Source organism: Bradyrhizobium sp. AZCC 1721, from assembly GCF_036924715.1.
Lineage (GTDB): Bacteria > Pseudomonadota > Alphaproteobacteria > Rhizobiales > Xanthobacteraceae > Bradyrhizobium.
Genome location: NZ_JAZHSB010000001.1, coordinates 3,480,319 through 3,537,989 on the forward strand (window position 1 = coordinate 3,480,319; position 57,671 = coordinate 3,537,989).

47 protein-coding genes (2 of these 47 only partly in view) are annotated in these 57,671 nt (G+C 63.2%); 30 read left to right on the forward strand and 17 right to left on the reverse strand.

Annotation, left to right across the window (positions count from 1 at the left end):
• Window positions 1–576 carry the 3' portion of a biotin transporter BioY gene (locus V1273_RS16585; RefSeq protein WP_334384243.1) on the forward strand. Its footprint begins 27 nt before the window's first position, so the window shows 576 of its 603 coding nt (coding positions 28–603); the start codon falls outside the window, past its left edge; its stop codon occupies window positions 574–576.
• Window positions 577–643: 67 nt separating this feature from the next.
• Here the strand turns inward: V1273_RS16585 and V1273_RS16590 are convergent, their stop codons facing one another.
• Window positions 644–3,754: an Rne/Rng family ribonuclease gene (locus V1273_RS16590; RefSeq protein WP_334382342.1), complete on the reverse strand. Its 3,111-nt coding sequence runs from the start codon at window positions 3,752–3,754 to the stop codon at window positions 644–646.
• 724 nt (window positions 3,755–4,478) lie between these two features.
• Here V1273_RS16590 and V1273_RS16595 point away from each other — a divergent pair.
• From V1273_RS16595 to V1273_RS16630, 8 genes are all read left to right on the forward strand, one after another.
• The gene (locus V1273_RS16595; protein WP_334382341.1) at window positions 4,479–5,807 is read left to right on the forward strand and encodes an N-acetylmuramoyl-L-alanine amidase; all 1,329 of its coding nucleotides are present in this window, start codon (window positions 4,479–4,481) and stop codon (window positions 5,805–5,807) included.
• Between the two features lie 238 nt (window positions 5,808–6,045).
• Window positions 6,046–8,553, forward strand: coding sequence for a penicillin-binding protein 1A (locus tag V1273_RS16600; RefSeq protein ID WP_334410257.1), 2,508 nt, complete (start codon window positions 6,046–6,048; stop codon window positions 8,551–8,553).
• Between the two features lie 204 nt (window positions 8,554–8,757).
• Window positions 8,758–11,244, forward strand: a complete 2,487-nt coding sequence (locus V1273_RS16605) for a penicillin-binding protein 1A (protein ID WP_334410258.1) — start codon at window positions 8,758–8,760, stop codon at window positions 11,242–11,244.
• Between the two features lie 124 nt (window positions 11,245–11,368).
• Window positions 11,369–12,500, forward strand: a protein-coding gene (prfB, locus tag V1273_RS16610; RefSeq protein WP_334368740.1) for a peptide chain release factor 2 whose coding sequence is annotated in 2 segments (ribosomal slippage) — window positions 11,369–11,437 and window positions 11,439–12,500 — 1,131 coding nt in all. Because the reading frame shifts where the segments join, the coding sequence is not laid out codon by codon here.
• A gap of 3 nt (window positions 12,501–12,503) precedes the next feature.
• Window positions 12,504–13,376, forward strand: coding sequence for an NAD(P)-dependent oxidoreductase (locus V1273_RS16615; protein ID WP_334410260.1), 873 nt, complete (start codon window positions 12,504–12,506; stop codon window positions 13,374–13,376).
• A gap of 84 nt (window positions 13,377–13,460) precedes the next feature.
• Complete coding sequence (locus V1273_RS16620; protein ID WP_334410261.1) at window positions 13,461–14,366, forward strand: DMT family transporter; 906 nt, start codon at window positions 13,461–13,463, stop codon at window positions 14,364–14,366.
• Window positions 14,367–14,451: 85 nt separating this feature from the next.
• Complete coding sequence (locus V1273_RS16625; protein ID WP_334410262.1) at window positions 14,452–15,135, forward strand: helix-turn-helix domain-containing protein; 684 nt, start codon at window positions 14,452–14,454, stop codon at window positions 15,133–15,135.
• Window positions 15,132–15,626 carry a cupin domain-containing protein gene (locus V1273_RS16630; RefSeq protein ID WP_334382335.1) on the forward strand — a complete coding sequence of 165 codons (495 nt, stop codon included), beginning with the start codon at window positions 15,132–15,134 and terminating at the stop codon, window positions 15,624–15,626. The genes V1273_RS16625 and V1273_RS16630 overlap by 4 nt, the downstream gene beginning before the upstream one ends.
• Window positions 15,627–15,697: 71 nt before the next feature.
• Here the strand turns inward: V1273_RS16630 and V1273_RS16635 are convergent, their stop codons facing one another.
• From V1273_RS16635 to V1273_RS16650, 4 genes are all read right to left on the reverse strand, one after another.
• Window positions 15,698–17,830, reverse strand: a complete 2,133-nt coding sequence (locus V1273_RS16635; protein ID WP_334410263.1) for a carbamoyltransferase C-terminal domain-containing protein — start codon at window positions 17,828–17,830, stop codon at window positions 15,698–15,700.
• Between the two features lie 239 nt (window positions 17,831–18,069).
• Window positions 18,070–18,519, reverse strand: a complete 450-nt coding sequence (locus tag V1273_RS16640) for an SRPBCC family protein (protein ID WP_334412222.1) — start codon at window positions 18,517–18,519, stop codon at window positions 18,070–18,072.
• 234 nt (window positions 18,520–18,753) lie between these two features.
• Window positions 18,754–20,106, reverse strand: a complete 1,353-nt coding sequence (locus tag V1273_RS16645; protein ID WP_334410264.1) for a peptidoglycan DD-metalloendopeptidase family protein — start codon at window positions 20,104–20,106, stop codon at window positions 18,754–18,756.
• A 99-nt stretch (window positions 20,107–20,205) separates the two neighbouring features.
• Entirely contained in the window at window positions 20,206–20,979 is a 774-nt protein-coding gene (locus tag V1273_RS16650; protein ID WP_334410266.1) for a peroxiredoxin, read from the reverse strand.
• Between the two features lie 216 nt (window positions 20,980–21,195).
• Between V1273_RS16650 and V1273_RS16655 the strand changes: the two genes are divergently transcribed.
• On the forward strand, window positions 21,196–24,861 hold the full coding sequence (locus V1273_RS16655) for a YhdP family protein (RefSeq protein WP_334410267.1): 3,666 nt from the start codon (window positions 21,196–21,198) through the stop codon (window positions 24,859–24,861).
• A 70-nt stretch (window positions 24,862–24,931) separates the two neighbouring features.
• Here V1273_RS16655 and V1273_RS16660 read toward each other — a convergent pair whose 3' ends face one another.
• Both V1273_RS16660 and bla read right to left on the reverse strand, forming a co-directional pair.
• Entirely contained in the window at window positions 24,932–25,186 is a 255-nt protein-coding gene (locus tag V1273_RS16660) for a hypothetical protein (protein WP_334410268.1), read from the reverse strand.
• 175 nt (window positions 25,187–25,361) lie between these two features.
• Window positions 25,362–26,255 (reverse strand): class A beta-lactamase, encoded by an 894-nt coding sequence (bla, locus tag V1273_RS16665; protein ID WP_442894158.1) that lies wholly within the window; start codon window positions 26,253–26,255, stop codon window positions 25,362–25,364.
• Between the two features lie 113 nt (window positions 26,256–26,368).
• On the opposite strand from bla, the gene V1273_RS16670 reads away from it, so the two are divergent.
• Window positions 26,369–27,271 (forward strand): LysR family transcriptional regulator, encoded by a 903-nt coding sequence (locus V1273_RS16670; protein WP_334382330.1) that lies wholly within the window; start codon window positions 26,369–26,371, stop codon window positions 27,269–27,271.
• Here the strand turns inward: V1273_RS16670 and V1273_RS16675 are convergent, their stop codons facing one another.
• Window positions 27,272–28,519, reverse strand: coding sequence for an MFS transporter (locus V1273_RS16675; RefSeq protein ID WP_334382329.1), 1,248 nt, complete (start codon window positions 28,517–28,519; stop codon window positions 27,272–27,274).
• Between the two features lie 158 nt (window positions 28,520–28,677).
• Entirely contained in the window at window positions 28,678–29,931 is a 1,254-nt protein-coding gene (tyrS, locus tag V1273_RS16680; RefSeq protein WP_334410269.1) for a tyrosine--tRNA ligase, read from the reverse strand.
• 177 nt (window positions 29,932–30,108) lie between these two features.
• Between tyrS and V1273_RS16685 the strand changes: the two genes are divergently transcribed.
• Together V1273_RS16685 and V1273_RS16690 are read left to right on the forward strand one after the other, a co-directional pair.
• On the forward strand, window positions 30,109–31,209 hold the full coding sequence (locus V1273_RS16685; RefSeq protein WP_334410270.1) for an anhydro-N-acetylmuramic acid kinase: 1,101 nt from the start codon (window positions 30,109–30,111) through the stop codon (window positions 31,207–31,209).
• A 119-nt stretch (window positions 31,210–31,328) separates the two neighbouring features.
• Window positions 31,329–32,009 carry a glutathione S-transferase family protein gene (locus tag V1273_RS16690; RefSeq protein WP_334410271.1) on the forward strand — a complete coding sequence of 227 codons (681 nt, stop codon included), beginning with the start codon at window positions 31,329–31,331 and terminating at the stop codon, window positions 32,007–32,009.
• 70 nt (window positions 32,010–32,079) lie between these two features.
• Here V1273_RS16690 and V1273_RS16695 read toward each other — a convergent pair whose 3' ends face one another.
• Complete coding sequence (locus tag V1273_RS16695; protein WP_025589847.1) at window positions 32,080–32,727, reverse strand: alpha/beta hydrolase; 648 nt, start codon at window positions 32,725–32,727, stop codon at window positions 32,080–32,082.
• Window positions 32,728–33,006: 279 nt separating this feature from the next.
• Between V1273_RS16695 and V1273_RS16700 the strand changes: the two genes are divergently transcribed.
• The 9 genes from V1273_RS16700 to V1273_RS16740 all read left to right on the forward strand — a co-directional run bounded on the left by V1273_RS16700 (window position 33,007) and on the right by V1273_RS16740 (window position 40,981).
• Complete coding sequence (locus V1273_RS16700; protein WP_334410272.1) at window positions 33,007–34,161, forward strand: cysteine desulfurase family protein; 1,155 nt, start codon at window positions 33,007–33,009, stop codon at window positions 34,159–34,161.
• A gap of 91 nt (window positions 34,162–34,252) precedes the next feature.
• A complete protein-coding gene (gene sufB, locus V1273_RS16705) occupies window positions 34,253–35,749 on the forward strand; it encodes a Fe-S cluster assembly protein SufB (RefSeq protein ID WP_334368756.1) in 1,497 nt (498 codons plus the stop codon).
• A 123-nt stretch (window positions 35,750–35,872) separates the two neighbouring features.
• Window positions 35,873–36,625 carry a Fe-S cluster assembly ATPase SufC gene (gene sufC / locus V1273_RS16710; protein WP_334410273.1) on the forward strand — a complete coding sequence of 251 codons (753 nt, stop codon included), beginning with the start codon at window positions 35,873–35,875 and terminating at the stop codon, window positions 36,623–36,625.
• Between the two features lie 17 nt (window positions 36,626–36,642).
• On the forward strand, window positions 36,643–37,968 hold the full coding sequence (gene sufD / locus V1273_RS16715; protein WP_334410274.1) for a Fe-S cluster assembly protein SufD: 1,326 nt from the start codon (window positions 36,643–36,645) through the stop codon (window positions 37,966–37,968).
• Complete coding sequence (locus V1273_RS16720) at window positions 37,965–39,212, forward strand: cysteine desulfurase (RefSeq protein ID WP_213288637.1); 1,248 nt, start codon at window positions 37,965–37,967, stop codon at window positions 39,210–39,212. The genes sufD and V1273_RS16720 overlap by 4 nt, the downstream gene beginning before the upstream one ends.
• Window positions 39,209–39,580, forward strand: coding sequence for an SUF system Fe-S cluster assembly protein (locus V1273_RS16725; protein WP_028346267.1), 372 nt, complete (start codon window positions 39,209–39,211; stop codon window positions 39,578–39,580). The genes V1273_RS16720 and V1273_RS16725 overlap by 4 nt, the downstream gene beginning before the upstream one ends.
• A 9-nt stretch (window positions 39,581–39,589) precedes the next feature.
• Entirely contained in the window at window positions 39,590–40,003 is a 414-nt protein-coding gene (locus V1273_RS16730) for a VOC family protein (protein ID WP_334368760.1), read from the forward strand.
• Between the two features lie 129 nt (window positions 40,004–40,132).
• Window positions 40,133–40,522: a HesB/IscA family protein gene (locus tag V1273_RS16735; RefSeq protein WP_334368761.1), complete on the forward strand. Its 390-nt coding sequence runs from the start codon at window positions 40,133–40,135 to the stop codon at window positions 40,520–40,522.
• Window positions 40,523–40,549: 27 nt separating this feature from the next.
• The gene (locus tag V1273_RS16740; RefSeq protein ID WP_334368762.1) at window positions 40,550–40,981 is read left to right on the forward strand and encodes a TfoX/Sxy family protein; all 432 of its coding nucleotides are present in this window, start codon (window positions 40,550–40,552) and stop codon (window positions 40,979–40,981) included.
• A 7-nt stretch (window positions 40,982–40,988) separates the two neighbouring features.
• On the opposite strand, the gene V1273_RS16745 is transcribed toward V1273_RS16740, so the two are convergent.
• On the reverse strand, window positions 40,989–42,056 hold the full coding sequence (locus tag V1273_RS16745; protein ID WP_334410275.1) for a GGDEF domain-containing protein: 1,068 nt from the start codon (window positions 42,054–42,056) through the stop codon (window positions 40,989–40,991).
• A gap of 127 nt (window positions 42,057–42,183) precedes the next feature.
• The gene (locus tag V1273_RS16750; protein ID WP_334410276.1) at window positions 42,184–43,668 is read right to left on the reverse strand and encodes a DEAD/DEAH box helicase; all 1,485 of its coding nucleotides are present in this window, start codon (window positions 43,666–43,668) and stop codon (window positions 42,184–42,186) included.
• A gap of 385 nt (window positions 43,669–44,053) precedes the next feature.
• On the opposite strand from V1273_RS16750, the gene V1273_RS16755 reads away from it, so the two are divergent.
• Complete coding sequence (locus tag V1273_RS16755) at window positions 44,054–45,550, forward strand: caspase family protein (protein WP_334410277.1); 1,497 nt, start codon at window positions 44,054–44,056, stop codon at window positions 45,548–45,550.
• 76 nt (window positions 45,551–45,626) lie between these two features.
• Here V1273_RS16755 and V1273_RS16760 read toward each other — a convergent pair whose 3' ends face one another.
• The gene (locus V1273_RS16760) at window positions 45,627–46,871 is read right to left on the reverse strand and encodes an IS4 family transposase (protein WP_334368994.1); all 1,245 of its coding nucleotides are present in this window, start codon (window positions 46,869–46,871) and stop codon (window positions 45,627–45,629) included.
• Window positions 46,872–47,308: 437 nt separating this feature from the next.
• On the opposite strand from V1273_RS16760, the gene V1273_RS16765 reads away from it, so the two are divergent.
• Together V1273_RS16765 and V1273_RS16770 are read left to right on the forward strand one after the other, a co-directional pair.
• The gene (locus V1273_RS16765; RefSeq protein ID WP_334410278.1) at window positions 47,309–48,565 is read left to right on the forward strand and encodes an FAD-dependent oxidoreductase; all 1,257 of its coding nucleotides are present in this window, start codon (window positions 47,309–47,311) and stop codon (window positions 48,563–48,565) included.
• A gap of 187 nt (window positions 48,566–48,752) precedes the next feature.
• Window positions 48,753–49,541, forward strand: a complete 789-nt coding sequence (locus V1273_RS16770; RefSeq protein WP_334368769.1) for an outer membrane protein — start codon at window positions 48,753–48,755, stop codon at window positions 49,539–49,541.
• Between the two features lie 92 nt (window positions 49,542–49,633).
• On the opposite strand, the gene V1273_RS16775 is transcribed toward V1273_RS16770, so the two are convergent.
• On the reverse strand, window positions 49,634–50,404 hold the full coding sequence (locus V1273_RS16775; RefSeq protein ID WP_334410280.1) for an SDR family NAD(P)-dependent oxidoreductase: 771 nt from the start codon (window positions 50,402–50,404) through the stop codon (window positions 49,634–49,636).
• Window positions 50,405–50,559: 155 nt separating this feature from the next.
• Window positions 50,560–50,745 carry a hypothetical protein gene (locus tag V1273_RS16780; RefSeq protein ID WP_334368771.1) on the reverse strand — a complete coding sequence of 62 codons (186 nt, stop codon included), beginning with the start codon at window positions 50,743–50,745 and terminating at the stop codon, window positions 50,560–50,562.
• 177 nt (window positions 50,746–50,922) lie between these two features.
• Between V1273_RS16780 and V1273_RS16785 the strand changes: the two genes are divergently transcribed.
• On the forward strand, window positions 50,923–51,291 hold the full coding sequence (locus tag V1273_RS16785; RefSeq protein ID WP_334410281.1) for a hypothetical protein: 369 nt from the start codon (window positions 50,923–50,925) through the stop codon (window positions 51,289–51,291).
• Window positions 51,292–51,389: 98 nt separating this feature from the next.
• Here V1273_RS16785 and V1273_RS16790 read toward each other — a convergent pair whose 3' ends face one another.
• Together V1273_RS16790 and parE are read right to left on the reverse strand one after the other, a co-directional pair.
• Window positions 51,390–52,190, reverse strand: coding sequence for an outer membrane protein (locus tag V1273_RS16790; protein WP_334368773.1), 801 nt, complete (start codon window positions 52,188–52,190; stop codon window positions 51,390–51,392).
• A gap of 226 nt (window positions 52,191–52,416) precedes the next feature.
• Window positions 52,417–54,471, reverse strand: a complete 2,055-nt coding sequence (parE, locus tag V1273_RS16795) for a DNA topoisomerase IV subunit B (RefSeq protein ID WP_334368774.1) — start codon at window positions 54,469–54,471, stop codon at window positions 52,417–52,419.
• Window positions 54,472–54,841: 370 nt separating this feature from the next.
• Between parE and V1273_RS16800 the strand changes: the two genes are divergently transcribed.
• From V1273_RS16800 to argC, 4 genes are all read left to right on the forward strand, one after another.
• Complete coding sequence (locus tag V1273_RS16800) at window positions 54,842–55,372, forward strand: DedA family protein (RefSeq protein ID WP_334368775.1); 531 nt, start codon at window positions 54,842–54,844, stop codon at window positions 55,370–55,372.
• 192 nt (window positions 55,373–55,564) lie between these two features.
• Window positions 55,565–56,554 carry an MBL fold metallo-hydrolase gene (locus V1273_RS16805; RefSeq protein WP_334410282.1) on the forward strand — a complete coding sequence of 330 codons (990 nt, stop codon included), beginning with the start codon at window positions 55,565–55,567 and terminating at the stop codon, window positions 56,552–56,554.
• Window positions 56,555–56,797: 243 nt separating this feature from the next.
• On the forward strand, window positions 56,798–57,484 hold the full coding sequence (locus V1273_RS16810; RefSeq protein ID WP_334368778.1) for an FMN-binding negative transcriptional regulator: 687 nt from the start codon (window positions 56,798–56,800) through the stop codon (window positions 57,482–57,484).
• Window positions 57,481–57,671: the 5' portion of an N-acetyl-gamma-glutamyl-phosphate reductase gene (gene argC, locus V1273_RS16815; RefSeq protein ID WP_334368779.1), read on the forward strand. It continues 790 nt past the right edge of the window; only the first 191 of its 981 coding nucleotides appear in the window; its start codon is at window positions 57,481–57,483; the stop codon falls past the right edge of the window. Before V1273_RS16810 ends, argC begins: the two co-directional genes overlap by 4 nt.

A 57,671-nucleotide genomic window follows, 5' to 3' on the forward strand; every position in this document is an offset into this window, starting at 1 on the left:
TTCCCGCTCGCCGCGCTGCTATGGCCGCATCGCGCCGATGGATCGTCGGGCCTGTTGCGCAGCGTGATCCTGGTCGCGCTGGGAACGGCGCTGCTGACCTTGTCGGCGAAGGTCAATTTGCCGTTGCCCTACGTGCCGATGACGCTGCAGACGCTGGTCGTGCTGGTGATCGGCGCAGCCTATGGCTGGCGGCTCGGCAGCGCTACACTCGTGGCCTATCTGGCGGAGGGGGCGATCGGATTTCCGGTATTCGCAGGCCCGGTCGGCGGCCTCGCACCGTTCGTCGGTCCGACGGCCGGATATCTCGTCGGCTTCGTAGCAGCGGCCTTCGTGACGGGATGGTTGAGCGAGCGCGGCTGGGACCGATCGGTGCTCCGGTTATTCGTGGCGATGGCGTTCGGGCACGTTCTCATTCTTGCCGCCGGATTTGGTTGGCTTGCGTTCGGCATGAAGCTCGGCGTCGAAAAGGCGTGGCTGGTCGGCATTGTGCCATTCATCGCGGCATCGCTGATCAAGAACGCGCTCGGCGCGGCGCTCGTGCCGGCCACCCGGCGGATGTTCGACGCGCGCGGTTAAGCCATCGCGTCAGACAATAAAAACCGCCCGGTTTTCGCCGGGCGGTTTTCTTTTTGGGTTCGATTCCTTACTCGCCGCTGCCGAAGCGCCGTGACCACCAGCCTGCCTTGCGTGGCGCGGTTTCGCCCGATGAGGCCGGCGCAGGTTCGGCTGGAGCGGGCGCGGGCTGCGCGCTCGGCTCTGGCGCGTTCTGGCTAAAGGCGGGCGCCGATTCGGCCGGAGCGCTGGTCACGAAGCTGACTTTCTCGCGCACGGTCGAGCGCCGCCGCGCCGCGGCGCGCTCGGCTTCTTGCCTGGTTTCCTCGGCGGTTGGCGCCGGCGCACTCGCAACCGGCTCCGGCTGGGCATCGGCAGCAGGCTGCATCTCCGCCGGCGGCGAAACCGGTTCGGGCTGGGCGTCGGCCTGCACCAGTGATGGCGCGGGCTCGGACGAGGCGCCCTCGAAATCGGCAACCGCGCTGGTCGCCTCCGGAACTGGGGGCGGCTCGAGTTCGTCTGCGATCGACCCGGCAAGACCATCTTCCAGTCCGGTACCGCGCCGGCGGCGTCCGCCGCGACGGCCGCGGCGGCGCGGGCGCCGCTCGCCACTGGCAAGTTGATCGCCACGGACCGTGCCGGCCTGTTCGTCGCCTTCGTCCTCGTCGGCTTCGCCGTCCTCGGCGATCGCGCCTTCGATGGTCTCGCTTGCGACGCGCATCGCGTCACCGTCCTCGCGCGGGGCACCACTTTCACGCGGCTCGCCACGGCCGCGCCGGCGCCGGCGCCGCTTGCGGCGGTGACCGTCTCCTTCGCCTTCGCCCGCCGCTGTCTCGGCGGCATCGTCGGTCAGCCCTTCGGTCTCCTCGGTTTCGATCTCGGACTCGGTCTCGATGTCGAACGCCTCGTCGTCGTCATAAGCTTCCTCGACCTGCGGCGGGAAGGCGGCAGCCTGCGCTGCCAGCAACGCCTTGGCGGCTTCCAGCGTGTGGACCTGCTCGCCGCGGTCTATGACGTATGATTGCTGGCCGCTCACGGTGGCGTCGGCGACGACGGCGAGCGTGACCTTGAAGGCGTTTTCGAGATCGCGCAGGTGGCCGCGCTTGTGGTTGAGCACATAGAGCGCCACGTCGGTGCGGGTGCGCACCACCAGATTGTGGGTCGCGCCCTTCATCAGGATTTCCTCGATGCCGCGCAGCAATTGCAGCGCGACCGAGGAGACCGAGCGCACATGGCCACTGCCGCCGCATTGCGGGCAGGGCTCGGTCGAGCTTTCCAGCACGCTGGCACGGATGCGCTGGCGCGACATTTCCAGAAGACCGAAATGCGAGATGCGTCCGACCTGGATGCGCGCGCGATCCTGCCGCAGGCAGTCGGAGAGCTTGCGCTCGACCGCGCGGTTGTTGCGCTTCTCGTCCATGTCGATGAAGTCGATGACGATCAGGCCGGCGAGATCGCGCAGACGCAACTGCCGCGCCACTTCCTCGGCCGCCTCGAGATTGGTCTTGAGCGCGGTATCCTCGATGTGATGTTCGCGGGTCGAGCGGCCGGAGTTGACGTCGATCGAAACCAGCGCCTCGGTCTGGTTGATGACGATGTAGCCGCCGGAGCGTAGCTGCACGGTCGGCGAGAACATCGCGTCCAACTGGCTCTCGACACCCATCCGTGAGAACAGCGGCTGGCCATCGCGATACTGCTTCACCGCCCGCACGTTCGAGGGCATCAGCATCTTCATGAAGTCGCGCGCTTCCTGGTATCCGGACTCGCCGGCGACCTGGATCTCGTCGATTTCCTTGTTGTAGAGGTCGCGCAGGGAGCGCTTGATCAGCGAGCCTTCCTCGTAGACGAGGGTAGGGGCCTGCGACTTCAGCGTCATGTCGCGCACGGTCTCCCACATCCGGATCAGATATTCGAAGTCGCGCTTGATCTCGGGCTTGGTCCGCGAGGCGCCGGCCGTGCGCAGGATGATCCCCATGCCCTCGGGCACGTCGAGGTCCTGCACCACTTCCTTCAGCCGCGAACGGTCCTGGGCCGAGGTGATCTTGCGGCTGATGCCGCCGCCGCGGGCGGTATTGGGCATCAGGACGGCATAGCGGCCGGCCAGCGAGAGGTAGGTCGTCAACGCCGCGCCCTTGTTGCCGCGCTCTTCCTTGACCACCTGAACCAGCATCACCTGGCGGCGCTTGATGACTTCCTGAATCTTGTACTGGCGGCGTGGCCGGAACGGGCGCTCCGGAACTTCCTCCAGCACGTCGTCGCCACCGACGGATTCGACGACTTCCTCTTCGGCGTCCTCGCCATCATCCTCATCGTCATGGCCGTCATCGGCTTCCAGAGCCGCGGCGGGTTCGTCGGGAGGGGGAGTATAATCGCCGACGTGCTCGACGTGCGGCACGTCGTCGGCATGGGCGGCGTTTTCCTGCGCGCGCTCCTCGTCATGACGGTGGTCATGGCCGTCCTCGGCCTGCACCTCGGCAGCTTCGACCGAAGCAGGGGCAGGCGCATCGGATTGCACCTCCGCGGCCGGCGCTTCGCTCGCGGCGCGAGCCTGTTCGGGCTCGTCGTGATCATGTGCGGGGCGGTCGCCATCATGCGCCCGCTCGTCACCATGCGCCTCATGGTCGTGCGCATCACGATCGTGAGAAGCCGCTTCGGCGTGATGTTCGGCGTCATGGGCCGGCGTATCGCCGGCCTGCTGCGCGGCCTCAGGCTCGTGCAGATGTTCCTGAAAATCCTGATCTTGAAAATTTTCTTGGCGCTCATAGGGCTGGGTGGCCTGCGAGGGATCCTCGCTGGTACCCTCGACCACGTCGCTCTGGACGCGGTCGCCATGGCCGCGGCGGCGCGCATTGCGGTGGCGCGAGCGGCGGCGATGGCTGGAGCGGTTCTCGCTCTCTTCCTCGGCCTCGCGATGGGCGCGCTCGTCGGCCTCGATCAACGCCTGACGGTCGGCGACCGGGATCTGGTAGTAATCCGGGTGAATTTCGCTGAACGCCAGGAAGCCATGGCGGTTGCCGCCATATTCGATGAACGCCGCCTGCAGCGACGGTTCTACGCGCGTGACCTTGGCGAGATAGATATTGCCGCGGAGTTGCTTGCGCTGGGCGGTCTCGAAATCAAATTCTTCGACGCGGTTGCCGCGGACCACAACGACCCGGGTCTCTTCCGGGTGGGTGGCGTCGATCAACATCTTGTTGGGCATTTTGGAACTCTTGACGGGGGCGGGCGCGGTGCATGGCGCGCGCAAATTGCGCGGCCCGGTGACGCGACGGTCCACCTGATTCGGGGGTGAGGGGAAGGCCAAAACGCACTTCTTGGCGCCGCGCCGAACGGGGGCCCACCAGAGCGATACGACGCGCGAAGCTTCCGCCTCGCGTCGTTGCGATCGTTCCGTGGATCTTGGTCGGCAACACAGTCTGGCGCATCAAGCGTCGGCCCGTCTGAACATGTTGGCGGAAAGGGATACCGCCGCATTTATCGCTGAAGGCCCGGTTCGGCGCCTAAACGCCCGCCGGCCATCGCATATCGGACCGATAGGGTCCGGATAATCAGTTTTGCCGTGTCTTAAACCGCCCCTGGAAAAAGTACCTGGGACCGGACGCCGCTCGGGCTCGAAACCGCCGCTCCGTGTCAGCCGCGCGCGGCGCTGGCTGTGGAGGGATCGGGAAAGACGCAGGTTCCTCCGGGCTTCGGAGGTTCCGGCGCTGCACCGGGAGGCTGAACGCGACACAACCGGGAGTATTAGCCGTCAGCACCTCGTACATACGTGGATCGGGGGCTCCGTGCAAGGGAAGCGCAAGGGAACCCGCCGCCGGGCGTCGCTGCACGGCAACACTTGCTGTTTTTTCGGTGATCAAATGTTAAGGCCCAATTAACCCTGCGGTTCTAATGCGGTAAGGGAAGGCTCCTCCGGAGGCACCGAATCGTTGGCGAGCCGCGCAAATCACCTTGTTTTGCTGGGATGTGGGCTATTGTGCACCGCAGCATTGCTGTGCACCCAGATGATTGGCTCCTGCGCGGCCCAGGGAGGAGCTTCTCAACCGCCGGCTTCCGTCGCCGCCGTCCCCGGCCCGGCGGCCGTGTCGAATTTCCCGATCGCGTCCGATGCCCGGCTGGCTGGCGATGCCAGGCAGACCCGTTTCATCCTCGATCTGGACAAGCCGGTGCAGTTTCGCGCCTTTGCGCTGGCGGACCCTTATCGCGTGGTCGTCGATCTTCCCCAGGTCAGCTTCAACCTTCCCGCCGGGATCGGAGCCGGGGGACGGGGGCTGGTCAAGGCGTTCCGTTATGGTCTCGTCATGCCCGGCGGATCACGGATCGTGTTCGACCTGACGGGGCCGACCAAGATCGCCAAATCCTATGTACTGGAAGCGGCCAACGGCCAACCGCCGCGGCTGGTGCTCGAATTCGAACAGGTGGACCGCACCGCCTTTGTCCAGTCGCTGCCGCCGGAAAGCCGCCCCGAACTGCGGCCCGCGATCGCCGAAGCCAACGCCACCGCTCAACCGGATTCGCCAATCGCCCAGCCGCCGCAAGCGCCCGACAAGCGGCCGGTGATCGTGATCGATCCCGGTCATGGCGGTGTCGACAACGGTACCCAGGCCGGCGGCGGCGATATCATGGAAAAGAACTTGGTGCTGACCTTCGGCCTGGCGCTGCGCGACCGGATCGAGAAATCGGGCAAGTATCGCGTCGTCATGACCCGGACGGACGACACTTTCATACCGCTTGGCGACCGCGTGAAGGTCGCGCGCAACGAGGCGGCGGCACTGTTCGTCTCGATCCATGCTGACGCTTTGCCGCGCGGCGAGGGCGACGCCCATGGCGCCACCATCTACACGCTTTCCGATAAGGCCTCCGACTCCGAAGCCGAGCGGCTGGCCGATACCGAAAATAAGTCGGACGCTATTGGCGGCGTAAACCTCGTCGACGAGCCGACCGAAGTCGCCGACATCCTGATCGACCTGGTGCAGCGGGAGACCAAAACCTTTTCAAACCGGTTTGCACGGATCCTGATGAGTGAAATGAAGAATACCGTGCGGATGCACAAGCATCCGTTGAAATCGGCCGGTTTCCGGGTTCTGAAGGCCCCGGACGTGCCGTCGGTGCTGGTCGAGCTCGGCTATGTCTCGAACAGGGGCGACCTCGAGCTTCTGGTATCGGAAACTTGGCGGAACAAGACGGTCGGCGCGATGGCGCAGGCAATTGATGCGTTTCTGGCCAAACGGCTGGCAACTGCCGGACCGGCCAAGTGAAAAGCCCGGTACGCGTGGCGTAAGGGTGGATTGAAAAGGGGCCGTCCGATGGACCAAGCCCTAGTTTGGCCACAGCGGCAACGGTATAGAAAACGGACTGCTGGTCTTCGGAATCGGTCAATATTGTCCGCCGGACCTTTTATTGTTCGACCGCGTAGCGGCAACCCGTCCGGCGGGATTGCCGTATCTGGATAGGCGCCGCGATGACGGCGCACAGGGTTGGAACGGAACTTCGATAATGCGCTTGCTGGTCCGGTTTTTGGGTTTCCTGTTTGCGGCCGGCACCGTGGTGTTCCTGGTCGGCGTGGCCGGCGTCGCGGGTGCGATCTGGCATTTCTCCAAGGACTTGCCCGACTATTCGCAGCTTCAGGATTACGAGCCGCCAGTGATGACGCGCGTGCACGCGTCTGACGGCGCGCTGCTCGGCGAATATTCCAAGGAGCGCCGGCTCTATCTGCCGATCCAGGCGGTGCCAAAACTCGTCATCAACGCGTTCCTCGCGGCCGAAGACAAGAATTTTTACGAGCATGGCGGCATCGACTTCACCGGCATGGCGCGCGCGGCCGTGCTCTATGCGCAGAATTTCGGCTCCAACAAGCGTCCGCAGGGCGCGTCGACGATCACCCAGCAGGTCGCCAAAAACTTCCTCCTGACCAACGAGGTCTCCTTCACCCGCAAGATCAAGGAAGCCTTGCTGGCGATGCGCATCGAGCGCGCCTACTCCAAGGACCGCATCCTCGAGCTCTATCTCAATGAAATCTATCTCGGCCTTGGCGCCTACGGCATCGCGGCGGCGTCGCTGGTCTATTTCGATAAATCGGTGAATGAGCTGACGGTTGCGGAAGCCTCCTATCTGGCGGCGTTGCCGAAAGCGCCAGCGGCGCTGCACCCGGTGCGTAACCGCGATCGCGCGGTGGAGCGGCGCAATTACGTGATCGACCGCCTCGTGGAAAACGGCTGGATCAAACAGGCCGACGCCGACAAGTCCCGCAAGGAACAGCTCAACGTCACCAGCCGCGGCAACGGCGCGCATATCTTCGCCGGCGAATATTTCGCCGAGGAAGTCCGGCGCGACATCTTCGAGCGTTACGGCGAAAAGAAGCTGTACGAAGGCGGCCTGTCGGTCCGCGCCACGCTCGATCCGAAAATGCAGGTGATGGCGCGCAAGACCATGGTCGCCGGTCTGGTCCGGTATGACGAGGCCAGCGGCTGGCGCGGCGCGGCCTCCAAACTCGATGTTTCCGGCGACTGGGGCGTGAAACTCGCCGATGTCAAATCGCTTTCCGATATCTCGCCCTGGCGTATGGCCGTGGTGCTGGAGACATCCGACCAGTCGGCGCGGATCGGTTTCCAACCGGGCCGCGAACTCGGTGGCGCCGTCAGCAAGCAGCGGCAGACCGGCATCATCACGCTCGATGGCGTGCGCTGGGCCAAGGCTGCATCCGGACCCGCCAAGGGCAGGACGCCGAGCTCCGTGGCGCAGGTGCTGTCGCCGGGCGACGTGATCTATGCCGACCCGCTGTTCGACAAGGAGGGCAAACCGGTCGAGGGCCAATACCGGCTGCGCCAGTTGCCGGAAGTGTCCGGCGCGTTGGTCGCCATGGATCCGTGGACCGGCCGCGTGCTGGCGATGGTGGGCGGCTTCTCGTTCGACCAGAGCCAGTTCAACCGCGCGACACAAGCCTATCGACAGCCGGGTTCGTCGTTCAAACCGCTGGTCTATTCGGCGGCAATGGACAACGGCTATACGCCGTCGACCGTCGTGGTCGACGCGCCCATTGAAATCGACCAGGGGCAGGGCGCCGGCGTATGGCGCCCGGAGAACTATTCGTCCGGCAAATACGGCGGGCCGACGACGCTGCGCAACGCGCTCCGGCAATCGCTGAATACGGTGACCGTGCGGCTCGCGCAGGACATCGGCATGCCCTTGATCGGCGAATATTCGCGGCGCTTCGGCGTGTATGACGAATTGCCGAATTACCTGTCCTATGCGCTCGGCGCGGGTGAAACCACGGTCATGCGCATGGTCACGGCCTATTCCATGTTCGCCAATGGCGGCCGCCGCGTGAAGCCGACCCTGATCGATCGCATCCAGGACCGCTACGGCCGCACCATCTTCAAGCATGACGCCCGCGAATGCCGCGGCTGCGACGCGCCGAGCGGCTGGAAGAACCAGGCCGAGCCGCAACTGGTGGATCGCCGCGAACAAGTGCTGGACCCTATGACGGCCTACCAGATCACCTCGATGATGGAATATGTGGTGCAGGCCGGCACCGCGACGGTGGTCAAGGAAGTCGGTAAGCCCATTGCCGGCAAGACCGGCACCACCAACGATGAAAAAGACGCGTGGTTCATCGGCTTTTCGCCGGACCTCGTGGTCGGCATCTATGTCGGCTTCGACAAGCCGCGCAATCTCGGCCGCGGCATGACCGGCGGTCATCTCGCCGCGCCGATCGCCAAGGATTTCCTCAAGCTCGCGCTTGCCGACAAGCCGGCGGTCCCGTTCAAGGTGCCCGCGGGCATCAAGCTGGTTCGCGTCGATGCCAAGAGCGGCATGCGCGTCGGTCCGGGCGAGGGCGGCCGCACCATCCTCGAAGCGTTCAAGCCGGGTACCGCGCCGCCGGACAATTACTCGGTTATCGGTGTTGCCGACATGGACGGCCGGGCGCCGCAGGGATACCCGCAAGGCTACCAGCCTGATGCTGCGGGCAACATCATGCGGCCCGGCACCGGCGGGCTTTATTGATCCGGGCGAACCGTCGGCAATCTCAGGATGTATCCTTGGACATTGCGTGATACACGCGTCTGGACCCGGGTGGGTCCCGATAGTTGGTATCGCGGCAGAGCGAAATGCCCGAGGTCGAGATAGGCGTCCGAGGATAGCGCAAAGCCTTCGCACGAGGGCCAACGCTGGCTGTCGCGGTGCAAGGGTTGGAATGGAATTTCGGTAATGCGCTTGCTGGTGCGGTTTGTGGGTTTTCTGTTTACTGCCGGCACCGTGGTGTTTCTGGTCGGTGTCGCAGGCGTTGCAGGCGCAATCTGGCATTTCTCCAGGGACTTGCCCGACTATTCGCAGCTTCAGGATTACGAGCCGCCGGTGATGACGCGCATCCATGCGTCGGACGGCGCGCTGCTTGGAGAATACGCCAAGGAACGGCGTCTCTATTTGCCGATCCAGGCGATGCCTAAACTCGTCACCAACGCCTTCCTCGCGGCCGAGGACAAGAATTTTTACGAGCATGGCGGCATCGACTTCACCGGCATGGCGCGCGCGGCCGTGGCGTATGTGCAGAACTTCGGCTCCAACAAGCGTCCGCAGGGTGCGTCGACGATCACCCAGCAGGTCGCGAAGAACTTTCTTCTGACCAACGAGGTCTCCTTCACCCGCAAGATCAAGGAAGCCTTGCTGGCGATGCGCATCGAGCGGGCGTATTCGAAGGACCGCATCCTCGAGCTCTATCTCAACGAAATCTATCTCGGCCTCGGCGCCTACGGCATCGCGGCAGCGTCGCTGGTCTATTTCGACAAATCGGTGAACGAGCTGACGGTTGCGGAAGCGGCGTATCTTGCAGCGCTTCCGAAGGCACCCGGCACCTTGCATCCGGTGCGCAACCGCGACCGGTCGATCGAGCGGCGCAATTATGTGATCGATCGCCTCGTGGAAAACGGCTGGATCAAGCAGGCCGACGCCGACAAGGCCCGCAAGGAACCGCTGGTCGTGGCCAGCCGGTCCAACGCCGCGCATACTTTTGCCGGCGAATATTTTGCCGAGGAAGTCCGGCGCGACATCTTCGAGCGCTACGGCGAAAAGAAACTCTATGAAGGCGGCCTGTCGGTCCGCGCCACGCTCGATCCGAGGCTGCAGGTGATGGCGCGCAAAGCGATGGCCGCCGGTCTCGTGAACTTCGACGAGGCCCAGGGTTGGCGCGGAGCTGTGAGCAAGCTCGACATCTCCGGCGACTGGGGCGTGAAACTCGCCGACGTCAAATCGCTCTCTGACATCTCGCCCTGGCGGATGGCCGTGGTGCTGGAGACGTCCGATCAGTCGGCGCGGATCGGTTTCCAGCCCGGCCGCGAACTGGGCGGCGCCATCTCCAAGGACCGGCAAACCGGCCTCATCACGCTGGAAGGTATCAGGTGGGCGAAGGCGGCTTCCGCGCCGGCGCGCGGCAAGACGCAGGCATCGGTCTCGCAAATTTTGTCGCCGGGCGACGTGATCTATGCCGACCCGCTGTTCGACAAGGAGGGTAAGCCGGTCGAAGGCCAGTATCGCCTGCGGCAATTGCCTGAAGTGTCCGGCGCCATGGTCGCGATGGATCCCTGGACCGGGCGCGTGCTCGCGATGGTGGGTGGGTTCTCGTTCGACCAAAGCCAGTTCAATCGCGCGACGCAGGCCTATCGGCAGCCGGGGTCGACGTTCAAGCCGCTGGTCTATTCGGCGGCAATGGACAATGGGTATACGCCATCGACCATCATGGTCGACGGGCCGATCGAGATCGATCAGGGGCCGGGCGCCGGCGTCTGGCGCCCGGAGAATTTTTCGGTCGGCAGTTACCGTGGCCCCATTACCCTGCGTGAAGCCCTCAAATGGTCGGTCAACACCGTGACGGTGCGGTTGGCGCAGGACGTTGGCATGCCCTTGATCGGTGAATATGCCAAACGTTTCGGCGTCTATGATGAATTGCCGAACTATCTTTCCTATTCGCTCGGCGCCGGTGAAACCACAGTGATGCGGATGGTCACGGCCTATTCGATGCTCGCCAATGGCGGTCGTCGCGTGAAGCCGACCTTGATCGACCGCATCCAGGACCGTTATGGCCGCACCATCTTCAAGCATGACGCGCGCGAGTGCCGCGGCTGCGATGCGCCCGGCGGCTGGAAAAACCAACCTGAGCCGCAACTGGTGGATCGCCGCGAGTTCGTGCTCGATCCGATGACGGCCTACCAGATCACCTCGATGATGGAAGGGGTGGTGCAGGGCGGCACAGCATCGGTGCTGCGGCAGGTGGGCAAGCCGATCGCGGGCAAAACCGGCACCACCTCTGACGGAAAAGACGTCTGGTTCATCGGCTTTTCGCCTGATCTCGTCGTCGGTCTCTATCTTGGCTATGACAAGCCCCGCAGTCTGGGCAGAGCCGCGCAAGGCGGCCATACCGCCGCTCCGATCGTCAAGGATTTCATGAAGCTTGCGCTCGCCGACAAGCCGGCGGTCCCGTTCAAGGTGCCTCCCGGCATCAGGCTGGTGCGCGTCGATGCCAAGAGCGGGATGCGTCCCAATCCGGGCGAGGGCGGCCGCACCATCCTGGAAGCGTTCAAGCCGGGCACCGCGCCGCCGGATAGTTACGCCGTCGTCGGCGTGGTCGACGACGGACGGGTGCCGATGCAGCCGGGAATCCCGCCTGACGCCAATGTCATGCGCCCCGGCGGGCTGTATTAGCCCTCCGGCATCAAACAAAACCGAGTTCACCGGCCTGAGCCGATTGCGCTTTGCGGCGTACGCCGCTACATCGGCCCGTTGAACATCTATCCAGTAGCGGTTCCATCCGCAGACAGAAGAGATCATGCGCGCCGAAGTCGAACGCCTTGTTGAAGAGATCAAGCAGTCAGTCGGGCTGCTGAGGAGGCATCTTTGACGTCGAGAAATCGACGGCACGGCTGGCCGAGCTGAACAAGCTCGCCGAAGACCCCAACCTCTGGAACGATCCCCAGAAAGCCCAGAAGCTGATGCAGGAGCGCACCTCGCTGGTGGATGCGCTCGAGGGCATCGGCAAGGTCGAGCGCGAGCTCGACGACAACGTCGAAATGATTGCGCTCGGCGAGGCCGAGAACGATGAAGGCGTGGTGGTCGAGGCCGAGAACGCGCTAAAAGCCCTGAAGAAAGAGGTCGCCCGCCGCGAGCTGGAAGCGCTGCTGTCCGGCGAGGCCGACAAGTTCGATTCCTATCTCGAGGTGCATGCCGGTGCCGGCGGCACCGAAAGCCAGGACTGGGCCGCGATGCTCCTGCGCATGTATACGCGCTGGGCCGAAAACCACGGCTTCAAGATCGAGTATCTGGAAGAAACGCTAGGCGAAGAGGCCGGCCTGAAATCCGCCACCATCCAGATCAGCGGACACAATGCCTATGGCTGGCTGAAGACCGAAGCGGGCGTGCACCGCCTGGTGCGGATCTCGCCGTTCGATTCCAACGCGCGCCGGCACACCTCGTTTTCTTCCGTGGCGATCTTTCCTGTCGTCGACGACAGCATCAAGATCGACATTAAAGAATCCGACGTACGCACCGACACCATGCGCTCGGGTGGCGCCGGCGGCCAGCACGTCAACAAGACCGAATCCGCGGTGCGCCTGACGCATATTCCGACCGGCGTCGCGGTGGTCTGCCAGGCCGGCCGCTCGCAGCACAAGAACCGCGCCCAGGCCTGGGACATGCTGCGCGCGCGGCTCTACGAAATCGAGCTGAAGAGGCGCGAGGAGCAAGCCGCCGCCGATCAGGCCGCCAAGACCGATATCGGCTGGGGCCACCAGATCCGCTCCTACGTCCTGCAGCCCTACCAGATGGTGAAGGACCTGCGCACCGGCGTGCAGACCTCGGATACGTCGGGCGTGCTCGACGGCGACCTCGACGAGTTCATGGCGGCGACGCTGGCGCAGCGCGCGTTCGGCACCGCGCCCGGCCAGGTCGAGGACGTGGACTAATCCATGACCAACGTCGGCTTCATCGGGCTCGGCCGCATGGGCCATGGCATGGCCGGCCGCTATCTCGATGCAGGTTTTACGGTTGCGGTGTGGAATCGCAGCAAGGCCAAGGCGGAAGACCTGATCGCGCGCGGCGCGTGCTGGGCTTCATCTCCGGCGGACGCCGCGAACGGTGCTGATGCCGTCGTCACCATGGTCGCCGCCGACGACGCATCGCGTGCCGTCTGGCTCGGCCAGGATGGCGCTGCTGCAACGATGAAGGCGGGCAGCCTCGCGATCGAATGCTCGACAGTATCGCACCAGCATGCGCTCGACATGGCGCGCGAACTGCGCGGGCGCGGGCTCACCTATATCGATTGTCCCGTCACCGGCCTTCCGCAAGCGGCGGCGGCCGGCAAGCTGACCTTGCTGGTCGGCGCTGACGCGGCCGATCTCGATCGGGCAAAACCCTATCTCGCGCCGATCGGCGACGTGATCAGGCATTTCGGCGGTGTCGGCACCGGCACGGTCTACAAACTGATCAACAATCTGATGGGCGCGGTGCAGATCGCGAGCCTCGCCGAAGGAATCGCGATGGCCGAGCAGGCCGGACTCGACATGAACCTGGTGGCAGAAGCGATGGCGACCGGTGCGGTGGCGTCGCCGCAGGTGATCCGCCATTCAAAGCGCATGGTGGCGCGCGATTTCTCCGGCGCGTCGTTCACGTCGGCGCTCCGCTACAAGGATGCGATCTATGCGGTGAAGCTGGCCGAGAGCCTGCTCGCGGATGCACCGCTACTCGGGCGTGCCGCAGTCGATGCCTACGCCCGCGCAAAGGCCGAGATGCCTGACGACGACGAAGGCAAGATGATCGAGATCGTCTCGCGGCCGAAATAGCCGCCGCACGATCGTATTCGGAAATCGGGTGGCAAAATCCAGCGCGACTTAATAGACGCGGCTGTCCTCTCGATTTGAGCAGCCATGACCGCCAACGACAACCGGATCGACACCCGCGACTGGGCGTTGCTCGGCCTGCTCTCGATTCTGTGGGGCGGATCGTTCTTCTTCAATGGCGTGGTGCTGCGCGAGCTGCCGCCGTTTACGCTCGTGCTGTTGCGCGTGCTACTGGCCGCCATGATCCTGCTGCCGGCGCTGTGCGCGCAGCGACTGCCGTTTCCAAAGGGATCGATGGGCTGGCGGCCTTTCTTCCTCGTAGCCTTGTTCAACAATGTGCTGCCGTTCTCGCTGATCGTCACCGGACAGATGTACATCCCGAGCGGGTTGGCTTCGATCCTCAATGCCACCACGCCGCTGTTCACGGTGGCGGTGATGGCGGCGGCGGGCGAGGAGAAGCTCATCATCAGGCGCGTGGCAGGCGTGATCACAGGCCTTGTCGGCGTCGTGATCCTTCGCGGCGGTGGGCTGGGCTTTGCCAGCGGGCAGGGGCTCGGCATCCTGCTGTGTCTCGCGGCGGCGCTGAGCTACGGCATCTCCGCGCTGATAGCGCGGCGCGCGTTGTCAGACTCGCCGCCGCTTGCCAGCGCCACATTTCAATTGATGGCATCGAGCCTGATGATGATAGTCGTCGCCGGCATTTTCGAGCGGCCGTGGCAATTGCCGATGCCGGGCATCACGACATGGCTCGCCGTCGTCGGTCTTGCCGGCTTGTCGACGGCGCTGGCCTATATCGTTTTCTTCCAGGTGCTGCGGCGCTCCGGCGCCACCAACGTCATGCTGGTGACGTTGCTTGTGCCTGTTACAGCCATCCTGCTCGGCTCGCTCGTGCTCGGCGAGCAGATTTCGCCGCGTGAAATCGCGGGCGCACTGGTGATCGGCAGCGCGCTGCTGATGATCGACGGCCGCGGTCTGAAGTTTCTCGGGCGTTAATTCGCTCGCGCAGGCGGCGCGAGCCGGCTTGACATTTGCCTATATAGCAATACGATTTGCCTTATAAGCAAAACAGGAGAGCAGCGTGGTTTCGGCAGAAGCTGGCCGGCGCGCCCGCGAGGCGGCGCGCCTTGCCGCAATTGGAGCCGTCATTCGCAGGGCCCGTTCGGCGCGCAGTTTGACGCTCGATGAACTCGCCGGAATGGTCGGGCTATCAGTGACATTTCTCTCGCGGATCGAGCGCGGACTCATCGCGTGTTCGATCGGCAATCTCCTGGAAATTGCCGGCGTCCTTCAGTTGCCGCCGGCCGAGTTATTTGCCGACATCGAAGGAGAGGACCGGACGCGCGCGTATCGCGTGGTGCGGTCAATCGATGCCGTTCCATCGAAGGGCGCTGATGCAAACTATGCCTGGCGCAAACTCGCTTCGGGCGTGGGCGAGCAGCGGCTGGAAAGTTTCCTGCTCGAATTATCGGCAAAACCGCGCAAGCCGACGCTGGTCGCGCATCCCGGCGAAGAAATGTGCTTTGTCCTCGAAGGCAGCGTCGAATTTCAGGTGGGCGACGAAACTATCGCGCTGGAGCGCGGCGATTCGATTCATCTGCGCTCAGACGTGCCGCATATGGCGTGGGCGCGCGGGTCCGGCAGTGCGCGCCTCCTGATGGTGACATCAATCGAAAATCAGTCGGCCATCGCGGTCGAGTGGTGGAGCGATATTGCTGGCAGGAAAGGCGAACGAGAGAAAACTGCAAAAGGGAGAGCGAAATGAGCGTCAGGAGCAAGGAGATTCCCGATACCGCGGCCGCAAATGCGGGATTGACGACCGCGCGTGAAGCGTCGCGGAAGGACCACAAGCCTTACGAGGCGCGCCATTTCGACGAAGTCGAATGGGAGACGATCCGCTGGCCGGGCGAGACAGGCAAAATGCTTTTTCATCCGCGACCGGAACGCCCGACCGAACCGAATGCGGGAATTCTGCGCCTTGAACCCGGCGCTTATCATCCCGAGCACTATCATGGCTTCGCACAGGTCTGGCATATCCTGAAAGGCGAGTTTTCAATCGACGGAACGCTGCATGGTCCGGGAACGGTGCTGTTCCATCCCGACCCGCACTTTGAGGGTGAATTCCGCACCGAAACGGGCGGGGAGATATTCATCGTCCAATATCCTGGTCCGACGACCGGTGAGCGCCCAATCTATAGCGGCCGGTTCAACATGGCGGAACGCAAGGCGGTTGCGAGCGAACGCGTCGATCTCTGAGCCGGCGGATCACCCGATCTCAAGGAACAAGCGAATTATCGCGTAAGCTGACTGGAAGCTGATGTCTTCTTTCAGTCGGCAAGCCAGCTTTTGAACCTTCCGCTGTCGCGCTCGCCGCCGTGCCAGGCTGCGGTGACGGTGCCGTCGCCGGCCACCAGCACCACGACATCGAGCCCCTTGGAACGGCGCAGCGTATCGATCGCCTGCTGCGGGGTCTGCGCGATCGGTCCTGCGACATTGAAGGAGGTGTTGACGGACAGCTCGACGCCGATATGGCGGCCGAGCGCCTTTAAGTAGGCATAGGTGAGGGGATCGTCGCCGGCGCGCACGATCTGGATGCGGCCGGTGCCGTCGGCGTGGATGACCGCCGGAATTTTTTCGCGCGCATGCGGCTTCGAATGCGCTGTCAGCACCATGTAGTTATAGGCGTTGTAATCGGCATCCGCAGCGCCGGGCAGCAGTTCGAAGTATTCTTTCGCAGCTTCCAGTGTTGCCATCGGCGCCAGCGGCCGAATGGCCTCGCGGTATTTGACGCGCGCGTTGAGCAGCTCGCGCACCGCCGGATCGCAGGGATTGGCGAGGATTGAGCGATGGCCGAGCGCACGGGGACCGGTCTCGGCCGCGCCCTGATACAGCGCGATCACGCCGTTTTGGGCGACCATCAACGCCATCAGGTCGGCGATCGCTTCAAGGCCTTCAGGCGTCGAGATATCGCCGATCCTTTGCGAGGTGATGTCATCGGCCGCAACGGCGTGGACGATGTCGCCTTGCGAGGGCGGCGTGCCGCAATAGAAGGCGTGCGTCATCGGCGCGCCGCGCGGAGCGCCCGCCAGATGCGCGAACAGCCAGGCGGCACCGATGGTGACGCCGGGATCGCCGGGCACCGGCGGCACCCACAGATGCAGCCGCGCGTTGCGCTGCTGCGCGCCCGCGAACCACGCTTCATCGAAATGTTCGAGCAGCCGCATATTGCCGACCGCGTTCAGCGCGACGCCGCCGGTCAGCACCAGCCGGTTGGCGCCGGTCGTGCGCAACAAATGATCGACGACGTGGATCATGGCGTCCTCGAACACCAGTTGCGTCGCCGCCGCCTTGTCGAGACGGTCCTTGGTATCGGGACGGTGGTGGATGTCCTCGACACGCAGCACCGCATCCGGATTCCAGAGCTGGTCTCGCTTAAGCGGTTCGCCGAGAATTTTTGTGAGTGCTTCCTTGTAGGGATGGTCGAACGGGTCGCAGTACCAGTTGGCCAGCGCGCGATTGAGCCTGATATCGCCGTTCGCCCCGAAATGCAGAACGTCGCGCAGCCGCGTGTAATAGGGATTGCTGGCGCGGTCCATATCGCCCCAGGCGGCAGCGCCCATGTAGCGGCCCTCGCTGGACAGCCAGGTCCAGCCGCCTTGTGTTGACGAGATCACGCTGTAGAATGCACCGAGTGAATCGAACATGCTGTCGTTGCAGTAGAGCCGACGCATCGCGTCGTTCTCGACCACATAGAGCGAGATCGAGCCCTGATCGCCGGTGCCGTCGAGCACCGCAATCGCGGTCGGCGCGGTATCGTCGGCGAACGGCGAGGCGGCGTACGAAAACCATGCATGGTTGTCGTGATGCGGCAGGCAGATCAGCGGCACCCGCTCGGCAAGCCCAAGCTGGCGCGCGAGGATTTTTGGCGTCCGCGTCATCTGGTCGAGGCGGCGGCCGTCGAAGCCCGTGGCCTCGGTGGTGCGTACGAGTTTTAGGCTCTGCGGCAATTCCTCGAGCACCGAGCGCGCCAGCGTACCGGCGAGCGTCGGGTAATCCCAGCTCGTGAGCCAGGCATCGATGTCGCCGATGTCGCGGCCCATGCCGCGCAGCGTTCCGACCGCCGCGTCGATCGACAGCCTCGGATATTCGGTGGTGTGCTTGTTGCCGGAAAAGCGTTCTTCCTCGTTGTTGACGATCAGCCGTGGCCCATTTGCCTGCGTCACCTCGACGAGCGCCAGCCCTGAATTGTGCGTGCCGGGCGCGCCGAGGCCCGCGAGATAGACCGCCTCACCCCGCGCGAGTTTGTCGCGCACATGCGCGATCCGCGCATCGGCGAATTCAGAGCCAAGCTGATGAAATCCCGCAGCACGCATGGTCTTTGCAGCGAGCCAGCGCGCAAAGCGAAATCCACCCGCCGCGAGTTTTGGGTATCGCGGACCAATTCGTGTGTTCGGTTTCAAGCCTTAGTCCAACCTCTGGGCCTCGCCATCGCGCAAGGTCATGCCTGCAGCCCGCATCAATCACAATTGGCGCCGGGCAACAATGCCATTTCGGCATAAGGAATAGGTGTATCCTTGCAAGCGCTGAAGCGGCTTGCGAGACAACTGCGAGCTATGGGAAGTATTCGGCGACATCATGCCGGCGAGGTCGGGTACTGGAGGATGAGGCACCACCGCGTGGTGCCTCTCCTCGACCGTCACTATCCCGGAATATCCGGCTCCACGAGCAATGCGAGCTGGGCAAGCGATTGTTGCCAGCCGAGATAGCAGCCTTCGACCGGGATTACCGTCGGCAAGTTTGTCTGTTCGATGTTGATCTCGGTTCCGACCGAAACCGCTTTCAGGGTCACGGTAACCTCAATAACGCCAGGCAAATTGGGATCGTCGAAACGATCGGTGTAGCGGATCCGCTCGTTGGGCACGATCTCCAGATATTCTCCGCCGAACGAATGGCCGGCGTTCGTGGTGAAATTCGTGAACGACATCCTGAACGTGCCGCCAACCTTCGCGTCGAATTGGTGGACCTTGCATGTGAAGCCGTAGGGCGGCAGCCACTTGGCCATGGCATCCGCATCGAGGAAGGCGCGAAAAACCTTCTCCGGCTTGGTGGCGAGGACACGATGCAAACGAACGGTATTGCCTTGGGACATGACGTTATTTTCTCCTTTACTGAGCGGAGTATATCGCGGGATTTGATTGGGTTCGCTCAGTCTCTGCCACAAGGACGCCCGGCCTCCATGCGATCCGACACGGGGACCAAAAAAATTCACCGACGCGGGCGCGCGGTTCCGTTTTACGTGACGGTAGAATGGGCGGAGGGAGAATAAAAGGAAGTATTCCGCGCGCGATCAACAAGCGAGCACGCCAGTTCTGACGGCGCGATGTTAGCCCGAGCTGAGCCGCACGCCCGCGCGCAGGAATTTCTGCGGATCGACGGCGTCACCGTCGATCCGCGTTTCATAGTGCAGATGCGGACCGGTGGAGCGGCCGGTTGAGCCGACGGCGCCGATGACCTGGCCGATCTTGACGAAGTCGCCGACCCTGACGTGAATCTCCGACAGATGGCCGTAGCGGGTCGACAGGCCGTTGCCGTGATCGACCTCCACCATGCGACCGTAACCACCCATCCATCCCGACGATACGACCTTGCCGTTCGCGGTGACGCGCACCGGATCGCCGCTGGCGGCGCGGAAATCGAGGCCGGTATGCATCGCGGGCCGGCCGAGGAATGGATCGCTGCGAACGCCGAAGCCCGAGGTGAATTCGACCTCGCCGACGACGGGTTTGCGGTAGGGCACCAGCGCGAGCGTCGCGTTGAGGCGCTGCATCTGGGCACGGGTGAGGTTGATCCGGTTGAGCTGGCGTTCGAACGCACCGGCATCCGCCGGCAGCTTCAACGGCACGAACGGGCCACCAATGGCCGAGCGCGGCGTTGCGGCTTCGAGCTGCGCCATATTGAGGCCGAGATCGGTGAACACGCCACGCATGCGGCGCAGCCGCGATTCCATGCTGTCTTCGACCGAGCTCAAGGCCGCCATCTGCCGCCGCTCGACGGAATCCAGCGAGGTCTGCAGGCGGACCAGGACATTGTCGACACCCTGAACCTTGGCGAACTGGTTTGGCTGCGGCTTGGCGACGGCGGGCGCGCGCGATTCCAGCCGGGCCTCGCGATCTGGCGGCGCTACGAAGATCACGGTGTCGCTGATCGGGGAGGGTTTTAGGCTGCCGGAAGCGGGCGTCTCCGCGGCCGCGCCGCGCGGCGGAGGCCGAATCGAACCGGTCGCCGCGATATCCGGCATCGCGCCAAGGGCAGTGGCGCGCGACTCGAGCGCGGTCTGGCGGCGCATGATCTGGTCGAGCTTCTGGTCGAACTGTTCCTGATCGAGCAACTGGCGGCTGGTCGTGCGGTCGACCTTGGCGCGCAGCTCCGCGATGCGGTCTTCATAGGCGTATTGCATCTCGGCCTGCCGGGCGATCAGCCGGGTCAGGACATCATCGCGAAACGCGAAATACGTGGCGGTGGCCGCCGACCACATGCCAAGCAGCACGATCGTGCCGACGACGATCCAGAACACGACCGGGCCGAGCCTGACCTGCCTGCCGGCATGGACGATGGTGTAGCCGTCACCGTCTAGCGCTGCAGCTTTTGCGGCATGGGGTGCCGGACGGTGGGGCGGCGTCCGGCCATGATCGTGGGGATGGTGGTGATCGGCATAATGACCGGAACGGTACGACATCGGCACTCCCGCGCCGGTCGGAAATCAGCTCCGTTCGGCTCAATTTGCGTGCCGATTTGACCCATTCATGGTTAATTTTTGGGAAATGGAACCTGCCGATCACATGCCGCGGACGGCGGCCAACACCTCGTCGGCATGGCCGTCGACCCGCACATTGCGCCAGATTTTGCCGATCCGTCCGTCGGCGCCGATCAGAACCGTCGTTCGAATGATCCCCATGAAGGTCCTGCCGTACATCGATTTTTCGCCCCAGGCGCCATAGGCCTCAAGCATCTCATGTTGCTCGTCCGAGATCAGAGGAACCGAGAGCTGGTGCTTGTTCCGGAAGGATTCCTGGGCCTTTACGGTGTCGGCCGAGATCCCGAGCACCACCGCGCCCGCATCGGCAAACGCGCTATCGAGCCGCGTGAAGTCGATCGCCTCCCGGGTGCAGCCGGGCGTGTCGGCGCGGGGATAGAAAAACAGCACCAGTTTCCTGCCGGCATAATCTGCCAGCGAAACACTGCCGCCGCCGTCGCGCGGAAGGCTGAACGGGGGCGCCATGGCGCCTTCGACCAGTCCGGTTCCGGTAACCGGCTTGGGCATATCCGATAGATTGGATTTTATTAACTGTTTCGATGTCGGCTTGTGCGACGCTTTGGCTGAAGCGCTCTTGGCCGTCTTCGCCGGTTTCTTGGCCGGCTTCTTGGCGGCCGCCTTGGTGGCGGTTTTGGCGGCCTTGTTGGCTACCTTGGCGGCAGGCTTTTTAGTCGATGCCGGCGTGCTGCGGCGGGCGGTCTTGGCGGCAGTCTTGGCCGTGGCCGGTTTTGCGGCGGAAGCCTTGCGGTTCTTGGGGGATGGCATGGAGGATTTCTTGCGCGTTTTCTTGGACATACGCCTTCCTTTCGTCGCTTTCCGCAGATCAACCATTAGGGTATTGCGGGTCTCGCCTTTGACCGTCGGATTCGCTCCGGCTGCTGGGCAAGTTTGATGACCCCGGAGTATGGTTACAAGGAATTCGACGCTACCCCCGTCTGCTCGTCGATGGGACCGCCCAATCAATCCTTGGGCCCGACCACGAGTAACAGTATTAATCGAGGAATGGCAGCGATGCCGGCACAGGAACGCTCGATACCGATCGAAGAGCGTGCCCTTGGCGGCGATCAACCTCAGCGCCGGCACCGAGAGGCAATGGCTAAGAATACTTCGCCCAAGGGGTCGAATCCGCGTGCCGAGGCCCAGCAATGGGATGACGCTGCGGGCTGGGAGCAGGACGAGGCGGCGGGCTATCGTGCGCGACGGCTGTTGTCGCGCTCCAATTCCCGATTCCACCGGTTCGGCGACAAGTTCTCAGCGCTGCAGCAGATGACCGGCGAGCGCTGGGTCAAGCGCCTGGCGATCGTGATCGCCGTGCTGGCGGTGATCTTCACCGGTTGTTTCGGCGGTCTGTGGTGGCGGCTCGGCGCCGGGCCGATCAACCTCGACGTCGCGACGCCGTGGCTGGCGGCCGCGATCGAAGACAATATCGGCCATGGCAACACGGTCGAGGTCGGCGGTACACAGATCGAGCGGGCCGGACGGATTCGAATCGCGGTGCGCATCCGCGACATCGTGGTCCGCGACCGTGACCAGGTCGTCGTCGCGACCGCGCCGAAGGCCGAGGTGAAACTATCGGGCATGGCGCTGGTGATGGGACGGCTGCGCGCCGAGAGCCTCAATCTGGTCGATGCCGAACTTTCGGTGCGAATCACGCCGGACGGCCAGGTGACGGTGTCTGCCGGCGACACCGCCAAGCCGCTGGCGACCGGCGTTGCTTCCAAGCGCGATGCCGGCATAGCCCCAACATTCCCTCGCCAGTCGCCTGCGCCGCCGCAGGGTGCTGCTGCGACGGCTCCCGATACCACGCAGAACGGATTGCTGGCCGGCCTTGACTGGCTCGACAGCCTCAGCCTGACCGGCCTCGATGGGCAGAACCTGAACGAGATCGGCCTCAAGAACGGCAATCTCATCGTCGACGACCAGCAGCGCGGCAACAAATGGACGTTCGAGAATATCAGCCTCAGCATGCGCCGGCCGAGCAGCGGCGGGGTTGCGGTGAGCCTTGGCGAGCAAGGTGCGCGTCCCTGGTCGCTGAAGGTCGTGGTCGGACCACAGCAGAACGGCGTGCGGTCGGTCGATCTTCGCGCCGACAAGGTGCCCGCCGCCAACATCCTGCTGGCAATGCGGGTCAAGGACCTGACCTACAGCGCCGAGCTGCCGCTTTCCGGCGAGCTGAAGGGCGAACTGGGCCGCGACGGTCTGCCGACCTATTTCCGCGGCAAGATCACCGCCGGCGCCGGGAACCTCATCGACAGCGATACGCCTGACTATCCGATGCCGATCGATTCGGCGGAGATGAGCGTCGAATGGGATGCCGGACGGCGCGTGCTGGTCGCGCCCTTCAAGGTCATTTCCGGTTCGAACCGGATTACGCTGCTCGGCCATCTCGAGCCGCCGAACGGCGCCACCACCGAATGGCAGGCCGGCCTTAGCGGCGGCACCATCCTGTTGGCCGGCACCGACAACGAACCGCCGCTGATCTTCAACCGGATCGCGATCGGGCTGAAGTTCGACACCGACCGCAAGCGCGTGCTGCTCACCCAGGCCGATATCAGCAACGGCGAGATCGGAATCGCCGGCACCGGCAGCATCGACTATGCGAACGAGGCGCGGCTCCAGCTCGGTTTCGCTGGAACGCCGATGTCGGCATCAGCCCTGAAGCGGATGTGGCCGATCCTGATCGTGCCCGAAGTGCGCGAATGGGTGATCGAGCGGATCGAGCGCGGCACGCTCCAGCGCATCGAGGTCGGCGTCAACTCGCCGGTGCGCAATCTGTCCCGCAAGGGACCGCCGATTCCCGACGATGGTCTGGCCGTCAACATCGTCGCGTCCGGAGTTACCGCGCGTCCGGTCGACGACATGCCCGCGGTCCGCGATGCGGATTTGAAAGCGCGCGTTACCGGGCGAACAGCGACGGTGACGATCGGGCAGGGAATTGCCGACACACCCGGCGGCCGCAAGATCAACATTTCCGATTTCACCTTCGAGGTGCCGGACATGGCGCCGAAGCCGTCGCCCTCGCGGGTGAAGTTCAGGGTCGATGCGTCCGTGCCGGCAGCGGCCGAGATTCTGGCGTCCGACCGCATCAGCGATCTCTCCGGCACGCTGATCGATCCGAACGCCAGCAAGGGAAACGTTGCCGCCGTCATCACGCTTGGCATGCCGGTCAAGGGCTCGATGACCAAGGCCGACACCACCTACACCGTGATTGCCGATCTAGCCGGGTTTGCCGCCGACAAGCTCGTGATGAACCAGAAGCTGGAATCTAACACGCTCAAGGTGCTCGCCAATAACGCGGGCTACCAGGTCAAGGGCGACGTCAAGATCAACGGGCAACCGGCTTCGCTGGACTATCGCAAGCCGAGCGAGGGCGACGCCGATATCAGGCTGCAGGCGACACTGGATGATGCCAGCCGCGCGCGCCTCGGGATCGATTTCGGACCCGCCGTGAGCGGTTCGATCCCGATCAAGGTGGTCGGCAAGATCGGCGAGAACGACAGCCGCGTCGGCATCGAAGCCGATCTGACCTCGCTGCGGCTCGACAACATCCTGCCGGGGTGGGTCAAAGTGCCCGGCAAGTCGGGCAAGGCGACGTTCAATGTCGTGAAGAAGGAGCAGTCGACGCTGTTCCAGGACATCGTGGTCGAAGGCGGCGGCGTTTCGATCAAGGGATCGCTGGAAGTCGACCAGAATGGCGATCTGTTGAACGCGAACTTCCCGACCTACGCGCCGTCGGACGGCGACAAGACGACGTTGAAGGCCGAGCGCGGCACCGATGGCGTCGTGAAGGTCACGATGCGCGGCGACGTGTTCGACGGCCGCGGTTTCCTCAAATCGGCGATCTCGGGCAAGGAAGCCGACCCCAAGAGCAAGTCGAGGAACATCGATCTCGATGTCGACGTCAAGCTCGGCGCGGTCGCCGGCTTCAACGGCGAGGCGTTGCGCAGCGTCGACAGCAAATTCTCCCGCCGCAACGGCATCGTCAAAAATTTCACGCTCTCCGGCAAGGTCGGGCGCGACACGCCGGTGACCGCCGATCTGCGCGGCCGCGGGCAGGGACAGGGACGCGACATCATCATCCTGCAGACCAACGATGCGGGTGCTTTCTTCCGCTTCACCGACACCTATTCGAAAATGGTCGGCGGTCAGCTCTCGCTTGCGATGGAGCCGCCGACGGTTGAACCCAGCGCCAAGGACGGTCTGATCAACGTCCGCGATTTCTCCGTCAAGGGTGAGGCCGCACTGGAGCGCGCCGCCGCGGGCGGAGCGGCCGGCGTTCAGAACGGCATTTCCTTTACGGCACTGCGCGCCGAGTTCACTCGGCAGAGCGGACAGCTCACGATCCGCGATGGTGTCGTGAAGGGTCCGATCATCGGCGCGACCATCGAAGGCAGCATCGACTATGTCGGCAATGCCGTGCGCATGAGCGGCACCTTCGTTCCGATGTACGGATTGAACAACATGTTCGGTCAGATTCCCGTGCTCGGCCTGTTCCTCGGTGGCGGCAGCAATGAGGGGCTGATCGGCGTGACCTATGAGGTGGTCGGCACGCCTGGCCAGCCCGTGCTGCGCGTCAATCCGATTTCGGCCGTGATGCCCGGCGTGCTGCGCAAGATCTTCGAGTTCAACACCGGCAAGCAGAACAACACCCCGATCGAACTGCCGCCGAATAATTAGTCAGGCACCGCCGCAGGTTGGTGGATGATCGAATGGAAGCTTCGGGATGGAAGCTTTCTCTCGGTAGAAATCACTGCTCTGGTCTGCTTGCCAGACATGGATCCAGCAGGACATGGTCGACGTCGCGTCGTCGATATCCGCCTCTCGCGATAACCCTGTCGCCGACCGCTAGGCCGTTGGATTGGTAGGTCACGCACATGATCCTGATATCCGGCGGTGAGCACAGCACGAGATACCACAAGACTTGATCCGTCTGCACCGCTGTGAGATTACCGACCACCGAGAGATCGATCCGGTAGTCGAGTTCTGGAATGCCGTCCGCCATCCGCCTGACATCCTTGCAGTCGGCTGGCCTCCGCGCGGGCTGCTCTGCTTCGGAAAATGCCGGACGGTCGGCAAATATATCGTTCGACGCGATTGATCGAGTCGAGCTCGGCACTGCAAAGCACAGGATAATGGTTGCTACCGATAATCCGCCAGTTGCTGCGTGCATTCGGCACCTAGCCAGATGCCATGGCCGAGACCGCCCGCGCGACCGAAGCCAAAGTGGCGTTTTGCTGCGCGGCAGAAACGGTGGCGCCAGTCAGATAGGCGGTGATCACGATGGGCGCTTTGCCGGGTGGCCAGGTCACAGCAACGTCATTGTTTGTGCCTCGGGCACCAGTACCGGTCTTGTCGCCGACGCGCCAGTCTTTCGCAAAACCTGCACGCAGTCGCGCGTCGCCGGTCTTGTTGGCGACCAACCATGCCGTCAGTTGCTCGCGCGATGCTGCCGACAGCGCTTTAGTCCCAAGGATCAGCGCTTGCAGATTCGAAGCCATCGCATTCGGTGTCGTGGTATCGCGGGGATCGTCGGGCAAAGCCTCGTTGAGCGAAGGCTCATCCCGGTCTAGCCGCGTGACTTGGTCGCCCAGGCTCCGCACGAAGGCCGTCAGCCCCGGCGGTCCGCCGATGCCGGCAAGCAGGAGATTGCCGGCCGTGTTGTCGCTCAGCGTCACCGCCGCTTCGCAAATTTCAGCGAGCGTCATGCCGTCGCCGCCGACGCGCTTCTCGGTTACGGGTGAGTACACGATGAGTGCGGATGCGTCGAAGGTTACGCGCCGCGTCAATTGTTCCTTGCCGGCATCCACCCGCGCCAGGATCGCGGCGGCTGCCAGCATCTTGAAGGTGCTGCACATCGGAAAGCGCTCATCGCCCCGGTGGGCATGACGAGTGTTCGTTGCTGTGTCGAGGACACAAACACCGAGCCGGCCGCCGCTCTCGCTCTCCAGACGCTTGATCTCGTCGATCAGTCGTTGATTTGCGGTCGATGCGCGTATCGCTTGCCGGGCGCTCAAAGCAGTCGTTATCAGCGCTGCACCGCATCCAAGCTGGAACTGTCTTCTCGTGATCACCAGGAATCCCTCCTTGCTGCGCACAGGAAGGTGCCGATCGGTCGCTGTCTTGACAAACGATGAGTTCTGCGGGCAGGCATAAGAAAAACTAGGGACGAGCAATGCGGCGCCGGATGAAGCTTTCGCACCTTCCGCTCAATGCGCTACGGGCCTTTGAAGCGACGGCGCGCCATCTCAGTTTCACCCGTGCTGGCCTGGAGCTTCGGGTTACACAGGCGGCCGTCAGCCAGCATGTGAAAGTGCTGGAGAACCGGCTTGGCGTACAGTTGTTTCGCCGGCTGCCCCGCGGCGTTGCGCTCACCGATGAAGGACAGTTGCTGCTGCCGAGCATTGTCGAGGCCTTCGGCCGGCTCACCGAAACGCTCAATCGTTTTGACGACGGCCACTACCAGGACGTCATCGCGGTCGGTGTGGTCGGTACCTTCGCTTCGGGCTGGCTGCTGCCGCGGCTCGATGCCTTCAGGAAGGCCTATCCACGGATCGATTTGCGCCTGTTCACCAACAACAATCGTATCGACATCGCGGGTGAAGGCCTCGATTACGCGATCAGGTTTGGCGATGGCCTTTGGCACGGCACCGAGGCGACCCACTTGATGGCAGCGCCATTTACCCCATGCTGCGCGCCTTCGCTGGCTCGCAGGCTGAGCCGGCCGGCCGATCTCAAGCGCGAGGTGCTGCTGCGTTCCTACCGACAGGAGGAATGGCCGCGATGGTTTACCGCTGCGGGACTGCAGAGTCCGGTCCTCAAGGGAATGGTATTCGATTCATCGATCACGATCGCCAGTGTAGCGGCGCGCGGTTTCGGCGTTGCGCTGTTGCCGGCGCGATTGTTTCAGGACGAGATCCGGCAGCGGCGGCTGGTACGTCCTTTCAAGGTCGAAGTCGCGCTCGGCGATTATTGGATCACGTCGTTGCACTCCCGGCGACCGACCGCCGCGATGCTCTCATTCAAGAGCTGGCTGCTTGAAACGATCGCAGCAACAAGGAGGAGCCCTGGCAAGCAGGCCGGGACGTAGCTACCGCCGCAGCGCCGGCACGACCAGGAACGGAATCATTCCGAGCACGACGGCCACCAGCGCGAATGCGATCACGGGGTTGTAGCTGTGGGTCCAGTCGTGGATCAGGCCGCCGGCCCAGGCGCCGAGTCCCGAGCCAAGGCCGCTGCCGATCGAGATCGTGCCGTAGATGGTACCGACCCGTTCGCCGCGAAAGATATTCATTGCGGTTGACGTGATCAGCGGGCCGCGCGAGCCGATCATGCTGCCGAAGGTTACGACGAAGGCGCCGAGCAGCCAGAAGTTCGGATAGAACTGCAGCAGCCAGAGCAGGATGATGCCGACGATCGAAATAGCGTAGCTGAGCAGCACTGATGGTCGTCGTCCGAACATTGCATCGAGTTGGGTCACGCCCAGCATGCCGAACAGCAGCACGACGCCGGAAAAGCCCCAGGCGGTTGCGGCCTGCAGCGGCGGGAAGCCGGCATCGATCAGATAGGCGACGATCTGCGCCGCAAGCGCATACATCCCGACGGCCGTAAAGAAGAAGGTCGAAAACAGCGCCCAGAACGCGTGGTGACGCATCGCGCTGCCGAGCGTCCAGCCGCCGTCGACAAAATCGGGATCGGCCTTTTTCGCGATGTGCGGCGAGCCCGTGGAGAACAGCCGCCATGGCAGCAGCAACAACGGCGGCAGCAGGCAGAGCGCAATGATACCGAACGTCTGGTAGGCGCCGCGCCAGCCGATGTGATCGATCAGAAGCTGCGATGCCGGCAGCAGCACCAGGACGCCCGCTCCGGCGGCGGAATAGACCACCGCCATCGCGGTAGGCAATCGCCGGCCGAACCAGCGGCCGAGCAGGATGGAGTTCGGTACGTTGCCGATGAAGGCGATGCCGATCCCGACGGAGACGCCGACGCTCAACTGGAATTGCCACAGCGCCTGCGCGCGTGACGCCACCAGGAACGCTCCGCCGAGCAGCAGCAGTCCCAGCGAATAGACAGCGCGGGGGCCGTAGCGGTCGAACAGCCGCCCCACCACCGGCGCCGTTAGCCCGCCCGCCAGCCATGTCAGCGAATAGACCGAAACCACTTCCGCGCGGTCCCAGCCGAAATTCTCCGAGATCGGTTTGAGGAAAACCGTAAAGCTCTCGCCGAGGCCACGGCCAAGCAGCGCCAGCGTGAAGCACAGCGCCAGTACGTTGAGCGCCACGCGCCCCGGCTTGAGCGGCTTGGCTGTCGCGTCTCCCTCTGGCGTCTTTTCTTCCATAAGACGCAGGGAGCGCGTTTCCGCTGATGCCCGCAAGCGTCAAAAAGTGAATGCGCCTATGCAAGGCCGAGCTAGATTCTTTGTTTGAGCATGATCTCCGGGCAAACGCTGCGCGTTTGTCCCGAGGGAAAACCGGTATCCACTTTCCGGATCATGCTCTAGGCCGGCTTGAGCAGGACGTGCTTTTTCTTCCCCATGGAAAGTTTGATGACGCCTTCCGGGGTGAGGTTGGACGGTGTGAGCACCATCTTGTCGTCGGTCACGGCGGCATCATTGACGCGCAAGCCACCGCCCTTGATCTGGCGCCGTGCCTCGCCATTCGAGGTCACGAGACCCGCTTTCACGAACAGCCCCAGCACGGCCGCGCCGGCCTCGAGTTCGCCGCGCGAGACTTCCACAGTCGGTAGGTTCTCCGCGATCGCGCCTTGCTCGAACGTTTGCCGGGCGGTTTCGGCGGCGGTGTTCGCAGCGTCGCGGCCATGCAACAGCGCGGTCGCCTCCGTCGCCAGAACCTTCTTGGCTTCGTTGATTTCGCCGCCCTGCAATGCCGCGAGTTTCTCGATCTCGCTCATCGGCAGGGTCGTGAACAGCTTTAGAAATTTCACGACGTCGGCGTCCTCGACGTTGCGCCAGTATTGCCAGAAGTCGTAGGGCGAGAACTGGTCGGCGTTGAGCCACACCGCGCCCTGCGCGGTCTTGCCCATCTTGGCGCCCGACGCGGTCGTGAGCAGCGGCGTGGTCAGCGCGAACAATTGCGGCGTGCCCATGCGGCGGCCGAGATCGACGCCGTTGACGATGTTGCCCCATTGATCGGAGCCGCCCATCTGCAGCCGGCAGCCGGTGCGCCGCGCAAGCTCGACGAAGTCATAGGCCTGGCAGACCATGTAGTTGAACTCGATGAAACTCATCTCCTGCTCGCGCTCGAGCCGGAGCCTGACCGAATCCATCGTCAGCATGCGGTTGACCGAGAAATGCCGGCCGATGTCGCGCAGCATCTCGATCCAGTTCAGTTTCGTCAGCCATTCGGCATTATCGAGCATGATCGCATCGCTCGGGCCGTCGCCGTACCGCAGCACCTTCGCGAACACGCCACGGATCGAGGCCTTGTTGGCCTCGATTTCCTCGATCGAGCGGATCGCGCGCGTTTCGTCCTTGCCGGAGGGGTCGCCGACCATGGTGGTGCCGCCGCCCATCAGGGTGATCGGCTTGTTGCCGCTCTGCTGCAGCCAGTGCAGCATCATCATGGTGAGGTAATTGCCGATATGGAGCGACGGCGCGGTGCAGTCGTAGCCGACATAGGCGGTCGCCTGGCCCTTGGCGGCCAGCGCGTCGAGGCCCTCGAAATCGGAGCATTGGTGGATGAAGCCGCGCTCCTGCAAAATGTTCAGAAAATCTGATTTAAATTTGGTCATGGGCGGGCGCTTTTGATCATTCTATTTTCACTGTAATTGTAACCAGTTGCGGAACCATGGCCGGAACAGGCTGCCGCAAGGCCGGGCGCTGTGGCATTATAAGATGTGCGTGTTTGGCACAAGCTGGTCGTCGTCGGCGGGACGTATCGAGCAGGGCGTTTCAAGGCACAATCGACCATGATGTTGACGGCATTAGGTTTGATGAGCGGCACCTCGCTCGATGGGGTCGACGTCGCTTTGATCGAAACCGACGGCCGCCGGGTGAATGCGCTCGGACCGTCCGGATACCGGCCCTATACCGATACGGAGCGCGGCCTGTTGCGGCAGGCGCTGTACGAGGCCGCCGACCTGACCGATCGCGCGGCGCGGCCCGGCTGCCTGCGCGAGGCCGAGCGGGTCGTCACCTCTGCGCATGCCGAGGCGGTGGCCGCCTTTACCGCGCAACACCGGATGCGCTTCGACGATATCGACATCGTCGGCTTTCACGGCCAGACCGTGCTGCACCGGCCTGAGAAAAAGCTGACGGTCCAGATCGGCGATGCGCTGACGCTCGCCAGGACGATCCACATTCCGGTCATGTACGATTTCCGCGCCGCCGATGTCGAAGCCGGCGGGCAGGGGGCGCCCTTTGTGCCGGTCTATCACCGCGCGCTTGCCCAATCGCTGGACTGGGAGGGACCGACCATCGTGGTCAATATCGGCGGGGTTGCCAATATCACCTATATCGACGGCGACACGCTGATCGCCTGCGACACCGGCCCGGGCAACGCGCTGCTCGACGACCACATGTTCCGCCGCATGAACCAGCGCTTCGACACCGAGGGCCGCACCGCCGCGCTGGGCAGGGTCGATGCGGCCTGGATCAACCGTGCGCTGGAGATGCCGTTCTTTTCGCTGCCCCCGCCGAAATCGCTCGATCGCAACGATTTTGCGGGCCTGAAGCTCGGCGATATGGCGCCCGCGGATGGCGCGGCGACGCTGACCGCCTTTACCGTCGCTGCGATCGCCCGGGTGGTGCCGTTGCTGCCGAAGGAACCCAAGAACTGGATCGTGGCCGGCGGCGGCGCGCGCAACCTCACTATGCTGCGGATGCTGCGTGAGTGTCTGGCGCCTGCGACCGTCCGGGCGGCGGACACCCTGGGCTGGGCCTCCGACGCCATCGAGGCGCAGGCTTTCGGATTTCTGGCGGCGCGAGGCCTGAAAGGCCTACCGCTGAGCTACCCCGCCACGACCGGGGTGCCGCTCCCGATGACCGGCGGCATCATCGCGCGGCCGTGACGCGGTTCAAGATATGTTGATGCAATTGCATTGACCTTGACGGCTGCATGCAGGTGCATCTAATTTAGATGCAGATGCATGGAGCGGAGGCCGGCCGGCCTTCGCGTTGGGAGGTCGTCATGGCGCAGAAGCTCACTTTGATCAGCCACAAGCTTTGTCCCTATGTGCAGCGCGCCGTGATCGCGCTGAACGAAAAGGGCGTTCCGTTCGAACGGGTCGACATCGATCTGGCCAACAAGCCGGACTGGTTCCTGAAGATTTCGCCGCTTGGCAAGGTGCCGGTGCTCGTCGTGACCGGTGCCGACGGCAAGGAGGTCGCGCTGTTCGAAAGCAACGTGATTTGCGAATACATCGAGGACACCCAGGGCGGCGCCAAGCTGCATCCGCAGGATCCGCTCCAGCGCGCGCAGCATCGCGCCTGGATGGAGTTCGGGTCGACCATTCTGAGCGAGCTCTGGGGTCTGGAGACGACGGGTGATCCCGCGATCTTCGAGAGCAAACGGCAGGCGGTTGCCGCAAAATTTGCGCGCGTCGAGGAGGCGCTGGGTAGCGGGCCGTTCTTTGCCGGCAAAAATTTTAGCCTGGTGGACGCGGTGTTCGCGCCGATCTTCCGTTACTTCGACGTGTTCGATCAACTGACCGATCTCTCGGTCTTTGCCGACACGCCGAAGGTCCGCGCATGGCGAGAGACGCTGGCGAAGCGGCCGAGCGTACGCACGGCGGTGGGTCCCGACTATCCGCAATTGCTGCACGCGTTCCTGGTGCGCCATAACGCGCATTTGCTGAAATTGGCGGCCTAGCGCGGCGGGTAGGCCCGGCTCTGCGGTGCACCACTTCGTGTTGCACCACGCCCGGGGCACGGACCAGACGTCAGCGGACGTTGGCAAGGCGCATGTCGAGATAGCCGGTCACCGTCTCCATCAGCGGCTCGAGCTTGCCGTCGAAGAAATGATTGGCGCCCGGGATGATCTGCTGATCGATCACGATGCCTTTCTGCGTCTTCAACTTCTCGACCAGCGTATTGACGTCCTTCGGCGGCACCACCGCGTCCTTCTCGCCGTGCACGATCAGGCCCGAAGACGGGCAGGGTGCGAGGAAGGAGAAGTCGTAGAGATTGGCGGGCGGCGCGATCGAAATAAAACCTTCGACCTCGGGCCGGCGCATCAAGAGCTGCATGCCGATCCAGGCGCCGAACGAAAAGCCCGCGACCCAGCAGGCGCGTGCTTCGGGATTGATGGTCTGCGCCCAATCGAGCGCGGATGCCGCGTCCGAGAGCTCGCCGGTGCCGTGATCGAATGAGCCCTGGCTGCGGCCGACACCGCGGAAATTGAAACGCAGCACCGAGAAGCCGCGATGCGCAAACGCGTAATAGCACTGGTAGACGATCTGGTGATTCATCGTGCCGTGGAACTGCGGATGCGGATGCAGGATCATCGCGATCGGCGCGTTCTTCTGCTTGGCCGGATGATAACGGCCTTCGAGGCGGCCTGCGGGGCCGGTGAAAATTACTTCAGGCATTGATGATCCCTAGGCAACGGACGTGATCCGGCGGAAAAGAATGTGATCATGCGTCGTTGGGCGATGCGCGAACGGGCGCTCCCGTGAACTGGTTGCGGCCTTCTAGCATGAGGCGAGGGGCAAAAAGCAAGCATCTTGAACGTCTCGAAGGCTGTTCAAGGGGTCAGCTTGCGATTGTATGAGACGGCACGATCCCCAATTGCCATAAGGCGCTTTGCGCAGGCACCCGGCGTACCTCGCGCTGGCCGCCCGCGGATGTAGGTAATATTATACAGAACAATGTCCGACCGCATCTATCTCGATTGGAATGCGACGACGCCGCTTCGCCCCGAGGCGAGGCAGGCGATGGCGGCCGCTTGGGACCTGGCCGGCAATCCGTCCTCGGTGCATGCCGAAGGGCGTCAGGCACGCCGGCTGGTCGAGGACGCACGGGCTGCAGTCGCGGCGGCCGTCGGCGCCCGTCCGCACGACGTGGTGTTTGCTTCCGGCGGCACCGAAGCCAATACTATGGCGCTGGCGCCGGGATTGCGCCGGGGCACGGGGTCGCCGGTCCAGCGACTGGTGGTGTCGGCCATCGAACACCCGTCGGTGCTATCGGGCGGACGGTTTCCGGCGGACACGATCGCGGCCATTAAGGTCTCGGGTGCCGGCTTGGTCGACCTTACCCATCTGCGTACGCTGCTGGCCGAAGGGCCGCCTGCGCTGGTGTCGGTGATGCTGGCCAACAACGAGACCGGCGCCATTCAGCCGGTCGGCGAAGTCGCTGACATCGTGCATGAAGCGGGCGGGCTGCTGCATGTCGATGCGATCCAGGCACTCGGCAAAATACCGTTCGATATCAAATCGATACGGGCCGACCTAATCACCCTGTCTGCGCACAAGATCGGCGGCCCCAAGGGGGTTGGTGCGCTGGTCCTGGCCGAAGAGGTTCAGGGTCTGGAGCCGCTGCTCCGCGGCGGTGGCCAGGAGCTGGGCCGCCGGGCGGGAACCGAGAATGTCGCCGGTATTGCGGCCTTCGGCGCTGCGACCAAGGCAGCCATGGCCGAGCTGCCGGCCGGCGCCATCCGGCAGCAGGGCCTGCGTGAGCGCCTTGAGAAGGGGCTGAAGCAAACGCCTGAAATCATTGTGTTTTCAGAGCATGCGCCGCGCCTGCCCAATACGACGCTGTTTACCGTTCCCGGGCTTCGGGCCGAGACGGCAGTGATCGGCTTCGATCTCAGCGGTATTTCGGTATCGTCCGGTTCCGCCTGTTCCTCGGGCAAGGTGCAACCATCCCACGTTCTGGCCGCCATGGGGTTCGAAGGCGAGCTGGCACAGGGAGCGGTGCGGCTCAGTCTGGGCTGGTCTACCACGGAGACAGACATTGATTTGGCCCTTGAGGCTTGGCGAAAGCTCGCCGATGCCTTACTTAGAGGGCGACGAAACACGGCTTGAACCGTTCTAAGCGGGTTTCGCCGGAAACGCTTCGTCACACTGATTTGCGATTGTTCCACCGCGGTCCTTGAAACCGCGAGCGGAGGATGGAATGCCAGCCGTACAAGAGACGGTCGAGCGCGTACGGCGCATCGACGTCGATCAATATCGATATGGTTTTGAGACGCTGATCGAGTCCGACAAGGCCCCCAAGGGTCTCTCGGAAGACACCGTCCGCTTCATTTCCGCGAAGAAGAACGAGCCGGCCTGGATGCTGGAATGGCGTCTGGAGGCCTATCGCCGCTGGCTGACCATGACCGAGCCGACCTGGGCGCGCGTCAACTATCCCAAGATCGACTACCAGGACATCTATTACTACGCGGCGCCGAAGCCGAAGAAGACGCTGTCGTCGATCGATGAGATCGATCCCGAAATCCTCAAGACCTACGAGAAGCTCGGCATACCCTTGCGCGAAGTCGCCATTCTCGAAGGCGTCGAGCCCCCGCCCGGCGGCGAGCCGTCGGCCAACCGCAAGATCGCGGTCGACGCGGTGTTCGATTCGGTTTCGGTGGCGACCACCTTCCAGAAGGAGCTGAAGGCCGCCGGCGTGATCTTCATGCCGATCTCGGAGGCGATCCGCGAACACCCCGAACTGGTGAAGAAGTATCTCGGCACGGTCGTGCCCACCTCGGACAATTATTTCGCGACGCTGAACTCGGCGGTGTTCTCCGACGGCTCGTTCGTCTATGTGCCGCCGGGCGTGCGCTGCCCGATGGAGCTGTCGACCTATTTCCGCATCAACGAGCGCAACACCGGCCAGTTCGAGCGCACGCTGATCATCGCCGACAAGGGCTCCTACGTCAGCTATCTCGAAGGCTGCACCGCACCGCAGCGCGACGAGAACCAGTTGCATGCGGCGGTCGTCGAACTCGTCGCCCTCGATGACGCCGAGATCAAATATTCGACGGTGCAGAACTGGTATCCTGGCAATTCCGAAGGCTTGGGCGGCATCTACAATTTCGTCACCAAGCGTGGCGACTGCCGCGGCAACCATTCGAAGATTTCCTGGACCCAGGTCGAGACCGGTTCGGCGATCACCTGGAAATATCCGAGCTGCATCCTGCGCGGCGACAATTCGCGCGGCGAGTTCTACTCGATCGCGATCTCGAACGGTTACCAGCAGGTCGATAGCGGCACCAAGATGCTCCATCTTGGCAAGAACACGTCGAGCCGCATCATCTCCAAGGGAATCGCGGCGGGCAAATCGCAAAATACCTATCGCGGCCTCGTCACCGCCCATCGCAAGGCGACCGGCGCACGCAATTATACGGCCTGCGACTCGCTTCTGATCGGCGACAAATGCGGCGCGCATACCGTGCCTTACGTCGAGGCGAAGAACTCGTCTGCGACCTTCGAGCACGAAGCGACGACGTCAAAGATCTCCGAGGACGTGCTGTTCTATTGCACCCAGCGCGGGCTCTCGCAGGAGGAAGCGGTTGGCCTCGTGGTCAACGGTTTCGTGAAGGACGTGCTGCAGCAACTGCCGATGGAGTTCGCAGTTGAGGCGCAGAAGCTGATCTCGATCTCGCTCGAAGGATCGGTTGGATAGCGACCTCATCCTGAGGAGGCCGCGCAGCGGCCGTCTCGAAGGATGAGAGGAAAGATTGTGGCCACGCCTTCGAGACGCGCCTGGCGGGCTCCTCAAGACGAGGGGTGAAAATGGAAAAACGACATGTCATTGCTTGAAGTGAAAGACCTGAAGGTTCGTGTCGAGGATAACGAAATTCTCCACGGGCTGACGCTGACCGTGAACCCGGGCGAAGTCCACGCGATCATGGGACCGAACGGCTCCGGCAAATCCACGCTGTCGCACGTCATCGCCGGCAAGCCGGGTTACGAAGTCACGGATGGACAAATCCTGTTCCGGGGTGAGGACCTCCTGGAGATGGAGCCGGACGAGCGCGCCGCCAAGGGCGTGTTCCTGGCGTTCCAGTATCCGGTTGAAATCCCTGGTGTCACCACCTGGAATTTTCTGCACACGGCATTGAACGCGCAGCGCAAAGCTCGCGGCCAAAGCCAGCTTACCTCTCCGGAGTTTCTCAAGAAGGTTCGCGAGGTCGCAAAGTCGCTCAACATCCCGCAGGACATGCTCAAGCGCGGCGTCAATGTCGGCTTCTCCGGCGGCGAGAAGAAGCGCAACGAGATCTTGCAGATGGCGCTGTTCGAGCCGGCCGTCTGTATCCTCGACGAAATGGATTCCGGCCTCGACATCGACGCGCTCAGGATCGCGGCCGATGGCGTCAACGCGCTGCGTTCACCCGATCGCGCCATGGTGGTCATCACCCACTACCAGCGGCTGTTGAACTACATCATACCTGACTTCGTACACGTGATGTCGAGGGGCCGGGTCGTCAAAAGCGGCGGCAAGGATCTGGCGCTGGAGCTCGAAGCTTCCGGCTATACCCAGTTCGAAGACGCAGCCTGACGCAAAGCGGATTTGTGATGAACCTGGTTTTGGCAAAAAGCGAGACGGGACAGGCGCTGAGCGACAGCTTTGCGATCGCCCGCGACCGGTTGCCCGGCACCGGCAAGGTGGCCGAAGCGCGAAGTGCCGCCTTCGAGGCCTATGAGCGCGCAGGCCTGCCGCATCGCCGGATCGAGGACTGGAAGTACACCGATCTGCGGGCGCTGATGCGCGAAGTGCTGCCGCTGGCGCCTGCGCCAGATGCCGCTGCGCTGACGCGGGCCGCCTCCGCCGTCAAGCTGCAGGCCATCAAGTGCGCGCGCCGGCTGGTGCTAGTGGACGGCGTGTTCGCGCCAAAGCTTTCCGAACTCGGCGGCCTGGAGAAGGGCCTTACCGTTCGTCCCCTGCGGGATGTGCTGGAAGCCGGCGAGGCCGCGCTGCAGGCGCAACTGCTCACGACCGACAACACCAATCCGATGGTGGCGCTCAACAGCGCGATGATGACCGATGGCGTGGTGATCGAGATCGCCGATGGCCTCGTGCTGAAGCAGCCGCTGCAAATCATTCATGTCGCCAGCGGCACTGCGCCCGCGGCGATGTTTACGCGCTCGCTGCTGCGTCTCGGCAAGGATGCCGGCGTGACGCTGGTCGAGAGCTACATCGCAGCCGACGGTGCGACGACCTATCAGGCCCACGACTCGCTGATAACAGCGATCGGGGACAATTCGCGGCTCGATCATGTTCGACTGGTCGAGGACAGCCGCGAGGCCTTCAACATCTCCTCCGCCGTCATCACGCTCGGCGCCCACTCGCATTTCAACACTTTTGGCATAACCTCGGGCGCTGCCGTCAGCCGCTACCAGGCGACGATTGCGTTCGCGGGAGAACATTCCCGGGTCGAGACCAACGGCGTCAACCTGCTCAACGGCCGCCAGCACGCCGACACCACGCTGCTCATGGACCACGCGGTGCCGCACTGCGCCAGCCGCGAGGTGTTCCGCGCCGTGGTCGACGACCGTGGCCATTCGGTGTTCCAGGGCCGCATCATCGTGCGTCCCGATGCCCAGAAGACCGACGCCAAGATGATGACGCGGGCACTGCTTTTGTCCGACGACGCCGAGGCCGACAACAAGCCGGAGCTCGAGATCTTCGCCGATGACGTTACCTGTGGCCATGGCGCCACGACCGGCGCGCTCGACGAGAGCCTGCTGTTCTACTTGCGCGCCCGCGGCCTCTCCGAGAAGGAGGCCCAGGCGCTGCTGATCCAGGCCTTTGTTGGTGAGGCCATCGAATCCATCGTCAACGACGATCTGCGCGAGCTCGCAATCGCCGCCGCGCAACGTTGGCTGGAGGCACGGGCATGACCCAGCATCCGGCGGTCAAGAATGGCGCCTATGACGTGGCCCGCGTGCGGGAGGATTTCCCTGCGCTGGCGATGAAGGTCTATGGCAAGCCGCTGGTCTACTTCGACAACGCCGCCTCCGCGCAGAAGCCGACCGCCGTGCTCGATCGCATGACGGAAGCCTACAGAAGCGAATACGCCAACGTACATCGCGGTCTGCATTATCTTGCCAATGCCGCGACGGAGGCTTACGAGGGCGGCCGCGCGAAGGTGGCGAAATTCATTAACGCAGGGCGTAGTGAAGAAATTATCTTCACCCGCAATGTCACGGAGGCCATCAATCTGGTGGCATCTTCCTGGGGCGAGCCCAACATCAAGCAGGGCGACGAGATCGTGCTCTCGATAATGGAGCACCACTCCAACATTGTGCCCTGGCACTTTTTGCGCGAGCGCCATGGCGCCGTGATCAAATGGGCGCCGGTCGACGACGACGGCAATTTCCTGATCGAGGAGTTCGAGAAGCTGCTGACACCGCGCACCAAGCTCGTCGCCATCACTCAGATGTCGAACGCGCTTGGCACCTTCGTCCCGGTCAAGGAAGTCGTGAAGCTCGCTCATGACCGCGGCATTCTGGTGCTGGTCGACGGCGCGCAAGGCGCTGTGCATTTGCCGATCGACGTGCAGGACCTCGATTGCGATTTCTATGCCTTCACCGGCCACAAGATCTATGGTCCGACCGGGATTGGCGCGCTGTACGCCAAGCATGAGCACCTGGTCGCGATGCGGCCCTATAATGGCGGCGGCGAGATGATCCGCGAGGTGGCAAAGGACTGGGTCACCTATGGCGATCCGCCGCACAAGTTCGAAGCCGGGACGCCGCCGATCGTCGAGGCGATCGGGCTGGGCGCTGCGATCGATTACGTCAACTCGATCGGCAAGGAGCGCATCGCCGCCCACGAGCACGATCTTTTGAACTACGCCCAGGAGCGGCTGCGCGAAATCAATTCGCTGCGCCTGATCGGCACCGCGCGCGGCAAGGGGCCGGTGATCTCCTTCGAGATGAAGGGCGCCCATCCCCACGACGTCGCAACCGTGATTGACCGGCAGGGAATCGCGGTGCGCGCCGGCACCCACTGCGTGATGCCGCTTTTAGAGCGGTTCAATGTCACAGCCACCTGCCGGGCGTCGTTCGGGATGTATAATACCCGGGAAGAAGTCGACCATCTGGCACAGGCGCTGATCAAGGCGCAGGATTTGTTCGCATGAGTGATACGGCCGAAGTCAAAACCGCCAACATGGAAACCAATTCGGCGCTGCCGCCGGAGGAGACCGAGCGGCTGGGCACCGAAATCGTTGCCGCGCTGAAGACGGTGTTTGACCCGGAAATTCCGGCTGACATCTACGAACTCGGCCTGATCTACAAGGTCGACCTCAAGGACGACCGCAGCGTCGATGTGACGATGACGCTGACTACGCCGAACTGTCCGGCCGCCGGCGAACTGCCGACCATGGTGGAGAACGCGATCGCCAGCGTCCCGGGCGTCGGCGTCGTCAATGTCAATCTGGTGTGGGATCCGGCCTGGACGCCGGATCGGATGTCCGACGAGGCGCGCCTCGTCCTCAACATGTGGTGAAGGGACCTATTGCCCAAGCTATCCGGCGTCATCGAGACTGCACTCTACGTCGATGACCTCGACCGCGCCCGCGCGTTCTACGAGGAGGTGCTGGGTCTGGAAGCGCTGACGGCGGATCCGCGGTTCGTTGCTTTCGATGTCGGTGGACGAAACGTGCTGCTGCTGTTTCGCCGCGGCTCGGCGCCTGAGACGATCCAACTCCCCGGCGGCACCATTCCGCCGCATGATGGCAGCGGCCCCGTTCATATGGCCTTTGCCATTCCGGCGGCTGAGCTGCCGGTGTGGGAAGAGGCACTCGACAAGCACGATGTCGCGATCGAAGGCAGGACGGACTGGCCGCGCGGCGGGAAGAGCATCTACTTCCGCGACCCGGACAGCCATTTGCTGGAACTGGCGACACCGGGAATTTGGGCGATTTACTAGAATGCTTGCGGCTGGTTTCGACGGGTTCTGAGTGAGTTCATGACGAGGGGCCTTCACAGCGGGATTTTCGTTGTTATTTTAATGCCATGATAGCTCGTCGCCACGATGCGACGCCGGAGATCGACTGCAATGGATACCACCGTACAGTCTTCCAAGCCGAAGCCGCGGCCGCGCCCGCAGGTGATGAAATTGACCGAGGCGGCGGCTGCGCGGATCACGGAACTGACCAAACGCGCCGATTCCGAGATCGTGGGCTTGCGCGTTGGCATCAAAAACGGCGGCTGCGCCGGGCAATCCTATACGGTGGAATACGCCCACGAGATCCGCCCGACCGACGAAGTGGTCGAGGACAGGGGCGTGAAGATTCTGGTCGATCCCAAGGCGGTCCTGTTCCTGCTCGGCACTGAGATGGACTACAAGGCCGACAAGCTCCAGGCGCAGTTCATCTTCAACAACCCGAATCAGGTTTCCGCCTGTGGCTGCGGCGAGTCGGTGCAACTGACGCCGGCGAAGGGTTAACGACCGCATCGCCGGGGGCGGTGAGCCATGGATCGCGATTTCCTGATCGACCTGTTTGCCGATTTCGGGCCGGTCACCATCCGCCGGATGTTTTCAGGTTTCGGCATTTCCGCCGACGGTACCAATTTCGCGCTCGCGCTGCGGGCGGGACTCTATCTTCGTGCCGACGAGCAAACGATCCCGCAATTCCAGGCCGAGGGATCAACCCCATTTCAGTATCAGACGCGAGCCAAGACCGTCACGGTGAATTCGTATTGGCAATTGCCGGCCCGTCTGTTCGACGATTCCGAGGAACTGGCCGGATGGGCGAGGGCAGCGCTGGCCGCGGCGCAGCGCGCAGCCCTGCGCAAGCGACCGAAGGCGCGCAAGGTAGCGAAAGCGAAGGTGTCCGGGACGGCCGCGGGCAAGCCGGCTGCGAAGCGGAAGGCCACGGGCACGAGGAAGGCGCGGGGCAAATAGCTGGCGCCTAGGCGACCTGGCTGCGGGTCTCGGCGGCGTATTCGGGGTCGACTTCGCAGACCACGCGGTTGCGGCCGTTGCGCTTGGCGGCGTAGAGGCAGGCATCGGCGCGCTCGATCAGCGAATCGGTGTCGTCGTCCGGCTTCAGCATGGAGACGCCGACCGAGATGGTGACGCGGCCGAGAATTTCGCCGGTCGATTTCTTCTTCAATTCCTTGGCCATGACGGCGCGGCGGACGTGGTCGGCGACCGTCAGCGCCTGACGCAGCCCGGTATTCGGCAATACCACCGCGAACTCCTCGCCGCCATAGCGGGCGGTGATGTCCTGGCCCTTGATGGTTTGCTTCAGCGACATCGCTACCAGCCGCAGCACCTGATCGCCGGTCAGATGGCCGTAGGAATCGTTGAACGATTTGAAATGGTCGATGTCGAACATCATCAGCGACAGCGGTTCGCCGCTCGCCATGGCCGTTCGCACCGCCATCTCGATCGAGCGGTCGAAATATTTTCGGTTGCCCAATCCGGTCAGCGGATCGGTCAGGCTCTCGGCGCGGATCGCTTCGAGGCTGTGCTGCAGATTGCTGATCGCGGTCCTGGACAACGCCAGCCGATTCTCCAGCGCCTTGTTGGTCTCGCGCATCTCGCGCGTCGATTTCATCAGACCGTCGACGATCGCCTTGATCTGATCGCCGCTTTTGGCGTTCCTGAGTTTTTCGTTCGCGCCGCTCAGCTTGGCGTCATAGCTCTCCGACATCGCGAGCGCCGCGGTGATGAGGGTCATCACGTCGTCGATCTCGCCGATCACGCGCGCGCCGACCTTGTCGATGCGGTCGGAGGCCTTGATGTGCGAGAGATAGGTTTCGTAGATCTGTTCGAGATCGGACTCGCTCAGCTTGCCGTTGCGCGCCAGCGTCTCGTTGATGATCTTGTTGAGGGGAGCATTGTATCCGGTCGCGTAGACGTACCAGATTTCATAGTTGCGTGGGACGGCGGTCTGCCTGAGGGATTTGATCTGGCCCAACGCGACTTCGGCAAACGCCATCGTGCGTTCGTGCTCGTCCAGCAGCTTGACCACTGATCCGTCCCCAATAGCGAGCAGCGCCGGTCGTTGCCGTGCAGCAATGATTAAAATTATCGCCGCAGGTTAACGGAGGAGGATGAACGGCCGGTAAACAGTTCCGGCCGCAGGAAATCGACACTTGTCAGACGCGGGCGCGAATGGGCCGCAACAGGAATGCAGGAAGGTGCGAGTGATCGGCAGGCTCCGATTCGACCTCGCGGTGAGCACGCCGCGGTTCGGGTCGCCCGATCGAGGGCACGCGCGACGGCTGCGCAGGGGCGGGCGGCGAGAAGGCGGCGGCCTCTGGCTGCGGCCTCGCACTGCGGCCCGTGCCCTTGGCCTGCCGCGGTTCACGATCGGCGCTCTTGTCGCGGCGCTTATCAGAATCCCTGGCGTGTCGCGGCTCGCGTTCGCGCCGCGGCTTGCGCCCGCCACGCGAGCCTTCCCGCGCGCGATGCTCGCGCGGCTGATCGGTTTCCTCGGACGAGTCCGAATGTACGGCGTAGTCACCTTCGGCGGGGGGAATGGTTTGCCCGATCAGTCGTTCGATTGCAGCGATCGATTTACTGTCGAGCGGCGTCACGATCGAGATCGCGGTGCCGGCGCGGCCGGCGCGTCCGGTGCGGCCAATGCGGTGCACGTAGTCGTCGGCGTGATGCGGCACGTCGAAATTGAAGACGTGGCTGACGGCGGGAATGTCGAGGCCGCGGGCAGCGACATCGGAGGCCACCAGCAGCGGAATATCGCCCTTGCGGAATTGATCGAGCGCCGCCGTGCGCGCCGACTGGTCCATGTCGCCATGCAGGGCGCCGACGCTGAAGCCATGCTTCTGCAGCGATTTGTGAACGACAGCGACTTCGCGCTTGCGATTGCAGAAGATGATCGCGTTGTTGAGGTCCTTGGCGTCGCGCAACAGGCGGCGAAGAAGCTCGCGCTTCTCGTGCGGCTCACGGCCGCCGTTGACCTTGAACTGCGACACGCCGGTCGCCGTGGTTGCCGGGCGCGAGACTTCAATTCGTTCAGGATTGTGCAGGAAGGTTTCGCTGATGCGGCTGATTTCCGGCGGCATCGTCGCGGTGAAGAACAGGGTCTGGCGCGTGAACGGCACCAGCTTGCAGATGCGTTCGATATCGGGGATGAAGCCCATGTCCAGCATGCGGTCGGCTTCGTCGATGACCAGCAGTTCAACGCCGGTGAGCAGGAGGCCGCCGCGCTCGGTGTGGTCGAGCAGCCGGCCCGGAGTTGCGATCAGGACGTCGACGCCACGGGTCAGCTTGGAATCCTGGTCGCCGAACGAGACGCCGCCGATCAAAAGCGCGACGTTGAGTTTCTGGCCAGCGCCATACTTGTCGAAATTCTCTTTCACCTGTGCCGCAAGTTCGCGGGTCGGTTCAAGGATCAGGGTGCGGGGCATCCGTGCCCTGGCGCGGCCCTTTTCCAGCAAAGTGAGCATGGGTAGGACGAAGGCGGCGGTCTTGCCGGTGCCGGTCTGGGCGATGCCGAGGACGTCGCGGCGGGCCAGAACGTGGGGGATCGCCTGTTCCTGGATGGGAGTAGGGGTGGTGTAACCGGTAGCCGCAACTGCGGCGAGGACCTTATCGGAAAGACCGAGATGGGAAAAAGACATTGAGCCTCTAGTCGACACCGCCGTTCGGAATCGAAGGTAAAAAGGCTGTCGCGTTTTGCCCCGAAACGGCGCGCTTTTGAAAAGCTGGGGGCTCTGACTTACGCAGACGAGCGGCTAACCTAGGGAATCGCGTTTCGATCCAAGGCCGCGTTGAGCGCGAACATAGGGTCGAAATGGCCAAAGTCAATCTGGGAACTGACCATATAGCGAAAAAGCTTAATGTTTTCGCACAAATAACGGCCAAAACCGTCATTTGGCCGTCAAACCGAGCCGCTGTATTCCTATCAACCGGAGCCGTTGAACCGTGGGCATCGGGATGCCGACTATGGCATGAAGCGGCTTTGCACGGCCTAAACCAGGACCATTCGTGCGCTGGGGGATTTCGATGAAGCGTTGGCTTTCCAGATTGCTCGCGGTGACGACCCTTGCAGCTTGCATGGCGGCCCTCACCGTCCCCGCGCAGGCGGAAAAGCGTGTCGCGCTAGTGGTCGGCAACAACGACTACCGGAACGTGCCCAAGCTGCAGAAGGCGGTCAACGACGCCCGCACCATGGGCGATACGCTCAAGCAGCTCGGCTTCACGGTGATGGTGGCGGAAAACCAGAACCGGCAGGCGTTCAGCCAGACGTTGCTGGCCTTCGACAAGGCGGTCGACGCCGGCGACACCTCGTTCTTCTTCTATGCCGGCCACGGTTTTGAAATAGCGGGCCAGAATTTCCTGCTGCCGACTGACGTGCCGGCGGCGACCGAAGGCCAGGAAGAACTCGTGCGCGATGCCTCGATCCTCGCCGACCGCATCATCGAGCGGATGCAGAACCGCAAGGTGCGCACTGCCATCCTGGTGTTCGATGCCTGCCGCAACAATCCGTTCGAGCGCGCCGGTACGCGTGCGGTTGCCGGCGGCGGCGGTCTCGCGCCGATGACGCAATTGCCGGAAGGCGTGTTCTCGATCTTCTCGGCCGGGCCGCGACAGACCGCGCTCGACCGGCTTTCCAATGACGACGCCAATCCCAATTCGGTGTTCACGCGAACCTTCGCGAAGGAATTGACGCAGCCCGGCGTCAATCTCGTGCAGGTCGCGCAACGCACGCGGCGCGCGGTCAGCGAACTGGCAGAGACCGTCCGCCACAAGCAGATCCCGGTTTACTTCGACCAGATGGTCGACGACGTTTTTCTGAATGGTTTGGCGAAGGCCCAGCCTGAGGCGACGAAGCCCGCCGAGCCGCTGCAAAAGCTTGCAGCTTTGCCTCCGGTACAGCGCCTACAGCCGCAGAACGATTCCGTCAACGCGCCGATCGCGATGTTCTCGCGCCACAATGGCGGCTGGACCGTGGTGTTCTCGATCGCCGATCCGACGCTCGGTATTTCCTGGCGGATCGGCGACAGCGGCGATTTCCGCGAGACCGGCTTCATGGATACGCTCGATCCGCGGACCCGCAAGCGGATGCCCAACCCGTCGGTCGAACTGCCGGCCGATGCTTCGGCGGCCATCATCCAGGTGCGCTATGTCGACACCAATGGCGAGTTGCAGGGGCCGTTCCCGATCCGGTTCGATCCCGAGGCTGCGCTGATCCGCGACCAGCGCAAGATTCTCGATATGACCGCGACGAGCTGGCTGTCGTTCCGCGAGTACAACGGGCTTCTGGTCTACTATACGCACTTGATGTCGTACCGCTGCGCGATCCGCGAAGTGCGCGTCGGCATCGACAGCGCGGTGCCCGACAAGGTGCTGAAAATGCCGCCTTGCAACACTCGCGATCCCAGCGTCATTCCACACGATGCGCAGCCCTATTTGAAGCTTGCGCCGGCGACCAGATCGGTTTCGGTGGAATTGACCTATCGCGACGGCAGCGTCTCCGAGATCAAGAGTTTTAGGCGGTAGCGGACGCGGCCTCGATTGCATCACGGGCACCTCGGAGCAGCTCTCCTCCGTCGTCCCTGCGTTCGCACTAGGGCATCTACACGCTTGCCGGGCCATATACGAGGAGTTGGAAGCGAGCCATTCCCATGTGGAAGGTGATTGGTCCAGGTGGGCGATGAGAGGCGTAACCGGTCCATCCGCCGAGCTTTGCGATGATCCATGCCGCCCAGGCGACAGTGTTGGGGCGATGGTGGTTCTTCTGGAGCTCGGTGCGGCCTTTCAGGGTTTTGTTAATGGCCTTGAGCGCTTCGATCTCGTCCGGCGTGAACACAAATTCGACCTGCAATTGTTCGCCGCCATTGCGGGCTTGAACGAGCTGGATGACGATACATGCTACTCTGGTGGCGATCGCCACGAGTTTGATCAGGCCTTCAGCGCTGTCGAGCTGACTATCCTCGATGCGCAGACCCTGGCTCTTCAGCGAGCGAAAGAGCTGTTCGATGATCCAGCGCTGCTTGTACCAGGAGACGATCCGCCAGGCATCGGCGGCGGTGACGACCGGATGAGTGGTCAGGAGCAACCAATGAATGGGCTTGGCGCTCTTCGGGGGGTGCAACTCGACGACCTCCACGAAGCTGACTTTGACGCCCTGTGGCAGGTCTTTCACGCCGGGGCGCTGCGGTCGTTTGAGCACAACGGTTCCCAGGCGCATGGAGAGGTGGGCCTGGCGACCGTGGCGATCCATTCGCTTTGGTAGATCGATCACCGCCTTGTCGCAGAAGCGGGCCCGCGCGACCGCCTGATAAAGCGTGCCGCCATCGACCAGCGCATGGTCGTGCATGGCGCGCGACAGGAGGTGGACATTGTCAGCGGGTGTCAGCGACCAGTGAGCAAAGAAATCCCCCTCGCGGTCGTTGACGACGGTGATCATACGAGCAGCGACCAGAACCTCGCAGCCTTGCTTAGCCGTCGTCACCCAGCGCGCCGATTCCTTGTCGGCCAAGGCGCGCTTCTCGTGAGCGATCCTGGCCTTGCGCTTGCGCGTCCACACCTCACCGCCGGTGAGCCCGAGACAGACCCCGCTATCGGCATCGACCGCCATCATGGCATGCAGCAGCACGCCGCGAGCATTGCCTTTGCCGACCTTGCCCAAGTCGCGCCGATGTCCCGGACGAGTGTGGAAGTTGATCTCGCTGGTGTCCTGGATCGACAGCACATGACGCCCGCTGACCGCCATCGACGTCTGCAGGCTCCAGCCTTCAATCAGCTTGTCGATCGTGACTTGCGGATTGTTCACAAACCGCCAGAACGCCATGTTCGCGGCCCAGTTGCCCTGCGCCATCTGGCGCAAACAGACACTGCGCGTGCAAAGCATAGCCCGGAGAAGCGCCGCCCCCTTTTATCGAGGCGAACGTCTCCAAACTTACCCAGGGACAAATCCGGTTCCTGCTGCATCTCTGGCGCTCCTTCGAATCAAAGCGCCAGAGAGAGAATCATACAAAACGCTGCGGCGAACGCACATCATGCCGCCCCGAGTCAATCTGTCGCGTCCCCAAGACGTGTAGATGCCCTAGTGCGAACGCAGGGACCCATAACCACAAATGTACGTTGTTTGAAGGAAGCCGTTATCGATCCAGCACGACAACGACGGCCGCGGCGTATGGGTCCCTGCGTTCGCAGGGACGACGGGGTGGATGTGGTTCAGTTTTCGACAAGCCAAACATCCGCGCAATGGCTTTCGCGCCGCATATTGCATTGCCGATGCCTGGCAGATGACCGATGCTGCCTCGTCGGGCAAACCGGCGACAGGAGCGAGCGGTGAAAGTACGTTGCTGTATCGTCGGCGGCGGGCCGGCCGGCATGATGCTCGGATATCTGCTGGGCCGCGCCGGCATCGACGTCGTGGTGCTGGAGAAGCACGCCGACTTCTTTCGCGATTTTCGCGGCGACACCGTGCATCCCTCGACGCTGCAGGTGATGGACGAACTCGGGCTGATCGACGGCTTCCTGAAACTGCCGCACCAGCGCTTGCAGAAGATGCAAGGCATGTTCGGCGGCGAAACGGTGCGGCTCGCCGACCTGAGCAGGCTTGGCGTCAAATATCCCTTCATCGCCTTCATGCCGCAGTGGGACTTTCTCAATTTCCTGCGCGAAAGCGGCAAGCGGTTCGGCTCGCTCAAGGTAATGATGTCGACGGAAGCGATCGATCTCATTCGAGACAGCGAGCGCGTCATGGGCGTGAAGGCGAAGACGCCGGATGGCATCATCGACATCGCGGCGGACCTGACCGTTGCCTGCGACGGGCGCCATTCGCTGGTGCGCGAACGCGCTGGCCTTGAGGTCGAGGAAATCGGCGCGCCGATGGATGTCTTGTGGTTTCGCGCCGGCAAGCGGGAGAACGAAAGCGAGAGCCTGTTTGCGCGGGTCGATCCCGGCAGGATGATGGTGACCTTCGACCGCGGCAACTATTGGCAATGCGCATTCGTCATTCCCAAAGGACAATACGACGCGGTCAAGGCGAGGGGACTGCCCGCGCTGCTCGACGACATCGCGCGCATGGCGCCGGTCCTGAGACCGGGATTTGCCGAGGTGAAGAGCTGGGACGACGTGAAGCTGTTGACGGTTGCGGTCAACCGGCTGAAGCGCTGGACGCGGCCGGGGCTGTTGTGCATCGGCGACGCCGCGCATGCGATGTCGCCGATCGGCGGCGTCGGCGTCAACCTCGCGGTTCAGGATGCGGTGGCGACGGCGAATCTGCTGGCGCCGAAGCTGGTAAGCGGCTGCCCGTCCGAAGACGAACTCGACGCGGTGCGCCGGCGGCGCGAATTTCCGGTGAAGATGACGCAGCGGATGCAGGTCGTCGTGCAGAACAACATCGTGAACGCTGCGCTGAAGCCGGGCAACCAGCCGCTGAAGGTCCCGTTGGTCATGCGGCTGGTCACCGCGGTGCCCTGGCTGCAGGGCGTCACGGCGCGGTTTGTGGGCTTAGGCGTGCGCCCAGAGCATGTGCATTCGCCACGCAGCGCCGGCAATTGAGCTGGGGCCCCTGCCGAAACAACCCGAAGGTTGTGTTTTGGTATCCTCAACCGGAGATAACATTGCGCGCAACTGTAGCAATCGGGTGACAGCCAAGGGGCTGGAATCTGGGTAATTTAGGTCATGATTTCGATTTGATGCTCACCCGCTGCTCATCCGCGCAGTGCTCACTAAAGGGGCAAATGCAATGAAGAAACTGGTACTCGCTGCTTCCATCCTTGCCGCCGGCGCGGTGAGCGCGTTCGCCGCAGACATGCCGGCGCGCATCGCGAAGGCGCCCGTGGTGCCCCCGGTCGTTACCTATGACTGGTCCGGCATCTATGTCGGCGGCGCGGTTGGCGGCGCCTGGCACGACACCGCCGGAAACTTCTTCAATGCTCCGCCCTTCCTCTGGGGCACTGGCAACAGCGACACCGCTTTGATTTACGGCGGCTTTGCCGGAATCCAGAAGCAGTGGGGCAATTTCGTCCTCGGTATCGAAGGCGGCTACAACGCCCTCGACAACGGCTTTAACACCACCAGCAGCGCTGGCGTGATCGGTGAGCGCTGCGGGATAGGTGCTGGTTTTTCCTGCCAAAGCCGCATCAACGACATCTGGTACATCGGTGGGCGGGTCGGTTATGCCTGGGACCGCTTCATGGTGTATGGCCAGGGCGGCTACGCGCAGGCTGACATCGACACCCAGATCCTCGTCAACGGAACCGGCATTACGACGGACCATGCCGGTGCTTCGCATGGCGGTTGGTATGCCGGCGTTGGTTTCGAATACGCGGTTCTCGACAACCTGATCCTCGGCGTCGACTACAAGCACTACGAATTCGACAGCAAGCAGCACAATTGTAACCTGGCGTTGGTCACCTGCACACTTGGGGGGGTGACCTTCCGCAACGTCGATGCGGATGTCGACGCTGTGATGGCTAGGTTGAGCTACAAGTTCAATCCGTGGCCGACCGGGCCGGTCGTCGCCAGGTACTGATCCAAGTACTGAAATCCAGAGACGATGGAAAAGCCCCGGCCTTGGCCGGGGCTTTTTTCGTGCAGGCGGAGAATCCGGCAAGCCGTCTTTGGCTACCCCATGATTGAATATCCGCCATCAATTGGAATCGCCGTGCCCGTGACGAAATCCGACGCTGCCGAGGATAGAAATACCGCGATGCCCGCAAAGTCGTCTATCCCGCCCCAGCGCGCCGCCGGCGTGCGCGCCAGCACCCGCTCATGCAGGCCGTCGATCTCCTGGCGGGCGCGCTTGGTGAGATCAGTGTCGATCCAGCCCGGCAGCACGGCGTTGGCCTGGATGTTGTCGGCTGCCCAGGCACAAGCGCAGGAGCGGGTGAACTGCACGATGCCGCCCTTGCTCGCGGCATAGGCCGGCGTGAAGCTGGCGCCGAAGATCGACATCATCGAGCCGATATTGATGATCTTGCCGCCGCCGGCCGCTTTCATCGCCGGATAGACCGCCTGCGAGCACAGGAAGGCGCTGGTGAGGTTGGTTTGGATCACGCTGTTCCACTCGGAGATATCGAGCGCATGCGGCGGCTTGCGAATGTTGATGCCGGCGTTGTTGACGAGAATATCGATGCGGCCGAGATCGCGGACGACGCGCTCGGTCATCGCCGCGACCGCTGCCTTGTCGGTGACATCAGCCGCCACCGCAATCGCCTTGGCGCCGCCTTGCGCAAGTTCCGCGACCGCATCGGCCGACTTGGCTTCGTTGCGGCCCACCACGGCGATCGCCGCGCCGGCCTCCGCGAGGCCCCGGGCCATGCCGAGCCCGATGCCGCCATTGCCGCCGGTGACGATGGCTACCTTGCCGGTGAGGTCGAAGAGTTTTGTGGTCATTGTTGTCGTCCGTTTACTTTTGGTTTTCGTAGGGTGGGCTAAGGCGCGCTTCGCGCCGTGCCCACCATTTTCAGAGCGAGTGAAGGATGGTGGGCACGCTTCCGCCTTCGCTCGTTGAGCTACGGCGGACAAGTCGCTTTGCCCACCCTACGAATCTAGCGGTTGCCTTGCCAGATCAGGATCAGGCCGACGGCGACGAGCACCGCGCCATATCCGGCCCATTGCAGCTGGTTGATCATGAAGCTCGATGATGGCCAAGGGATCGCGCCGGTGCCCTGGCCGATCCACAACAGGCCGATCGCAAGCGCCAGAAAGCCGATGATTGAAAGGGATCTGGCCATGGCTTCCTCCCTCCTACCGCCTGGCGCGGGGACGCGGTGCGGCATTCTCTTCGGTTGTCTTTGGGCCGCTGCAGGAAACCATTGCCGGCGGCGGCCGTAGCTTCCGATCGAATAGAAAGCCGGCCGGCTTCGCAAGGCCTGAAGTTGCGGCATCGCCAAGGATCATCAAGGATCATCATGAGCTGCCGAATGATCTGTCTAGCGCTCGCGTTGATTCTGGTTGCCATTGGCGCCTATGTGTCGTGGCCGCGGAAAGCTGATTTGCGGGCTTTCGATCCGCCTGAAATCGCGCGGCTCGAGACGGTGATGTGGCGCGACTATTACGACAAACGCTATCCCGCGCTGTTCTACCATCTCTACGAGCTGTCGCGGACGCAGTTCGGCTTCTCGCCGCTCGATAGTTTCCGGATCGCCTTGGCGGCGGCTAGGGCCGCGAAAGCCCTTCCAGCCGACGCGCTCCCGCGAGGCCGCCAACGCCGCGCTGCCCGCGCTCGTGACCTACTACCGTTTGCTCGCGTCCGCCACGCCCGAAGGCTTCAATGTTGAGGAAGCGGCGCGTCTCGAGCTCGATTGGTGCGGTTGCTCACAGACGCAAAAAAGCCCCGGACGATGCCGGGGCTTTTGAGCTGCCGAGTTGGCAGAGATCAGTACCTGGCGGCGACCGGAGCGCCGCCCCAGTTGAAGCGGTAGACCAGCGAGGTGCTGATGGTCTGCACCCAAGGCTTGAAGGTAACCGAATTGCCGGTGATTCCGCCGCCGAAGGCAGGCGTGAACGTCTCCGGGAGGGTAGCGCGGTCATAGAAAGCCGACCGATATTCGGTCTTCATGAACCAGCCTGGTGCGGAGATTCCGAAGATGTCCAGATTGTTCTCGACGCCGCCGCCGATGAACCAGCCGTTGCGGGTGAAGGAGGGGGTAGTAAACACCACCGGTCCGCCTGCCGCGCCCAATGTAGAATAGCTGGCTCCGGACCACTCCGAACCGGAGTAACCGCCGTTCACGTAAGACAGCACATTCGGCGCGACGAGATAACCCAGCCTCACGCCAGCCGCATAGCTGGTCCGAAGCTTTTCGCGTCCCTCGAAAGCGAAATCCGGTTCGTTGATGGAGCCACGGATGTCACCGAATTGTCCGTCACCGAAGATACCGGCCACCCACCTGCCACCGAACTGCCAATCGTAGCCGATACCGACCGTTCCGAACCACCCGCTTCCGCCCATCCTCTGGTCACGGCTGATCGCGACGCCGCCGGGGTTAGTCACCAGGTTGCTGTCGGCTGCCCACAGTCCGCCGCCAGCGCCGCCGAAAATGTAGAAGCCGGTCCAGTTATAAACGGGGGCGACCGGCGCCGGAGCCTTGGCATAGGGACGGGCCCCGAGGTCAGCCGCAACGGCCGATCCAGTCATTGCCGCCACCGCGGTCAGAGCGAGCAGTACCTTTTTCATTTTCAAGTCCCTTACCCTAGGTGCGCCACCGCTCTAGAGGTGCGCGAGCGCCGATTCCCAAAATCCAGTAGCGTGACTATACGCAGTTCCGGCCAAATTGCTGTTGCGGGGGAAGCACACTGGGCCGAAAAGGAACGGCTGGCAAAAGCTCGAAATACGGGCAGGTTTCGCCAGTTACCGGCCAGAATGGCCGGAAATTGCTCGAAAATCGCCTGTTTTCGATGAATCAGACGTCCAGCAGCTCGTCGCTGGCGAATTCCGCCTTGTCGGAAATGAAGGCGAATCTGGCCTCGGCCTTGGTTCCCATCAGCCGCTCGACGGAATCAGCCGTGCCTTCGCGGTCGTCGGCCAGCAGCACCACGCGGAGCAGGGTGCGCTTGGCCGGGTCCATGGTAGTTTCCTTGAGCTGCGCCGGCATCATTTCGCCGAGGCCTTTGAAGCGGTTCACCTCGACCTTGGCATTGGCGTTGAACTCGCTCTTCAGCAGCGCTTCCTTATGTGCATCGTTGCGGGCATAGACCGACTTGCTACCGTGGGTGAGCTTATAGAGCGGCGGCACCGCCAGATAGAGGTGGCCTTCGTCGATCAGTCGCGGCGTCTGGCGGTAGAAGAATGTGATCAGCAGTGAAGCGATGTGTGCGCCGTCAACGTCGGCGTCCGTCATGATGATGATGCGCGAATAGCGCAGATCCTCTTCGCGATAATGCGCGCCGGTGCCGCAGCCGATCGCCTGCATCAGGTCTGAGAGCTGCGCGTTCTGCATCAGCTTGTCCTTGCCGGCCGAGGCGACGTTGAGGATTTTTCCGCGCAGGGGAAGCACGGCCTGGGTCTTGCGGTCGCGCGCCTGTTTGGCGCTGCCGCCCGCCGAGTCACCCTCGACGATGAAGAGCTCGGAGCCTTCCTGAGCGCTGTTGGTGCAGTCGGAAAGCTTGCCGGGCAGTCGTAACTTCTTCACCGCCGTCTTGCGCGAGATCTCCTTCTCGGCACGACGGCGCAGCCGCTCGTCGGCGCGCTCGACGACGAAATCCAGGAGCTTGTTGGCCTGCAGCGGATTGCCCGACAGCCAGTGATCGAACGGGTCCTTGATCGCCTGTTCGACGATCTTCTGGGCTTCTGCCGTGGCGAGACGATCCTTGGTCTGGCCCTGGAATTCCGGCTCGCGCACGAACACGGACAGCATCACCGCAGCTCCCACCATGACGTCTTCCGACGTGACGGGCGCGGCACGCTTGCCCTGGCCGATACGTTCGGCATGATCTTTCAGGCCACGCAGCATCGCGCTGCGCATGCCGGATTCATGGGTGCCGCCGTCGGGCGTCGGCACGGTGTTGCAGTAGGAGGAGAGGAAGCCGTCGGCATCCGCGGTCCAGGCGACTGCCCATTCGCAGGCGCCATGAGCGCCGTTGCGCCCCGACTTGCCGGAGAAGATATCCGGGTGCACCAGCGTATCGGCGTGAATGGCGGCGCCGAGATAGTCCTTCAGGCCGCCGGGGAAGTGGAAACTGTCCTCGGCCGGCACGTCCTCGATGCCCTTCAACAGCGCGGGGTCGCAGCGCCAGCGGATCTCGACGCCGCCGAACAGATAGGCTTTCGAGCGTGTCATCTTGAACAGGCGCTGCGGCTTGAAGGCCGCCTTGGCGCCGAAGATGTCAGTGTCCGGCTTGAAGCGGATGCGGGTGCCGCGGCGGTTGTTGATCTTGCCGAGGTCCTCGAGCTTGCCCTTGGGATGGCCGCGCTCAAAACTCATCCGGTAGAGCTTTTGGCTGCGCGCGACTTCGACTTCGAGCCGCGAGGAGAGGGCATTGACGACGGAGACGCCGACGCCGTGCAGGCCGCCCGAGGTCTCGTAGACCTTGGAGTCGAACTTGCCGCCGGAATGCAGCGTGCACATGATGACTTCGAGCGCCGACTTCTTCGGAAACTTCGGATGGGGGTCGACCGGGATGCCGCGGCCGTTATCGGTGACGGTCAGAAAACCATCGGCGCTCAGTTCGACCTCGATGAAGGAGGCATGCCCTGCCAGCGCCTCGTCCATGGCATTGTCGATGACTTCGGCGAACAGGTGGTGCAGCGCCTTTTCGTCCGTGCCGCCGATGTACATGCCGGGGCGGCGGCGCACCGGTTCCAAGCCTTCCAGCACCTCGATATCGGCCGCGGTATAGCCGGCCTCGGCGCTGGTTCCGCGCGAGGCGGCCTTGGGCGCCGCGCGGCCCTTCGCCTCTGCCCCGAAGAGATCGTTGGCGGATTTTGATTTTGTAGCTGATTTCAATGGCTTGGACATGGCTCTTTAAGTGTTGCGCGCGATCTCGCGCGAGCGAATCGGTCTGCCTGACTATGCCACGGATGGCCTGAAAAGGTGACGGCGGGGCTGGCGCGATGCGCTACTTCCCTGCTGTTGCACCGGATGCAAGGCCGTACCAGTCTCGCGCGGCTCTGAACAGAGGACCGTAACGCCCTCGGCTATCACCTGGACAGAACAGGGTTTTTCGCGGCGTATTGATCGTGGCTCCGGCAAGCCGGCACGGTGCTATCACATCCCGTGCCAGCCCTTGTGACTTGAAGTCACGCAAGCGGCTGGCTTAGCTGTCGCATAGCCTTGAATCAGACCAAAGTTCAAGGGTGTGAACGGGGCGGGGGAAGGCATTCAAGACATGGAAGACTATGTGCGCGCCCTGGCTGATTTTGTGCGCGACAACCAGGCGTGGGCCGCACCGATCGTTCTGGTGCTGGCATTCGGCGAATCGCTTGCCTTCGTCTCGCTGCTGGTGCCGGCCTGGGGGGCGCTGGTTGCGATCGGCGCGCTGATCGGCGTCAGCGGCATCAACTTCTGGCCGGTCTGGCTCGCCGGCGGCCTCGGCGCGGCGCTCGGCGACTGGGTATCCTACTGGATCGGCTTCAAATACAAGGAGCACGTCGCAGAGATGTGGCCGCTGTCGCGCTATCCGGGAATCCTGCTGCGCGGCGAGGACTTCGTTAAGAAATGGGGCGTGCCTTCGATCTTCATCGGCCGCTTCTTCGGACCGCTGCGCGCCTCGGTGCCGCTCGCCGCCGGCATTTTCGAAATGTCATATTGGCCCTTTCAGATCGCCAACTTTGTCTCGGCCCTGGTCTGGTCGGCCGCTCTGCTGCTGGTAGGCGACGTCATGGGGAAGATCGCCGAATGGCTTTGGCGGGTGGTTTAGGAGCGAACGGAATAAGCGGATGACGGGGGTGTTAGCCCCAACGTAAGTAGACAAGAGCAACTTCGCATTGCCGTCGTGTCGTCGCGCTATCGCAGGAGTGCTGATAGGTTCAGCGGCAACCGACCAAGGACACGCATCAAAGCGGGTGAATCCCGCCCTCGTATCCATCATCTCACCGGGGAGAACATCACTATGGAACTGACACGTCGTCACGCACTCACTGGCGCCGCGGCGCTCGCCGCCACACCGCTATTGCCGCAGGCGCCGGCCAGGGCGGCCGCCCAGGTGGCGGACAAGCAGGCGCCGAGCTTCTATCGCTACAAGGTGGGCGATGCCCAGGTGACGGCCATCTCTGACGGCGTCAACAATTTCGCGCTGCCCGACACGTTCGTGCTCAACGCCAAGAAGGACGAAGTGAACGCGGCGCTCGAAAAGGCCTTCATGCCGAAGGACAAGATGTCGATCCAGTTCGCGCCGCTGGTCATCAATACCGGTGGCAAGCTCGTGGTGGTTGATACCGGTAACGGCGCCGCTGCGTTTGCATCGAGCAAGGGCAATGTTGGCCAGTTCGGCGCCAACATGGTTGCCGCGGGCTTCGACCCCAAGGCGGTCGACATCGTCGTGATCTCGCACTTCCACGGTGACCACATCAACGGTCTCCTGACCGCGGAGAACGCGCCGACGTTTCCCAATGCCGAGGTGCTGGTGCCGGCGGCCGAATGGAAATACTTCATGGACGACGGCGAGATGAGCCGTGCGCCGGAAGGGCGGATGCAGACCGTGTTCAAGAACGCCCGCCGCGTGCTCGAGGCGGGGCTCAAAAAGAAGGTGACGCCCTATGAGTGGGGCAAGGAAGTAGCTCCCGGACTGACGGCGGTGGAAACCATCGGCCACACGCCAGGCCACACCTCCTATGTTCTCGCATCCGGCTCCGACAAGGTGTTCATCCAATCTGATGTCACCAACCTGCCGGCGCTGTTCGTCACCAATCCGGGCTGGCACCTGATGTTCGACCAGGATCCGGCATTGGCGGAAAAGACCCGCCGCCGGGTCTACGACATGCTGGTCGCCGACAAGATGCGGGTCCAGGGCTTCCATTATCCGTTCCCGGCCAACGGCTTCGTCGAGAAGGACGGCAGCGGCTACCGGCTGATCCCGGCGCCGTGGAATCCGGTGATCTGACACCAGACCCTGCCGGAATGGCAGTCATAACTTGACGCCAGTCGGGCGCGGCCTTATAGCCGCGCCCATGACTTACGCTTCGACCATCTCCAACGCTCGCCGCCGCCGCGCCATCGTCGCGGTATGGGCGGACGTCTGCGTTTGAGATTGTCGCCTCTGCCGCCGGATCGGGTCCCGCGGCTTCTCCCTTTTCCAGAAAACGCGGTCTGAACTGGCGGCTCCTACATCAAGCAGGAGTTTGAGATGTATACGCCTCCACCGTTCAAGTCCGACCGCGCCGCGAGCCTCGCGTTCGCGGAAGCGCGCGGCTTTGGTCTGGCCTGCGCGTGGGATGGCAATAAGCCGGTCGCGTCGTCGCTGCCATTCTATCTAACCTCGGCCAATGACGGCACGCCGCGCGCGGCGTTTCACGTCGCCCGTCACAATCCGCTGGTAAAGCTCGCGAGCGGAACGACGTCCTGGCTGCTGGCCGTCAGTGGCGCGGACGCCTATGTATCGCCGGACTGGTACGTCTCACCGGACCAGGTACCGACTTGGCTCTATCAGGCGGTGCACCTGACCGGCCCGGTGCGGATGATGTCCGACGGCGAACTCGCCGCGCAGATCGAGGCGCTGAGCGCCAAGTTCGAGGCGCGGCTGTTGCCGAAGAAGCCATGGTTGTCGTCGAAGATGACGGCGGGTCGGCTGGAGGCGATGAAGAAAGCGATCGTGGGCCTAGAGATGACGGTTGAAGAGGTCGAGGGCAGCTTCAAGCTGAACCAGCACAAATCCGAGACCGACTATGCAGCGGTTGCGGGGTCGCTGGCCTCGCAGGCCGACGCCGGCGCCAAGCAGATCGCGCATTTGATGAGAGAGGCGCGGCCCAACGTGTTTGCAAACCAAGGGGCCTTTGCCGACGAAACCAATCAGCTCGAAAGGACCGTGCCATGACCATCACCGATAGCCACGAGCCCAAGGCCGTGGGCGCCGCGACCAAGCCCGCCGTGTTCGTTGATGGTGCGTCCGGAACGACGGGACTCGGCATTCAGGAGCGCCTTCGGCAGCAGAACGACGTCGTCGTGAAAAGCATTGCCAAGGACAAGCGCAAGGATTCCGGCGCCAAGCGAGCGCTGATGGA

Coding starts and splice junctions, on each gene's coding strand:
- V1273_RS16650 (WP_334410266.1), bottom strand. CDS start 20,979: ATGTCCAAGAAAACGCGCAAGAAATCCTCCATGCCATCCCCCAAGAAC.
- V1273_RS16645 (WP_334410264.1), bottom strand. CDS start 20,106: ATGTCGTACCGTTCCGGTCATTATGCCGATCACCACCATCCCCACGAT.
- V1273_RS16630 (WP_334382335.1), top strand. CDS start 15,132: ATGAGCGTCAGGAGCAAGGAGATTCCCGATACCGCGGCCGCAAATGCG.
- V1273_RS16810 (WP_334368778.1), top strand. CDS start 56,798: ATGTATACGCCTCCACCGTTCAAGTCCGACCGCGCCGCGAGCCTCGCG.
- V1273_RS16735 (WP_334368761.1), top strand. CDS start 40,133: ATGGATACCACCGTACAGTCTTCCAAGCCGAAGCCGCGGCCGCGCCCG.
- sufB (WP_334368756.1), top strand. CDS start 34,253: ATGCCAGCCGTACAAGAGACGGTCGAGCGCGTACGGCGCATCGACGTC.
- sufD (WP_334410274.1), top strand. CDS start 36,643: ATGAACCTGGTTTTGGCAAAAAGCGAGACGGGACAGGCGCTGAGCGAC.
- sufC (WP_334410273.1), top strand. CDS start 35,873: ATGTCATTGCTTGAAGTGAAAGACCTGAAGGTTCGTGTCGAGGATAAC.
- V1273_RS16740 (WP_334368762.1), top strand. CDS start 40,550: ATGGATCGCGATTTCCTGATCGACCTGTTTGCCGATTTCGGGCCGGTC.
- V1273_RS16725 (WP_028346267.1), top strand. CDS start 39,209: ATGAGTGATACGGCCGAAGTCAAAACCGCCAACATGGAAACCAATTCG.
- V1273_RS16790 (WP_334368773.1), bottom strand. CDS start 52,190: ATGAAAAAGGTACTGCTCGCTCTGACCGCGGTGGCGGCAATGACTGGA.
- V1273_RS16720 (WP_213288637.1), top strand. CDS start 37,965: ATGACCCAGCATCCGGCGGTCAAGAATGGCGCCTATGACGTGGCCCGC.
- V1273_RS16760 (WP_334368994.1), bottom strand. CDS start 46,871: ATGGCGCAGGGCAACTGGGCCGCGAACATGGCGTTCTGGCGGTTTGTG.
- V1273_RS16700 (WP_334410272.1), top strand. CDS start 33,007: ATGTCCGACCGCATCTATCTCGATTGGAATGCGACGACGCCGCTTCGC.
- V1273_RS16670 (WP_334382330.1), top strand. CDS start 26,369: ATGAAGCTTTCGCACCTTCCGCTCAATGCGCTACGGGCCTTTGAAGCG.
- tyrS (WP_334410269.1), bottom strand. CDS start 29,931: ATGACCAAATTTAAATCAGATTTTCTGAACATTTTGCAGGAGCGCGGC.
- V1273_RS16750 (WP_334410276.1), bottom strand. CDS start 43,668: ATGTCTTTTTCCCATCTCGGTCTTTCCGATAAGGTCCTCGCCGCAGTT.
- V1273_RS16600 (WP_334410257.1), top strand. CDS start 6,046: ATGCGCTTGCTGGTCCGGTTTTTGGGTTTCCTGTTTGCGGCCGGCACC.
- V1273_RS16695 (WP_025589847.1), bottom strand. CDS start 32,727: ATGCCTGAAGTAATTTTCACCGGCCCCGCAGGCCGCCTCGAAGGCCGT.
- V1273_RS16615 (WP_334410260.1), top strand. CDS start 12,504: ATGACCAACGTCGGCTTCATCGGGCTCGGCCGCATGGGCCATGGCATG.
- V1273_RS16605 (WP_334410258.1), top strand. CDS start 8,758: ATGCGCTTGCTGGTGCGGTTTGTGGGTTTTCTGTTTACTGCCGGCACC.
- V1273_RS16675 (WP_334382329.1), bottom strand. CDS start 28,519: ATGGAAGAAAAGACGCCAGAGGGAGACGCGACAGCCAAGCCGCTCAAG.
- V1273_RS16590 (WP_334382342.1), bottom strand. CDS start 3,754: ATGCCCAACAAGATGTTGATCGACGCCACCCACCCGGAAGAGACCCGG.
- V1273_RS16660 (WP_334410268.1), bottom strand. CDS start 25,186: ATGGCGGACGGCATTCCAGAACTCGACTACCGGATCGATCTCTCGGTG.
- V1273_RS16785 (WP_334410281.1), top strand. CDS start 50,923: ATGAGCTGCCGAATGATCTGTCTAGCGCTCGCGTTGATTCTGGTTGCC.
- V1273_RS16640 (WP_334412222.1), bottom strand. CDS start 18,519: ATGTCCCAAGGCAATACCGTTCGTTTGCATCGTGTCCTCGCCACCAAG.
- V1273_RS16770 (WP_334368769.1), top strand. CDS start 48,753: ATGAAGAAACTGGTACTCGCTGCTTCCATCCTTGCCGCCGGCGCGGTG.
- V1273_RS16805 (WP_334410282.1), top strand. CDS start 55,565: ATGGAACTGACACGTCGTCACGCACTCACTGGCGCCGCGGCGCTCGCC.
- V1273_RS16775 (WP_334410280.1), bottom strand. CDS start 50,404: ATGACCACAAAACTCTTCGACCTCACCGGCAAGGTAGCCATCGTCACC.
- V1273_RS16690 (WP_334410271.1), top strand. CDS start 31,329: ATGGCGCAGAAGCTCACTTTGATCAGCCACAAGCTTTGTCCCTATGTG.
- V1273_RS16655 (WP_334410267.1), top strand. CDS start 21,196: ATGCCGGCACAGGAACGCTCGATACCGATCGAAGAGCGTGCCCTTGGC.
- V1273_RS16620 (WP_334410261.1), top strand. CDS start 13,461: ATGACCGCCAACGACAACCGGATCGACACCCGCGACTGGGCGTTGCTC.
- parE (WP_334368774.1), bottom strand. CDS start 54,471: ATGTCCAAGCCATTGAAATCAGCTACAAAATCAAAATCCGCCAACGAT.
- V1273_RS16765 (WP_334410278.1), top strand. CDS start 47,309: ATGCTGCCTCGTCGGGCAAACCGGCGACAGGAGCGAGCGGTGAAAGTA.
- V1273_RS16685 (WP_334410270.1), top strand. CDS start 30,109: ATGATGTTGACGGCATTAGGTTTGATGAGCGGCACCTCGCTCGATGGG.
- V1273_RS16755 (WP_334410277.1), top strand. CDS start 44,054: ATGAAGCGTTGGCTTTCCAGATTGCTCGCGGTGACGACCCTTGCAGCT.
- V1273_RS16800 (WP_334368775.1), top strand. CDS start 54,842: ATGGAAGACTATGTGCGCGCCCTGGCTGATTTTGTGCGCGACAACCAG.
- V1273_RS16780 (WP_334368771.1), bottom strand. CDS start 50,745: ATGGCCAGATCCCTTTCAATCATCGGCTTTCTGGCGCTTGCGATCGGC.